The 56,532-nt window shown below is 70.1% G+C and carries 54 protein-coding genes and 1 pseudogene (1 of these 55 only partly in view); 32 read left to right on the top strand and 23 right to left on the bottom strand.

The genetic code is table 11. The annotated features are described in order from the left end of the window. The 3 genes from ABZ656_RS20130 to ABZ656_RS20120 form a co-directional block, all read right to left on the bottom strand. Positions 1-912, bottom strand: the 5' portion of a protein-coding gene (locus ABZ656_RS20130) for an acyltransferase (protein ID WP_360269570.1). The gene continues 213 nt to the left of window position 1, outside the view; 912 of the gene's 1,125 nt are visible here — the first part of the coding sequence; its start codon is at positions 910-912; the stop codon falls past the left edge of the window. Positions 913-1,136: 224 nt separating this feature from the next. Continuing rightward, on the bottom strand, positions 1,137-2,471 hold the full coding sequence (locus ABZ656_RS20125; RefSeq protein WP_360269563.1) for an alpha-2,8-polysialyltransferase family protein: 1,335 nt from the start codon (positions 2,469-2,471) through the stop codon (positions 1,137-1,139). Continuing rightward, on the bottom strand, positions 2,468-3,448 hold the full coding sequence (locus ABZ656_RS20120; RefSeq protein WP_101400267.1) for a glycosyltransferase family 2 protein: 981 nt from the start codon (positions 3,446-3,448) through the stop codon (positions 2,468-2,470). The genes ABZ656_RS20125 and ABZ656_RS20120 overlap by 4 nt, the downstream gene beginning before the upstream one ends. Positions 3,449-3,646: 198 nt before the next feature. Between ABZ656_RS20120 and ABZ656_RS20115 the strand changes: the two genes are divergently transcribed. From ABZ656_RS20115 to ABZ656_RS20060, 12 genes are all read left to right on the top strand, one after another. Then, on the top strand, positions 3,647-4,954 hold the full coding sequence (locus tag ABZ656_RS20115; RefSeq protein ID WP_360269561.1) for a DUF6716 putative glycosyltransferase: 1,308 nt from the start codon (positions 3,647-3,649) through the stop codon (positions 4,952-4,954). 73 nt (positions 4,955-5,027) lie between these two features. Next, positions 5,028-6,260, top strand: a complete 1,233-nt coding sequence (locus ABZ656_RS20110) for an N-acylneuraminate cytidylyltransferase (protein ID WP_360269559.1) — start codon at positions 5,028-5,030, stop codon at positions 6,258-6,260. A 14-nt stretch (positions 6,261-6,274) separates the two neighbouring features. Continuing rightward, entirely contained in the window at positions 6,275-7,213 is a 939-nt protein-coding gene (locus tag ABZ656_RS20105; protein ID WP_101400269.1) for an N-acetylneuraminate synthase family protein, read from the top strand. Positions 7,214-7,293: 80 nt separating this feature from the next. Then, positions 7,294-8,373 carry a hypothetical protein gene (locus ABZ656_RS20100; protein WP_360269557.1) on the top strand — a complete coding sequence of 360 codons (1,080 nt, stop codon included), beginning with the start codon at positions 7,294-7,296 and terminating at the stop codon, positions 8,371-8,373. A 149-nt stretch (positions 8,374-8,522) separates the two neighbouring features. Continuing rightward, entirely contained in the window at positions 8,523-8,963 is a 441-nt protein-coding gene (locus ABZ656_RS20095) for a sortase (RefSeq protein WP_360269568.1), read from the top strand. Positions 8,964-8,971: 8 nt separating this feature from the next. After that, positions 8,972-9,463 (top strand): poly-gamma-glutamate hydrolase family protein, encoded by a 492-nt coding sequence (locus ABZ656_RS20090; RefSeq protein WP_360269555.1) that lies wholly within the window; start codon positions 8,972-8,974, stop codon positions 9,461-9,463. Between the two features lie 79 nt (positions 9,464-9,542). Next, the gene (locus ABZ656_RS20085) at positions 9,543-9,968 is read left to right on the top strand and encodes a WXG100 family type VII secretion target (protein WP_360269553.1); all 426 of its coding nucleotides are present in this window, start codon (positions 9,543-9,545) and stop codon (positions 9,966-9,968) included. A 43-nt stretch (positions 9,969-10,011) separates the two neighbouring features. After that, positions 10,012-10,326: a WXG100 family type VII secretion target gene (locus tag ABZ656_RS20080; RefSeq protein WP_360269551.1), complete on the top strand. Its 315-nt coding sequence runs from the start codon at positions 10,012-10,014 to the stop codon at positions 10,324-10,326. After that, positions 10,326-12,215 carry an RNase A-like domain-containing protein gene (locus ABZ656_RS20075; RefSeq protein WP_360269549.1) on the top strand — a complete coding sequence of 630 codons (1,890 nt, stop codon included), beginning with the start codon at positions 10,326-10,328 and terminating at the stop codon, positions 12,213-12,215. Before ABZ656_RS20080 ends, ABZ656_RS20075 begins: the two co-directional genes overlap by 1 nt. Before the next feature lie 45 nt (positions 12,216-12,260). Next, positions 12,261-12,809, top strand: coding sequence for a hypothetical protein (locus ABZ656_RS20070; RefSeq protein WP_360269547.1), 549 nt, complete (start codon positions 12,261-12,263; stop codon positions 12,807-12,809). 14 nt (positions 12,810-12,823) lie between these two features. Continuing rightward, positions 12,824-13,123 (top strand): RNase A-like domain-containing protein, encoded by a 300-nt coding sequence (locus ABZ656_RS20065; RefSeq protein WP_360269545.1) that lies wholly within the window; start codon positions 12,824-12,826, stop codon positions 13,121-13,123. Positions 13,124-13,155: 32 nt separating this feature from the next. Continuing rightward, on the top strand, positions 13,156-13,806 hold the full coding sequence (locus ABZ656_RS20060) for a contact-dependent growth inhibition system immunity protein (protein WP_101400280.1): 651 nt from the start codon (positions 13,156-13,158) through the stop codon (positions 13,804-13,806). Between the two features lie 51 nt (positions 13,807-13,857). Here ABZ656_RS20060 and ABZ656_RS20055 read toward each other — a convergent pair whose 3' ends face one another. Together ABZ656_RS20055 and ABZ656_RS20050 are read right to left on the bottom strand one after the other, a co-directional pair. Beyond that, positions 13,858-14,040 (bottom strand): DUF397 domain-containing protein, encoded by a 183-nt coding sequence (locus ABZ656_RS20055; protein WP_101400281.1) that lies wholly within the window; start codon positions 14,038-14,040, stop codon positions 13,858-13,860. Positions 14,041-14,043: 3 nt separating this feature from the next. Further along, a complete protein-coding gene (locus ABZ656_RS20050) occupies positions 14,044-14,925 on the bottom strand; it encodes a Scr1 family TA system antitoxin-like transcriptional regulator (RefSeq protein WP_101400282.1) in 882 nt (293 codons plus the stop codon). A 235-nt stretch (positions 14,926-15,160) separates the two neighbouring features. On the opposite strand from ABZ656_RS20050, the gene ABZ656_RS20045 reads away from it, so the two are divergent. The 10 genes from ABZ656_RS20045 to ABZ656_RS20000 all read left to right on the top strand — a co-directional run bounded on the left by ABZ656_RS20045 (position 15,161) and on the right by ABZ656_RS20000 (position 27,292). Next, positions 15,161-15,601, top strand: a complete 441-nt coding sequence (locus ABZ656_RS20045; RefSeq protein WP_360269542.1) for an ATP-binding protein — start codon at positions 15,161-15,163, stop codon at positions 15,599-15,601. 704 nt (positions 15,602-16,305) lie between these two features. Beyond that, positions 16,306-17,604 (top strand): amidohydrolase, encoded by a 1,299-nt coding sequence (locus tag ABZ656_RS20040; RefSeq protein WP_101400284.1) that lies wholly within the window; start codon positions 16,306-16,308, stop codon positions 17,602-17,604. 380 nt (positions 17,605-17,984) lie between these two features. After that, positions 17,985-19,052, top strand: a complete 1,068-nt coding sequence (locus ABZ656_RS20035; protein WP_101403701.1) for a BMP family ABC transporter substrate-binding protein — start codon at positions 17,985-17,987, stop codon at positions 19,050-19,052. Positions 19,053-19,477: 425 nt separating this feature from the next. Beyond that, complete coding sequence (locus ABZ656_RS20030; protein ID WP_101400285.1) at positions 19,478-20,527, top strand: BMP family ABC transporter substrate-binding protein; 1,050 nt, start codon at positions 19,478-19,480, stop codon at positions 20,525-20,527. A gap of 259 nt (positions 20,528-20,786) precedes the next feature. Continuing rightward, on the top strand, positions 20,787-22,448 hold the full coding sequence (locus tag ABZ656_RS20025; protein WP_101400286.1) for an ABC transporter ATP-binding protein: 1,662 nt from the start codon (positions 20,787-20,789) through the stop codon (positions 22,446-22,448). Beyond that, positions 22,445-23,572, top strand: a complete 1,128-nt coding sequence (locus ABZ656_RS20020) for an ABC transporter permease (RefSeq protein ID WP_101400287.1) — start codon at positions 22,445-22,447, stop codon at positions 23,570-23,572. Before ABZ656_RS20025 ends, ABZ656_RS20020 begins: the two co-directional genes overlap by 4 nt. Next, a complete protein-coding gene (locus tag ABZ656_RS20015; RefSeq protein WP_101400288.1) occupies positions 23,569-24,831 on the top strand; it encodes an ABC transporter permease in 1,263 nt (420 codons plus the stop codon). The genes ABZ656_RS20020 and ABZ656_RS20015 overlap by 4 nt, the downstream gene beginning before the upstream one ends. Then, positions 24,828-25,241 carry a cytidine deaminase gene (locus ABZ656_RS20010; protein ID WP_101400289.1) on the top strand — a complete coding sequence of 138 codons (414 nt, stop codon included), beginning with the start codon at positions 24,828-24,830 and terminating at the stop codon, positions 25,239-25,241. The genes ABZ656_RS20015 and ABZ656_RS20010 overlap by 4 nt, the downstream gene beginning before the upstream one ends. A 93-nt stretch (positions 25,242-25,334) precedes the next feature. Further along, positions 25,335-26,612 (top strand): thymidine phosphorylase, encoded by a 1,278-nt coding sequence (locus ABZ656_RS20005; protein WP_360269566.1) that lies wholly within the window; start codon positions 25,335-25,337, stop codon positions 26,610-26,612. 95 nt (positions 26,613-26,707) lie between these two features. After that, on the top strand, positions 26,708-27,292 hold the full coding sequence (locus ABZ656_RS20000; protein WP_101403702.1) for a Uma2 family endonuclease: 585 nt from the start codon (positions 26,708-26,710) through the stop codon (positions 27,290-27,292). An 80-nt stretch (positions 27,293-27,372) separates the two neighbouring features. Here ABZ656_RS20000 and ABZ656_RS19995 read toward each other — a convergent pair whose 3' ends face one another. Then, positions 27,373-28,293 carry an AEC family transporter gene (locus ABZ656_RS19995; RefSeq protein ID WP_101400291.1) on the bottom strand — a complete coding sequence of 307 codons (921 nt, stop codon included), beginning with the start codon at positions 28,291-28,293 and terminating at the stop codon, positions 27,373-27,375. Positions 28,294-28,438: 145 nt separating this feature from the next. Between ABZ656_RS19995 and ABZ656_RS19990 the strand changes: the two genes are divergently transcribed. Continuing rightward, the gene (locus ABZ656_RS19990) at positions 28,439-28,825 is read left to right on the top strand and encodes an STAS domain-containing protein (protein ID WP_101400292.1); all 387 of its coding nucleotides are present in this window, start codon (positions 28,439-28,441) and stop codon (positions 28,823-28,825) included. Here the strand turns inward: ABZ656_RS19990 and ABZ656_RS19985 are convergent. From ABZ656_RS19985 to ABZ656_RS19975, 3 genes are all read right to left on the bottom strand, one after another. After that, on the bottom strand, positions 28,727-29,719 hold the full coding sequence (locus tag ABZ656_RS19985) for a sigma-70 family RNA polymerase sigma factor (RefSeq protein ID WP_101400293.1): 993 nt from the start codon (positions 29,717-29,719) through the stop codon (positions 28,727-28,729). The two genes, ABZ656_RS19990 and ABZ656_RS19985, sit on opposite strands and share 99 nt — an antisense overlap. Before the next feature lie 112 nt (positions 29,720-29,831). Continuing rightward, positions 29,832-30,995, bottom strand: a complete 1,164-nt coding sequence (gene dnaN, locus ABZ656_RS19980; protein WP_360269537.1) for a DNA polymerase III subunit beta — start codon at positions 30,993-30,995, stop codon at positions 29,832-29,834. Between the two features lie 96 nt (positions 30,996-31,091). After that, positions 31,092-32,378, bottom strand: a complete 1,287-nt coding sequence (locus tag ABZ656_RS19975) for an MFS transporter (protein WP_360269535.1) — start codon at positions 32,376-32,378, stop codon at positions 31,092-31,094. 62 nt (positions 32,379-32,440) lie between these two features. On the opposite strand from ABZ656_RS19975, the gene ABZ656_RS19970 reads away from it, so the two are divergent. Beyond that, the gene (locus ABZ656_RS19970) at positions 32,441-33,403 is read left to right on the top strand and encodes a LysR family transcriptional regulator (protein ID WP_101400295.1); all 963 of its coding nucleotides are present in this window, start codon (positions 32,441-32,443) and stop codon (positions 33,401-33,403) included. A 101-nt stretch (positions 33,404-33,504) separates the two neighbouring features. Here ABZ656_RS19970 and ABZ656_RS19965 read toward each other — a convergent pair whose 3' ends face one another. Further along, the gene (locus ABZ656_RS19965; RefSeq protein WP_101400296.1) at positions 33,505-34,266 is read right to left on the bottom strand and encodes an alpha/beta hydrolase; all 762 of its coding nucleotides are present in this window, start codon (positions 34,264-34,266) and stop codon (positions 33,505-33,507) included. A 112-nt stretch (positions 34,267-34,378) separates the two neighbouring features. Here ABZ656_RS19965 and ABZ656_RS19960 point away from each other — a divergent pair, with 112 nt between their 5' ends. Both ABZ656_RS19960 and ABZ656_RS19955 read left to right on the top strand, forming a co-directional pair. Next, complete coding sequence (locus ABZ656_RS19960; RefSeq protein ID WP_360269533.1) at positions 34,379-35,533, top strand: adenosine deaminase; 1,155 nt, start codon at positions 34,379-34,381, stop codon at positions 35,531-35,533. 142 nt (positions 35,534-35,675) lie between these two features. Then, positions 35,676-36,029 carry an ATP-binding protein gene (locus ABZ656_RS19955; RefSeq protein ID WP_101400298.1) on the top strand — a complete coding sequence of 118 codons (354 nt, stop codon included), beginning with the start codon at positions 35,676-35,678 and terminating at the stop codon, positions 36,027-36,029. A gap of 106 nt (positions 36,030-36,135) precedes the next feature. Here the strand turns inward: ABZ656_RS19955 and ABZ656_RS19950 are convergent, their stop codons facing one another. The 5 genes from ABZ656_RS19950 to afsQ1 form a co-directional block, all read right to left on the bottom strand. After that, positions 36,136-36,336 (bottom strand): PspC domain-containing protein, encoded by a 201-nt coding sequence (locus ABZ656_RS19950; RefSeq protein WP_054233643.1) that lies wholly within the window; start codon positions 36,334-36,336, stop codon positions 36,136-36,138. 103 nt (positions 36,337-36,439) lie between these two features. Beyond that, positions 36,440-36,991 (bottom strand): VanZ family protein, encoded by a 552-nt coding sequence (locus ABZ656_RS19945; protein ID WP_101400299.1) that lies wholly within the window; start codon positions 36,989-36,991, stop codon positions 36,440-36,442. A gap of 317 nt (positions 36,992-37,308) precedes the next feature. Next, positions 37,309-37,956, bottom strand: coding sequence for a hypothetical protein (locus ABZ656_RS19940; protein WP_101400300.1), 648 nt, complete (start codon positions 37,954-37,956; stop codon positions 37,309-37,311). Then, positions 37,953-39,530: a HAMP domain-containing sensor histidine kinase gene (locus ABZ656_RS19935; RefSeq protein ID WP_101400301.1), complete on the bottom strand. Its 1,578-nt coding sequence runs from the start codon at positions 39,528-39,530 to the stop codon at positions 37,953-37,955. Before ABZ656_RS19935 ends, ABZ656_RS19940 begins: the two co-directional genes overlap by 4 nt. Next, entirely contained in the window at positions 39,527-40,204 is a 678-nt protein-coding gene (afsQ1, locus tag ABZ656_RS19930; protein ID WP_054233761.1) for a two-component system response regulator AfsQ1, read from the bottom strand. Before afsQ1 ends, ABZ656_RS19935 begins: the two co-directional genes overlap by 4 nt. A gap of 309 nt (positions 40,205-40,513) precedes the next feature. Between afsQ1 and ABZ656_RS19925 the strand changes: the two genes are divergently transcribed. Further along, positions 40,514-41,266, top strand: a complete 753-nt coding sequence (locus ABZ656_RS19925; protein WP_101400302.1) for a SigE family RNA polymerase sigma factor — start codon at positions 40,514-40,516, stop codon at positions 41,264-41,266. 209 nt (positions 41,267-41,475) lie between these two features. Here the strand turns inward: ABZ656_RS19925 and ABZ656_RS19920 are convergent, their stop codons facing one another. Further along, the gene (locus tag ABZ656_RS19920) at positions 41,476-42,102 is read right to left on the bottom strand and encodes a uridine kinase (RefSeq protein WP_101400303.1); all 627 of its coding nucleotides are present in this window, start codon (positions 42,100-42,102) and stop codon (positions 41,476-41,478) included. 221 nt (positions 42,103-42,323) lie between these two features. Here ABZ656_RS19920 and ABZ656_RS19915 point away from each other — a divergent pair, with 221 nt between their 5' ends. After that, entirely contained in the window at positions 42,324-42,740 is a 417-nt protein-coding gene (locus ABZ656_RS19915; RefSeq protein ID WP_101400304.1) for a hypothetical protein, read from the top strand. Between the two features lie 40 nt (positions 42,741-42,780). Here ABZ656_RS19915 and ABZ656_RS19910 read toward each other — a convergent pair whose 3' ends face one another. From ABZ656_RS19910 to deoC, 3 genes are read right to left on the bottom strand one after another with little or no spacing between them, the layout of a single operon-like run. Continuing rightward, positions 42,781-43,689, bottom strand: a complete 909-nt coding sequence (locus tag ABZ656_RS19910; RefSeq protein ID WP_101400305.1) for an aldehyde dehydrogenase family protein — start codon at positions 43,687-43,689, stop codon at positions 42,781-42,783. Beyond that, positions 43,682-45,124 (bottom strand): aldehyde dehydrogenase family protein, encoded by a 1,443-nt coding sequence (locus ABZ656_RS19905; RefSeq protein ID WP_101400306.1) that lies wholly within the window; start codon positions 45,122-45,124, stop codon positions 43,682-43,684. Before ABZ656_RS19905 ends, ABZ656_RS19910 begins: the two co-directional genes overlap by 8 nt. Before the next feature lie 5 nt (positions 45,125-45,129). Then, entirely contained in the window at positions 45,130-46,080 is a 951-nt protein-coding gene (deoC, locus tag ABZ656_RS19900) for a deoxyribose-phosphate aldolase (protein ID WP_101403703.1), read from the bottom strand. A 424-nt stretch (positions 46,081-46,504) separates the two neighbouring features. Here deoC and ABZ656_RS19895 point away from each other — a divergent pair, with 424 nt between their 5' ends. Further along, the gene (locus ABZ656_RS19895) at positions 46,505-47,146 is read left to right on the top strand and encodes a PH domain-containing protein (RefSeq protein ID WP_101400307.1); all 642 of its coding nucleotides are present in this window, start codon (positions 46,505-46,507) and stop codon (positions 47,144-47,146) included. 85 nt (positions 47,147-47,231) lie between these two features. Here the strand turns inward: ABZ656_RS19895 and ABZ656_RS19890 are convergent, their stop codons facing one another. From ABZ656_RS19890 to ABZ656_RS19875, 4 genes and pseudogenes are all read right to left on the bottom strand, one after another. Further along, entirely contained in the window at positions 47,232-48,275 is a 1,044-nt protein-coding gene (locus ABZ656_RS19890; protein ID WP_360269527.1) for a hypothetical protein, read from the bottom strand. Positions 48,276-48,650: 375 nt separating this feature from the next. Further along, a pseudogene (locus tag ABZ656_RS19885) lies at positions 48,651-50,371 on the bottom strand (phospho-sugar mutase). A gap of 413 nt (positions 50,372-50,784) precedes the next feature. Then, positions 50,785-51,609 carry a purine-nucleoside phosphorylase gene (locus tag ABZ656_RS19880; protein WP_060896436.1) on the bottom strand — a complete coding sequence of 275 codons (825 nt, stop codon included), beginning with the start codon at positions 51,607-51,609 and terminating at the stop codon, positions 50,785-50,787. Between the two features lie 163 nt (positions 51,610-51,772). After that, on the bottom strand, positions 51,773-52,210 hold the full coding sequence (locus ABZ656_RS19875; protein ID WP_054233631.1) for a gamma-glutamylcyclotransferase: 438 nt from the start codon (positions 52,208-52,210) through the stop codon (positions 51,773-51,775). A 143-nt stretch (positions 52,211-52,353) separates the two neighbouring features. Here ABZ656_RS19875 and ABZ656_RS19870 point away from each other — a divergent pair, with 143 nt between their 5' ends. The 3 genes from ABZ656_RS19870 to ABZ656_RS19860 all read left to right on the top strand — a co-directional run bounded on the left by ABZ656_RS19870 (position 52,354) and on the right by ABZ656_RS19860 (position 56,342). Further along, entirely contained in the window at positions 52,354-53,802 is a 1,449-nt protein-coding gene (locus tag ABZ656_RS19870; RefSeq protein ID WP_101400309.1) for an NAD(P)H-quinone dehydrogenase, read from the top strand. Between the two features lie 167 nt (positions 53,803-53,969). Further along, positions 53,970-54,932, top strand: a complete 963-nt coding sequence (locus ABZ656_RS19865) for a DeoR/GlpR family DNA-binding transcription regulator (protein WP_101400310.1) — start codon at positions 53,970-53,972, stop codon at positions 54,930-54,932. A gap of 243 nt (positions 54,933-55,175) precedes the next feature. After that, positions 55,176-56,342, top strand: coding sequence for an AI-2E family transporter (locus tag ABZ656_RS19860; RefSeq protein WP_360269524.1), 1,167 nt, complete (start codon positions 55,176-55,178; stop codon positions 56,340-56,342). Positions 56,343-56,532: the final 190 nt, after the last annotated feature.

Here is a 56,532-nt window from a genome sequence, read left to right as displayed (position 1 = left end):
GGGGTACGTCAGCGCGCCCGCGACCGTCAGCCAGCGCCAGTTGGCCCAGCGCAGCCAGCCCAGGGCGATCGCGGCGACGGCGACGTAGCCGAAGGTGACGACGAGGACGATGCCGTAGCTGGTGCGGTAGGAGAAGCCGTTCGCCTGCGGGGCGTGCCACAGTCCCTGTACCGCGTAGTGCTGGCCGATCAGCCAGCTCACGGCCACGATGCCCCAGGCGTACACGTCCTTGCGGTCGCGGTGCACCAGGTAGAGGCCGACGCCGCCGATGAAGTACGGGGCGTACTCGGGCATCAGGACGATGTCCAGCAGCGGCATCTTGGCGCCCTGCGCGATGGCGTAGGCCAGCGTCCAGCCGGCGCAGAACATGATCACGCGGCGGCGGTTCGCGCCGGGCAGGACGATGCACAGCGCGAAGAGGGCGTAGAAGCGGACCTCCGCCCACAGCGTCCAGCACACGCCCAGTACCCGGTCGACGCCGAGCGGATACTGCAGCATCGTCATGTTGACCAGGGTGTCGCTCGGCGAGACCGTCTTGAACGCGACCATCGGCAGGGCGAACACCACCGTCACCAGGATGATGGCGGCCCAGTACGCGGGCAGCAGCCGGGAGGCGCGGGAGGCGAAGAACGAGCGCAGCGGGCGGCCCCAGCCGCTCATGCAGATGACGAAGCCACTGATCACGAAGAACACCTGGACGCCCAGGCAGCCGTACGCGAAGTACCCGTGCAGCACGGGGAACTGGTGGCGCGGCGAGCTGCCCCACGCTTTCGCGACCTCACCGTCGCGCCCGCCGTAGTGGTACGCGGCCACCATCAGCGCGGCGACCAGCCGCAGTCCGTCCAGTGCGCGCAGCCGCGTCTCCCGGGGCTTGGCCGGTATCGCGGGGGGCGGTGCGTCCGTGGGCGGCAGGACGGTGCGGGCCACGGTGCCCGTGGAGGCCACTTGGACGGCCTCGCGCGAGTCGATCACAGATTTCCCCTCAACGGGACTCAGTGGACCCACAGCACACTAATCCGATTAGTAAGGTTTACCTGGCCGTCCGGCCGACGATTCGCCCGACGGTCCCTACGCGTTCACCCGCACGTCGTTTCGGGTTCCTGGGCCGGTTCGCGCGGTCCGGCCCAGGAGCCGGATCAGCGACCCACCGCCCGCTTCAGCGAGCGGGCGCGGCGTGCCACCCGGCGCACGGTGGCGTTGCGCGGGATGAACGCCAGCTGCGCCGGAACCGCGCCGGGCAGCGCCAGCGAGGTGAGGCGCTTGCGCTTGAAGTAGCGCCGGGTGTGGTGGTTCAGATGCCTGGTCAGGAAGGTCTCTGCGGCCGGGCGCAGATCCGGGTAGATCTTCGGCTGCATCGCGAAGCCGACGGCCCGGACGAGGTCCGTCAGTTCCGCCACGTCCATGCTCCGGCGCTGCTCATCGACCGCCGACTCGTCCGTCAGTTCGGGCAGTAGCGCGTCCACGATCGTGACGGGGACGCGGTTGCTGTTCTCGTACGGTGTGAGGCGGTCGAGGAGGGGGCCGGTGCCGACGCGGGCGACCGGCAGGCCGTACAGCGCCGACGCGGTGAGCAGCGCGGTGGAGAAGCAGCCGACCACCAGGGCGGGGCGCATCCGCTGGTAGAGCACCTCGGCGAGGACCGGGGTGTCGAGCACGGTGAGGTCGGCGCCGAGCTTCTCGGCCTCCTTCTCCAGCAGGCGCGACCAGCGGGCCGGGGCCGAGGGGTGCGGCTTGAACACCACCCGCGTGTGGCCGAGCGCGAGGGCGCCCTTCAGCATCCGTACGTGGAGGTTCTCCTCCTCCTCGGCGGTGAGGATGTCCAGCGCGGAGAGGTACTGGCCGAGCAGGAGGGCCGGTTCGTCGACGAAGGGCAGCTCGTCGCCGGTGTCGACCAGCTCGGCGAGCACCTTCGAGAACGCGTCCGTCGGCACGATCTCCGGCTCGACGCCGAACTCGGTGAGCAGCAGCGGCTTGAGGCCGGGGACGAGGTCCAGGTGGAGCAGGCGGGTCACGCGCGTGCCGACCAGCGGGTCGATCTTGTTGCGGGTGGGGCCGTAGCTCATCAGGCCGTCCGCGTACACGGTGACGGGCGCGCCCATGAAGATCTGCGAGATGCCGAGCGCCGGGTTGACCTGGATCGACTCGACGGCCAGCTCGATGTCGTCGTCGCCGAGGTTCCAGGCGAGCCGCAGATGCCGTTCCCACAGGGGAACGTCGTCGGGCCGCGGGGCCCAGCCGCCCGGGTGGAAGGGGGAGATGGTCTCGTTCCACGAGATCACGTCGTCGAAGCGGTCGCGCAGCTGCTCGAACCCGGGCATCCCGTCGACGCCGGGCGTCGTCTCGGGCGTCGCCGCGTTGTTGGAGACGAGCAGGATGCGCCGGTCGGCGGGGCGGAAACAGTCGGTGTCCAGGGCGGCGGCCAGCGTGGCCGTGCCGTACAGCGTGGACGCCATGAAGATCTGGGTGGTCACGCGGCCACCCCCGTGGTGGGAGCCGGACGGCGGCGCAGCCGGCGCAGCCGCGTGGCGCGCTGGACGTCCATCGAGTCGAGGGCGTCGTCGAGCACGTCCTGCGGCATGTTCCGCAGAGCGACGGCGCTCATCGACTTCAGTTTCCGTGCCACTGCCGGCTCGAACCTTTCGATGGATCCCAGATGATGGGAAATAATCGCGCAATAGGTGCGCACGGCCTTGGGCAGGAGTTTTTCGGCGTCGCGGTCCGCGGCGGTTTCCGCCACCACCTGGTCGAACGCGCGAATGAAGTCGAGCTGGCGCACGTCCCCGATCTGAGTGAGAGAGGAGGCCACGCCGCGCCGGTAGAACACACCGAGAAGCCCCACCGTGGCGAAGGATTCCGCCTCCCGGTGCAGCTTCCAGATCCAGGGCCGGTCCTCGGCCGTCCGCAGGCCGTCGGTGAAGTGCAGCAGCCCCCGGTCGACCAGTCGGCGGTGGTAGATGCCCGCCCAGGCGTAGGCGTAGTCGACGGAGGTGGAGCGGTCGGCGGGCAGTATCGCGTCGCGGGGGTTCAGTACCACTCCGCGCCGGCCGTGCGGGACCCGGTGGATGGTGCGGGCCCGCGCGGTGCACTGGACATGGTCCGTACGGACGAAGTCGCAGCCCAACCGCTCGATGGAGGCGACGAGTTGTTCGTAATAGCCGGGGGCGAGCCAGTCGTCCCCGTCGAGGAACGTGAGGTATTCGCCGTGCGCCGCGTCGATGCCCGTGTTGCGCGCGGTCGCCAGTCCTCCGTTCTTCTCGTGTCTGACATACACCGCGCCGGGGAGCTCGCGCTCCGCGCGCGCGAGAATGTCCGGTGTCTCGTCTCGTGAACAGTCGTCCACGAGAACGAATTCGAAGTCCTCACGTGCGTTCGCACGCAGGCTCTTCAAGGTGTCGGGTGCATATTGCTGCACGTTGTAGAACGGCACGATGACGGAGAGCTTGACCACCCACGTGACGTTAGGCGGCGGCCCGGCATTCGTCTTGACCGTTGGTGAGATGTCAGGTGAACGACGCGTGGCGAAGCCGTGAACCCAGCTGATTTCCGGCTGGATCACGGCCCGATTCGCCATTCGTCGATGTGCTGTTAACCGTTTGTTGCATTCAGGTTGGGCCGCAACTCGGAATGGCTTCCTAGCGTCTTGGACGTGCCAGCAAGTACCAGGAAGTCCCTGCGGGTCGCCGTTCTCGCGGATTCCGATACCCGGTGGAAATGGGGTTCGCTCACCGCGAATCGCATTTCACCGATCGAATCGGACATTCAGCTCGACGGTTATCTCCTGCGCGGCCGAGCCACCCCCACCGCCCGCCAGCTCGAAGAAGTCGGCGTCCGCGCGGATTCCCTCCGCGAGGTCACCGCCGTCGAATTCCTGCGCGCCATGGAAGGGGAGCCGTACGACGTCCTCGTCGTCGCCCTCGTGGGCGGCGGCGTGCAGGCGATCCTGCACGGCCTGGCCCACGTCTGGGAGGGGCGGACCAAGCGGCCCGTGGTCGTCACCGGCTATGTCGGCGTCGTCTACGAGAAGCTCGCCGACGGCCTGCTGCTTCGGCACGGCGCGGACCTCGTCCTCGCCAACTCCCGACAGGACGCGGAACGGTTCCGGGCCGTGTACGAGGGAGTGGGCGCCGACGCCTCCTCGGTGACGGAGGTGGCACTGCCCTTCCTGGGCGGCGCCGCCTACGAGAAGCACGACCCGTACACGGTCGTCTTCGCCGCCCAGCCCTCCGTCCCGGAGAACCGCAAGGACCGCACGTACCTGCTGAACCGGCTGATCCAGCACGCCCGCCTCCACCCGGACCGCGAGGTGCTGCTGAAGCTGCGCTCCAAGCCGGGCGAACACACCACGCACATCGAGGAGCTGCCCTACCAGAAGCTGGCGCAGAAGACCGACCTGCCCGCCAACTTCCGGCTGGTGTACGGCCACATGGGCGAGGTGCTCGACCGCACCGACCTGCTGGTCACCATCAGCTCCACGGCGGCCCTGGAGTCCCTGCACCGCCGTATCCCCACCGTCGTCCTCAGCGACCTCGGGGTGCGCGAGGCGCTCGGCAACCACCACTTCGTGGGCTCCGGCTGCCTCGCCTCCTGGGACCAGCTCGACGCCGGGTACGAGCCGGCGCCCGACCCGGCGTGGGTGGCCCGGCAGGGCGTCGCCGCCGACGGCCAGTACGAGACGGCCTTCGACGAGGCGCGCGCCCGGATCACCGGCCTGCTGGCGGCCCCCGGACTGCTGCCCCTCGCCCCCTACTACACGCCCGTCACCGCCCCCGGCTACCTCCCCGGGATCCTCGCCCGCCACCACCTCGCCCCGGACGGCAGCCCGCTGCCCGGCGCCCCCGCGGCCGACAAGGAGCCCAGCCCCGTACGGCAGATCGTCCGCCGGGCGGCCCGCGGCGCCTACCGCCACGGAGTGCAGCGCGTGGCCCCCGTGATCCGGCGGATGGGGGAGCTGTGACCACCGCGGATCCCTCAAGCCTTCCGCCGATCCCTCAAGCCCTCCCCGTGTCCCTCGTCAAGGAGAACAGCGCATGACCAACTCGGAAGCGGGTCAAGCGGCGCCGGTGCGCCGGGTGCTCGCGGTGATCCCCGCGCGCGGCGGCTCCAAGGGCGTCCCCGCCAAGAACCTCCTGCCGGTCGGCGGAGTGCCGCTGGTGGCCCGTGCGGTGCGCGAGTGCCGGGCGACGCGGCTCGTCACGGACGTCGTGGTCTCCACCGACGACCAGGCGATCGCCGCCGCCGCCCGCGAGGCGGGCGCCGAGGTCGTGCTGCGCCCCGCCGCCATCGCCGGCGACACGGCCACCTCCGAGGCGGCCGTCCTGCACGCCCTGGACGCCCACGAGGCGCTGCACGGCTCCGCGGTCGACGTGGTCCTGCTCGTCCAGTGCACCAGCCCGTTCATCACGCGGGAGGACATCGACGGGGTCGCCGGGGCGGTCGCCGAGAACGGCGCCGACACCGCGCTGACGGTGGCCAACTTCCACGGCTTCATCTGGCGCGACGACGCCGACGAGTCCGCCGAGGGCGGCAACGGCGTCAACCACGACAAGTCCTTCCGGCCCCGCCGCCAGGACCGGCCCCAGGACCTCCTGGAGACCGGCGCGGCCTACGCCATGGACGCCGCGGGCCTGCGCAAGCACCAGCACCGCTTCTTCGGCCGAACGGAGCTCGTCCGCACCGACCCGGCCCGCGTGCTGGAGATCGACGACCCGCACGACCTCGCCCGCGCCCGCGCGCTGGCCCCCCTCTTCGACGCGAACCGCCCCGGTTCGCTGCCGACCGCCGAAGACATCGACGCGGTCGTCCTCGACTTCGACGGCACCCAGACCGACGACAGGGTGCTGATCGACTCCGACGGACGGGAGTTCGTCTCCGTGCACCGCGGAGACGGGCTCGGTATCGCCGCCCTCCGCAAGAGCGGGCTGACGATGCTGATCCTGTCCACGGAACAGAACCCGGTGGTCGCCGCCCGGGCCCGGAAGCTCAAGATTCCGGTCCTGCACGGCATCGACCGCAAGGACCTCGCACTGAAGCAGTGGTGCGAGGAGCAGGGCATCGCGCCTGAGCGCGTGCTCTACGTCGGCAACGACGTCAACGACCTCCCGTGCTTCGCCCTCGTGGGCTGGCCCGTGGCGGTCGCGAGCGCCCACGACGTCGTGCGCGGCGCCGCACGCGCGGTCACCACCGTCCCCGGCGGCGACGGCGCGATCCGAGAGATCGCCAGCTGGATCCTCGGCCCTTCTCTCGACTCCCTCGACAAGTAAGGAACTTCTCCACCATGAGCACCAACTCCCGTCTGCGCACGTTCGGTTCGAAGACCGCCGGTCCCGGCCACCCCGTCTACGTCGTCGGTGAGATCGGCATCAACCACAACGGCGAGCTCGAGAACGCCTTCAAGCTGATCGACGCCGCCGCCGAGGCCGGCTGCGACGCCGTCAAGTTCCAGAAGCGCACCCCGGAGATCTGCACCCCGCGCGACCAGTGGGACATCGAGCGCGACACTCCCTGGGGCCGCATGACCTACATCGACTACCGCCACCGCGTGGAGTTCGGTGAGGACGAGTACCGCCAGATCGACGAGTACGCCAAGAGCAAGAACATCGACTGGTTCGCCTCCCCGTGGGACACCGAGGCCGTCGCCTTCCTGGAGAAGTTCGACGTCCCCGCCCACAAGGTCGCCTCCGCGTCCCTGACCGACGACGAGCTGCTGCGCTCCCTGCGCGCCACCGGCCGCACGGTCATCCTCTCCACGGGCATGTCGACCCCGAAGCAGATCCGCCACGCGGTCGAGGTCCTGGGCAGCGACAACATCCTGCTCTGCCACGCCACCTCGACGTACCCGGCGAAGGCCGAGGAACTCAACCTCCGCGTCATCAACACCCTCCAGGCCGAGTACCCGAACGTCCCGATCGGCTACTCCGGCCACGAGACGGGCCTGCAGACCACGCTGGCCGCGGTCGCCCTCGGTGCCACCTTCGTCGAGCGTCACATCACCCTCGACCGCGCGATGTGGGGCTCCGACCAGGCCGCCTCCGTCGAGCCGGGGGGCCTCACCCGCCTCGTCCGCGACATCCGCACCATCGAGGCCTCCCTCGGCGACGGCGTCAAGAAGGTCTACGAGTCCGAGCTCGGCCCCATGAAGAAGCTGCGCCGCGTCACTGGCGTCGTCGCCGAGGCCGAGATCGCCGCCGCCGCGGGCGAGCCGGTCGCGGTCTGAGGTCCTGACCTCTCGAACCCCCCACGCGTTACCTCCCACCTCCCTACGACAACTCCTTACGACAGGACGGTCGTACGTCGATGAGCCCCCGCGCCGGATCCACCGGCCCCCACACTCTCGCCTTCGTCGAGAGTCCGGTACAGCTCCTGAACGTGCTGGAATGGGCACACACCTCTGTCCACCACGGCACGGCGCCCGGCGCGGGGCTCACCCTCGTCGTCCTGTCCCCCAACGACCCGATGACCCGTGGCCAACTGCGGCGCATGGCCGAACTGGCCCGCGACGAGGGCCACCAGGTCCGCTGGGAGGAGGCGCGCGGTGGCACCACGGCGCCCTTCCACACCATCGGCGGCCTCGCCCCGCTGCTGCGCAGGGCCCGTCGCATCGTCATGGGAGACCCGTTCTCCCGCTATGTGCAGCTTCTTCTGACCATCACCCGCGCGCCCGACCTGGTCGTGGTCGACGACGGCACGGCGACGATGGAGTTCGTCGCCCAGCTCGCCCGTGGCGAACGCCTGGTCCGCTGGCACCGCAAGGGCGGCCGCCCCGGCCCGCGCGACCTGCTCTTCGCCCCGGTGTCCTCCTTGGCCCGGCGCCGGCTGACGCCCGGTGAGCACCGTACGGTTGAGGTGTTCTCCTCGATGCCGATCGACGAGACCCCGATCGGTGTGCGCGTCAGCGCCAACGACTTCTCCTGGACCCGGGCCCGCTTCGGGCCGCCCCGCCTCACCAAGGGCGCGGACCTGGTCGGCACGTCCCTCGTCGAGACGGGTGTCGTCGACGGGGACCGCTATCTCCAGGCGGTCCGCACCCTCGCCAAGTCCCACGGTGCCACCCGCTACTTCGCCCACCGCCGCGAGAGCGCCGAGAAACTCCACCGGCTGGCCGCGGAGACGGGCCTGGAGATCGTCCGCCCCGACCTCCCCCTGGAGCTGATCGCCCGCCGCGGCCCCATCGGCCGCACGATCCTCAGCTTCCCCTCCACGGTCGTCCACACGCTGCCGCTGGCCCTGGCCGGCACCGAGGTCCGCGTCGCCGTCTGCGACATCGACCCGGCCTGGCTCACGGAGAACGCCTCGCCACGGGCCCAGGGCTTCCTGTCCGGGGTGACGGGGACGGCCCGGGACGTACACCGGTTGTCGGCGGTGACATCCGCGTAGGGAAGCCGTGCACCGTCCGGCGAGTCACTGCATGAGACTGATGAAGTCGATCGATCCGGGGTTGAGGTCGGGGCCTCCAGGCTTCGCCGGGCCGTTCTCGTGATCGGCTCGGCGGAGGTGCTGCGGGCACTGCGGGCCCACGGAACAGACTGCTCGCGCCCGGCACACCGGTCGCCCTCATCGACATCCCCGCCGTCGACGTCCACCAGGTCGTCCTGGAGGGCACCGACTCCGCGGTCCTCACCGACGGCCCCGGCCACCGCCGGGACACCCCGCTGCCCGGACAGTCGGGCACCAGTGTGCTGATGGGCCGCGCCGCCGCCTACGGGGGGCCCTTCGGCCGTCTCGACCAGCTCGCCGCGGGCGACACGTTCACCGTGACCACCGGCCAGGGCAAGGCGAAGTACCAGGTCCTCGGCGTACGACGGGCCGGCGACCCGGCGCCCGCCGCCGTGGCCTCCGGCAAGGGCCGCCTGGTCCTCGTCACGGCCACCGGCCCGCACTTCATGCCCGGCGGGGTGCTGCGCGTCGACGCCGACCTGATCTCCACCCCCGCCCAGACCCCGCCGACCTCGCACCCACCCCGGTAGCCGGCCCGGTGCACGACTTCTGGATGTTCGAGGGCCTGATGAGCGGTGGAAACGGGACGCTGCACGTCACCTCCATCCACTGCGACGACACGATCGCCCGCTCTCTGTGCGCGGGCAGCCTCAACGTCCTCTCCCTCCACGGCTGCAAGCCGGAGCAGGCGGGCCTGGAACCAGGCGCCGCGGACGTCCTCGTAGGCGGCCTCAACCCCACCTTCCGCCAATACCTGATGGAGGAGTTCACCGCGGCCGGCATCCGCGGGGTGACGGCCTCGGGGGAGGAGGAGATCGCGGGCATCGACCCGGACAACATCTGCAACCGCACACTCCTCGGCATGGGCGCCCAGCTGGAGATGACCACGGCCCTGCGCACCGCGATGTTCGCCGCCGGCAAGGACACGGTCGCCGACCGCGCCACCAACCTCCTCCCGTCCTTCTGGACCTTCGCCACCGCGACCCGCAGGGCGATCGACCGGGTGGAGGCGGGGCAGACGGTGCTGTGAGCCAGCCGTGCTGAGCGTGAGTTGATAGGATCACCAGTGCAAATAGGGGAGTTGACGGACTGACGCGACGGGGGTCGGCGTGGGAGACCGTACGGGCCATCAGGGCAGCCCAAGAGATCTGCGAGCCTCCCACGAGGACCTGACGAAGCTGGCTGGCGACCTCGACGACATGCAGGACCACTTGGACCGGCAGGTCAAGCGCATGGACTCGATCGTCGACCGCATCGAGGCGGGCTGGCGGGGCCCGGCGGCGACGGCGTACCGCGAGTTCCACCGGGCCGCAGCCGAGGACGCCGTACGCATTCGCGATGTGATGAAGCATCTGGAGCAGGCCGTGCGGCTGAGCCGCGACGGCTTCACGGAGCAGGAACTGGCCGTGGTCGAGCAGATGCGCCGGATTCGGGTGGACGTCGGCAGCGAGGTCGACCGGCTCTCCACGCCGAACCCGGACGCCGCGTCGGCGACCACACCCGCGCGCCCGAGTAGCGGCCTCGACGCCCTCTGACCTCCCACAGGCCACGAAGCACTTTTCATGTACCGGGGGAAACATGCAGCCTGGAGATGCCGCCGACGACCACATAGCCGTCTCCTTCACCACCCTTCACGACCTCGCCGTCGAACTGGAGGACATCCTCAAGAAGCTCAACGGCAAACTGGACGACCTCTACGACCGGGCCGTCCCAGTCGTCCTCTCCTGGGAAGGCGAGGCCCGCGAGGTCTTCGTGGAGAAGCTCGACGAGTGGGACCGCTCGGCGCAGGACCTGCAGGCGGCCCATAAGTGGCTGCACGAGTACGTGACCACCGGCCACGCCAACTATGCGGCGGCGCACCGGGCGGTGCTGCGGGGCTGGGGAGGTGCCTGATGGCAACGCCCTCACCCTCGCCCTCGGCCACGCCCCCGGCCACCACCGGCAACGGCTCGCTGCCCGCCCCGTCGTCCGGCTCGGGTGCGACCCCTGCCCCCTCTCCCGGCTCTCTCAAGGACCCCCAGGGCAAGGACATTTCGCAGCAGGACACAGGCTCGGCACGGCGCCAACGCTCCGACGAACTGGCGGCGATGAAGCCCGCCGCCCCGGGAAACGCCGTCGGCTTCGACATCCAGCCGAAGCACGTGTACTACGCGTCGTACGTACTGCGGAACGCCCAGTACGACTTCGCGGACCGGGCGAAGAGTCTCGTCGACACTCTGGACGGGTACGCGCACGCGGCGGGCTGTGGGACCGGCCCTGAGGCCTTCGCGAAGGCGTACGCCGAAGTCGCCGATCTCTTCTTGCGAGTGTGGAGCAGAGCGACGGAGGGTGTCGGCGGCGCTGCGGTGGGCCTCACGGTGACGGCGAACAACTACGCGCAGGCGGAGCACGCGACCAATCCGCTGAGCCCGGCTGTGGTGAGGAAAAACCTCCCGGACGTCCTGAAGAAGGCCGGTGCGGGCGGACCCGTGGCCGAACTCGGCTGGGGCAACGCCCCTGCGGAGGCGGGCTGGGGCAACGAGATCATCGACGACGTCGCCGGGGGCCTGAGCCGGGTCGGCGACTATGTCCTGCGCCCGATCCTGGAGTACGCGCTGCGGCACGGGAAGGTCGCCGACATCACGCCGGGTGGCGACGACGTCGACCTTCCCAAGATCGCGCTGGCGTGGCGGACGGCGGCCAAGGACGCCAAGACGTCCGCGGACACCTTCGACGACGCCATCGCGTATCTCACCAACCCCGCGCCGGGCCACGACGAGTGGCAGAGTGCGATGAAGCAGTTCTGTTCTGCGATCTGGGGGAGTACGGCCTGGGGCAGAGCGAGTCACAACGGCCGTTACCAGTGGAACCAGAAAGACGGCCAGCGCCCCGCCTTGGATGTCCTCCAGGACACCGCACGCGACGTCGCGACGGCGTGCGACGCGCTGAGTGCGGAAGTGACGAAGATCAGGTCCACGATCACCGATGTCTACAAGCACGCGGCCGAGAAGACCTTCGTCGCGAAGAGCATCGAGGCCGCCCTGGAACTGGCCCTCAAGCTTCCTGAGCTGGCCCTGGAGTTCGTCTCGAACATCGACACGGGTCGCCTCAATCATGCCGTCGACACGTACAACCGCGAAATCCATACCCTTGCCGGCAACTTGACCGAACTCAAGCATGCGCTGGAAGAGGCGGAGCGCAGCGTTCCCACATATTCCGCGGAAGAAGCACGCGCCGAGGCCTTCGGTGTGAGGGCGCTCGACGAATTCAAGAAAGAGCACCCGTGGACCAATCCGGACGACACCAAGAACGGCGTCTACAGGATTGACCTGGCCAGTAGTGAATGGTTGAACGACGGCCACACCCTGGACAAGCATGTCGGAAAGACGTCTGAGCAACTCGCCCAACGCCTGCGTGATCAGGGTGATCCGGCCACCGACGCATGGCCGCACGGTAAGCCCAAGGTCGGTGCGGCCTCCAGCTTCGACACCCTGGAGAGCGCGCAGCGGTACACGCAGTACAACATCGACCAGTACTCCGGCGACATCAAGGCATGGCTCGACGGGCCGCCACCGCCCCAGGACGGGGAAGTGAAGAAGCTGGTCGGCCCGGGACCCGACGGAGAAGTCACGGGTACGAGCGTCACGAAGCAACCGTACGACCCGAACGATCCGACGACCGGCTTCAAGCAGGGTGGTATGAACGCCAAGCCCCTGGAGGTGAAGAACATCGATACCCGCCTGAAGTACGACTCCAGCCTCGATCCCCCCTTCGTCGTCATGACTTCCATGCCGGCACGCTGACCAATTCCGTCGGGAAGAATGAGATCTGGAACGAGAATGGAAACGGTGAACCGAACTGCATGGGAGGAAGCCTCCCTGCGCCTGCTCGACGACGTCTACGCGTTCGCGGCGACCGGCCCGAGGGCCCACTCCGACTGGCGGGACGATGTGCTGGCCGTGATGAACCACGAAGTGGACGACCCGCGCGGCTGGAACGTCCTCGACTGGGAGACGGACAAGGAGGAGCGGGCGACGGCCGGTCCGTCCTTCCCCTTCCGCCCGCCCTCCCGCGAGTTCCTGGAAGAGCGGCTGTTCCCCGTCACGCCGGCGACGGCCGAGCGCCTGCTGGTGACGATGACCTACGACTGGGGCCCGGTCCCCCAGGACGAGGAGGCGGCAGCGGACGCGTACGCCGATGCCCGGACCTTGTTGAGCCGGTACGGGGAGCAGATCTCCTGCTACAGCAACATCACCCGTGCCCGCGCGACTCCGTCGCCCGATCTCACCGACGGAGTCGACGGCTGGGTGTCTCTCACTCAGTACGACGGCGACTTCGGATTCGTCGTCGTCTCGCCGGAAGAGGTCGGTGTCTTCTGGTCGTTTTACCCCATCTGACGGAGCCCAGCACTGTGCGTACCCGAAGTTCCACCTACCCCGACCGCGAAACCGCCCAATGGGCCACCCAGCAGGTCGTCACCGCGAATGAGCAGCTGATCCACCGCTGGCTCGCCCAGGCCACCCGCCCCCGCCTGACGATCGAGGCGTCGTGGCCCACGCGCACCGAGCCGGTCGGCCGGGTCCTGCTCCAGGCGATGATGCTGGCGGGCCGCGAGCCCGTGGACGTACGCGCGGCCCGCGTGGTGCTCAAGCGTGACGCGACCCGCCCCCATGGTTTCGTGGTCCAGGCCACCTTCCCCGTCTATCTGTAGAACCCCGTAGAGACCAGTAGAGGCTGATCACCGTGCCCCTGAGCCCCCTCGAACACGACCGCCGCTACGGCGAACTGGACCAGGTGATCCGCGCCTACGCCGGGCAGCCGGCCGACGACACCCCGGACGAGCCCAGCCAGGCCCTGACCGCCTACCTCCGCCACACCTGGCACACCCGTCCCTGGGCACTGGCCACGGCGGAGACCCAGCTGCGGGAGTACGCCCGCAACCCGCCCGGCCGACTCCGCCTGCGCCTCGGCGAGTTCTACGCGATCCCGGACGTCGGGCTACCCGAGTCGGACATCGAGCAGTGGCTGACCTGCCTCGCCGACCACATCAAGCACAGCGTCGAGACCGGCGAGGCCCCGCCCCCGGCCACCCCCACCACCCACTGGGAATGGCACGCCCGCTTCCCCGAACTCGCACAGTTCCTCGGCGGCTGGTTCTCGCAGGACATGCCGGACGAGTTCGACGACCACGATGCCGCCGTCGACGACTACGAGGCCGCTACCCACCCCCAGCTTGTCGCCCGCCTGGTCGGCGAACTGCGCGAACTCCTCACCCTGGACCTGGACGAGCCCGACTACGCCCTGGCCGTCGCCGAACTGGGCATGGAGGTCGACCCGCCGGCTCCCTACGCCCCCAGCGGCTGGCTCACCCTCGTCTCCCGACGACTCGAGTAGCCGCCGCGCGGACTACGGGCCGGACGTCGGTCAGCGAGGCGCTCGGGCCGTTCACTGCCCCACGTACACCGCGAACGCCGCCCAGGCAGCCGGGGCGACCACGACCACGGGCCCGTCCAGGTCCTTGTCCTTTGAGTCACGGACGGCGACGGTGCCGGGTATGTTGCGGGCGACTTCGACGCACTCGCCGTTGCCGCTGCTGTGGCTGGACTTGGCGAACTCGAACTGCGGCACGGCTCACAACTCCTTGCGGATACGTTCGATCAGGGCGGTGGAATCGCGAAGAGCGAGTCCGCTCCGGGCGATCCGCTCGAATGTGGTGTTGTGGCGCGCGGCGTCGGCCTCGCTCTCCAGCCACAGGGTAGACGAGGTGGTGTCCATGTAGACCACGTCCATCGCGCCGGGTTCGGCGAACGAGACGATGCTGAAGGCGCTGGTCATCCCGGGATGGGAACCGGCGAGGAAGGGAAGCACCTGAAGCCTGACATTGGGCAGACGGGACGCTTCCGCCAGGTGTGCCAGTTGTACGCGCATGACCTCGCGGCCGCCGACAAGTTGACGCAGTGCGCCCTCGCCCACGACAGCCCACAGGCTGAGAGGGGTCGTGTCCGTCAAGCGTGCCTGCCGCGCGATCTTCGCCTCGACGAAACGCTCGATGTCGGCGGGGTCATCCCAGTCGGCGTTGCCGATCGCGAGAGCCCGGGCGTAGTCCGGAGTCTGCAAGAGGCCGGGGACGAAGGCTCCTTGCCAGGTACGGATTCCGGTCGAGATGTCCTCGAGGGCCACGTACTCAACCAGAGAGCGAAGTTCGGGGTACTGGTTCCACCACCCCTTGGCCTTACGGCGCCCCCGGTCGGTCTTGGCGAGGTTCAGCAGCCGTTCCACGACCTTCGGGTCGGTCACGCCGTACAGGTCGCACAGGATCTGGATGTCGGGATCGCGGAAGGGTACCCAGCCGCGCTCCATCTTGGCGACCTTGGCCGCAGTTGCCGACAGCGCCTCCGCGGCTTGTGGCTGAGTCAGGCCGGCTGTGTCGCGCAGCGTCAGCAGCTCACCGCCCAACTTACGGGCGAGGACGGTGGATACGCGGTTGCCGCGCGTGAACGGGACTGCGGTCACGTCGGATTACCTCCCGGGTCGCGGCCAGTGTGCAGGTCGCCGAGCAGGGTCGCAAAGGCAGGGGACATATTTCCCTGAGACTTCTTGCCCGCCATGCCGCCACTCCGCTACTGTCAGTTTTCGAGCGACTACCCAACGACGCCAGTTGGCGGAAGTGCACCGTGCTGCCCAAACCGGCCCCGCGCGGCATGGCCACCCCACCCGGCGCCCGCCCTCGCGCAAGGAGACGCACCCCGTGACCAACTCCTGCCCTCCCCCTCGCTTCCCCAAGGGCGACGACCGCTACGACTCCGTGGACTACACCCCCTACCCGAGCAACATCCCCCGCGCCCGCAGACGCGTCGCCCGACTCGCCGTCGACTGGGGTCACCCCGACGTCGCCGGCGACGCGGCGCTGCTGGCGAGCGAGTTGTGCACGAACGCCCTGCTCCACGGGTGCTTACGGGACCGCCTGTTCCGCGTCGAGACGTCGCTGACCGGCAACGCACTGCGCGTCGCCGTGACCGACCCGAGGGGTGAGCGGCTTCCGTATCCCCCCACGCCCGTCGCGGATGACCAGTTCGGCCGAGGCCTCCTCATCGTCCGCACGCTCGCGAACCGCTGGGCCGTGGAGAAGCTCACCGTCGGCAAGACCGTCTGGGCGGAGCTGGAAACGCGCGGGGGTCTCGATGCCTGACCTGCTGAGCCGTCGTCGGCAAGACCACCCCGCAGCGGCTGTGTGACGGCGTCGACAGGGCCACGCACACAGGCCATGCATACAGGCCACGCACACAGGGCCACACAGGAAACGGCGAAGACACCGTCGCCATCAAGATCCTCATGGTCGGCAGCACGGCTCTCTGACGCCGTCGACCGATCAGGCGCCCCAAGTCATCCTCGCGCCCCTACGGCGCGGACCCCGGCGGCCCCTCGGGCCCGGGTCGACAGGGAGTGGTGTTCAGGCATCCGTGCGCATGATCTTGGTCAGGTCTGTGGGACCGTAGGGCACGGGAATGGGTTCGGACACCCCGAGCGTTCCCTTATGGGAGTGCGCCGGCAGCCCCGGCGGACTGGATCGAGAGAGGGGCGGCGGCCCGCATCAAGGGCCCGCGTCACCCCGTGGTCACGGGCCGTCACCGCAGTCGGCCATCGTGGCGGACGTGGCAGTCGGCCATCGTCCCGGACGCGACAGTCGGCCTTCGGCCGGGATGCGCTCCGGGCAGGGCGCGCATACCGTCTGGCTCAAGATCCCATCGTCCGGAAAGGCGGGCGAGCATACCCATCCCACCGGAAACCTATGCGGCGCGTGGCCAAGTTTCTTCCCCTAACGGGCTGAAGTTTTGTTGATCGTGGGTCAGTTGGCCGCCCCGCCGCCCTACCCTTCAAAGGGTGAACCAATTGATGTCCCGAGAGTACGAGGCCGATGTCCCCGGGGGAGCAGCGCTCCCCGGCACCCTGCCCGACGCCCTGCGTGCCGAGCTGATCGCGTTCCGACGCGACATGCACATGCACCCGGAGCTCGGCAACCAGGAGTTCCGCACCACCGCGGCACTCAAGGCGCGCCTGGAGCAGGCGGGCCTCAGGCCCCGCGTGCTCGACATCGGGACCGGGCTCATCTGTGACATCGGGATCGACGGCGATGAAGGTGCGGGGGAGGGTGCAGGGGACGGGGAACGAGCCCGCGTACGGGCCCGCGCACGGGTCGGTCCGGTCGACGGCGGACGCGGCATGCTCGCCCTGCGCGCCGACATCGACGCGCTGCCCATCCCGGACACGAAGAGCGACTGCGCGTACCGCTCGACCGTGCCCGACCGCGCGCACGCCTGCGGCCACGACGTGCACACGACCGTCGTCCTCGGCGCCGGGCTCGTCCTCGCCGAGCTGCATCGCCAGGGGCTCCTGCCGCATCCCGTACGGCTGATCTTCCAGCCCGCCGAAGAGGTCCTGCCCGGGGGTGCGCCCGACGCCATCGAGTCGGGAGTGCTGGACGGCGTGGGGCGGATCATCGGCGTGCACTGCGACCCGAAGGTCGACGCCGGGCGGATCGGACTGCGCCACGGTCCCATCACCTCCGCCTGCGACCGGCTGGAAGTCTCACTCGACGGCGCCGGCGGTCACACCGCGCGCCCCCACCTCACCACCGACCTCGTCACCGCCGCCGCGCGCGTCGTCACCGACGTGCCGTCCCTCGTCGCCCGGCGCGTGGACGCCCGCAGCGGGCTCGCGGTGACCTGGGGACGGATCGAGTCCGGGCACGCCTGCAACGTCATCCCGCAGCACGCCGAGCTCTCCGGGACCGTACGCTGCCTCGACCTCGAGGCCTGGCGGCAGGCGCCCGACCTGCTGCACGCGGCCATCGACGAGATCGCCAACCTGTACCGGGCCAAGTCCGAGATCAACTACATCCGGGGCGTCCCGCCGGTCGTCAACGACCCGGCGGTCACGGAGCTCCTCCACGACGCCATGACCTCGCGGCGCGGTCCGCACTCCGTCGAGGACACCGAGCAGAGTCTCGGCGGCGAGGACTTCTCCTGGTACCTGGAGCACGTGCCCGGCGCCATGGCCCGCCTCGGCGTCCGTACGCCGGGCGAGCGCACCACTCGTGACCTGCACCGCGGCGACTTCGACGTGGACGAGTCGGCCATCACGGCCGGAGTCGAGCTCTTCACCGCGGCGGCCCTGCTGGACGCGATCCGCTAGGGCCTGCTGGGCCCGTAGGCCCTGTACGACCTGTAGGGCCCAGGGCCTGTCCGGCGTGATCCGCCGGACAGGCCCTGGACGCGGTCCCACGAACGCGAGAGGCTCACTCGGAGACGGCGCACACATGACGTGGGGGTACCGGTCCGCCGGTCCGCCCGATGCCCCGGTCGGCACCCCTTTGTCCGCTTGCGTGACCCCGTCGTAACGGGTGGCGCGCAAACGTAACCCGGTGGCGGCACGGTTCGATAACGGCCAGGAGAAACACCGTTCCCCTCCCCTTCTACGCGCGTTACTGTGCGCCGAAATCGCTGCGTCGGCGGCGTGTTGGGGAAGCGGACCGGCGACGGCCGTGGGGATGAAGGGTGCTTGCTGTGCGTCTGATGTCTCGGAGGACCAGGTTCTCCCAAGCAGCGGTGGCCGTCTCGGTCATCGCCCTCGCGGCGGTCGGTTGTGGCAAGTCGAGCACCGACACGAGCAGCGACTCCAAGAAGAGCTCGTCGGGCTACACCGGGAAGGGCATCGGTCTCGCGTACGACATCGGCGGCAAGGGTGACCAGTCCTTCAACGACGCCGCGTTCGCCGGTTTCCAGAAGGCCGAGACCGAGTTCAAGATCGGCGGCCGGGACATCGAGCCGCAGGACGGCGAGTCCGACGCCGACAAGGTGCAGCGCCTGGAGCAGCTCGCCAAGTCCGGCTACAACCCGGTGATCGGCGTCGGCTTCGTGTACGCGCCGGCCGTCAAGGAGGTCGCGGCGAAGTACCCGAAGGTGACCTTCGGCATCATCGACGACGAGCAGGACAAGGCGGCGAACATAGCCGACCTGGTCTTCCACGAGGAGCAGTCGTCCTACCTCGCGGGTGTCGCGGCGGCGAAGGCCACCAAGAAGAACCACATCGGCTTCATCGGTGGCGTGGACATTCCGCTCATCCACAAGTTCGAGGCGGGCTTCGACCAGGGCGCGAAGTCGGTCAACCCGAGCATCAAGATCGAGTCGCAGTACCTGACCCAGACGCCCCAGGAGGGTGGCTTCGCCAGCCCCGACAAGGGCAAGGACGCGGCGGCCGGCCAGATCGAGAAGGGCGCCGACGTGCTCTACCACGCGGCCGGCCTGTCCGGTCAGGGCGTGATCTCCGAGGCCGCCTCCAAGAAGGTGTGGGCCATCGGCGTCGACTCCGACCAGTACGCGCAGAGCTCCCTGGCCAAGTACAAGGACTGGATCCTCGGCTCGGCCCTGAAGAACGTCGGCGGCGCGGTGTACGACCTGGCCAAGTCCGTCGTCGACGGCAAGCCGCTGAGCGGTGTCGTGCGCGGTGACCTGAAGTCGGGCGGCGTCGGCTTCGCCGACTCCAACCCGAAGTACAAGGCCATGAAGGACGTCGTCGCTGCGGTCGACAAGGCCAAGCAGGACATCATCGACGGCAAGGTCACGGTCAAGACGACCCAGTGAGTCGTGCCTGTCGCGACTGATCACCGGTGAGGGAGCCCCCCGGCCCGTTGTACGGGCCGGGGGGCTCCCTCATGCATGCGGTCATGCGGGGTCGTCGGTGAACACCTCGACGCCGGAACACGGTGCCCGACAGAACAACGCCGATACCCGGTGGGAGTCCGCCGAAAAGATCAAAACTGGGCAGAATCTCGCAAAGTACCATGGTCTGGTGCATGGCATCGCATACGTCGACGTCGGGTCCGGGGCCGGGTGGCTTTGCCGAGTGGAAGCCCCAGGTGCGCCTTCGGTGTTCGGCGATTGTTCCCCGAGGGTTCAAAACGGTCGGATAACACTCTGGCGACGTGGGTTCTCTGCTATGTCTACGCGCGTTACGCTGCGGCGGAATCAGCGCCTGGTTTGGGCGCCTGCACAAAGGAGTCACGTTCATGCGCCGGGTGTCCCGAATCGCGGTTGCGGGCGTTGCGACCGCATCCCTCGCCGTTGCTCTCTCCGCCTGTGGCGGCTCGTCCACCGAAGCCTCGAGTGGCGGCTCGGCCAAGACCAAGGGCATAGGCCTTGCGTACGACATCGGCGGCAAGGGTGACCAGTCCTTCAACGACGCCGCGTTCGCCGGTTTCCAGAAGGCCGAGAAAGACCTCAAGATCGGCGGCCGGGACATCGAGCCGCAGGACGGCGAGTCCGACGCCGACAAGGTGCAGCGCCTGGAGCAGCTCGCCAAGTCCGGCTACAACCCGGTGATCGGCGTCGGCTTCGTGTACGCGCCGGCCGTCAAGGAGGTCGCGGCGAAGTACCCGAAGATCACCTTCGGCATCATCGACGACGAGCAGGACAAGGCCGCGAACGTCGCCGACATGGTCTTCCACGAGGAGCAGGCCTCCTACCTCGCCGGTGTCGCGGCGGCGAAGGCCACCAAGAAGGACCACATCGGCTTCGTCGGTGGCGTGGACATCCCGCTGATCCACAAGTTCGAGGCCGGGTACGTCCAGGGCGCCCAGTCGGTCAACCCGAAGATCAAGATCGAGAAGCAGTACCTGACCCAGACGCCCCAGGAGGGCGGCTTCTCCAGCCCCGACAAGGGCAAGGACGCGGCCGAGGGTCAGATCGAGGCGGGCGCGGACGTGATCTACGCCGCCGCGGGTCTGTCGGGTCAGGGCGTCATCCAGTCCGCCGCCTCGCACAAGGTGTGGGCCATCGGCGTCGACTCCGACCAGTACAAGCAGGACGCGCTGGCCAAGTACAAGGACTACATCCTGACTTCGGCCACCAAGGACGTCGCCGGGGCGGTCTACAACCTCGCGAAGTCCGTGGCGGACGGCAAGCCCGAGACCGGCGTCGTCCGCGCCAGCCTCGCCACCGGCGGTGTCGGCCTCGCCGACTCGAACCCGGCGTTCAAGAACAACGCCGACCTGCAGGCCGCGCTGAAGAAGGCCGAGGCGGGTATCAAGGACGGCTCGATCACGGTCAAGACCTCCTGACCCGAGCCCTGATCCCGGCCCAGGTCACGACGTCATCACCAGACGTCGAAACCATGGCCATGGCAACGCTGTAATGGCAGCGTTACGGCCACGGAACGGGGCGTGGGGAGGATGACCTTCCCGTGCCCCGTTCGCGCGGCAGAATGCTCGGATCGGATCGGACCGAAAGCAGTCCGAAAAGAACCCGGTCCGTCCGAGTGCAATTCAAAGCAGGGGCGCTACGCGCGTAGATAGGCCCCTTTTCCAAGGAGAGTGCGCCATCGACGCGTCCAGCAGCCCTCCGCTCACCGCGCAGTCGACCGCGGTCGAGCTGGCGGGGATCACCAAGCGTTTCCCCGGTGTGGTGGCCAACCATGACATCCACCTGACGGTCCGCAAGGGCACGGTCCACGCCCTGGTCGGCGAGAACGGTGCCGGCAAGTCGACGCTGATGAAGATCCTCTACGGCATGCAGAAGCCGGACGAGGGCACGATCACCGTCGACGGTGAGCAGGTCACCTTCCACAACCCCGCCGACGCCATCGTGCGCGGCATCGGCATGGTCCACCAGCACTTCATGCTCGCCGACAACCTCACCGTCCTGGAGAACGTGGTCCTGGGCAGCGAGAAGCTGTACGGCATCGGCGGGGGCGCCCGTAAGAAGATCAAGGAGATCTCCGACCGGTACGGGCTGAACGTCCGCCCGGACGTCCTGGTCGAGGGCCTCGGTGTCGCCGAGCGCCAGCGCGTGGAGATTCTCAAGGTCCTCTACCGCGGCGCCCGCACCCTGATCCTGGACGAGCCCACCGCCGTACTGGTGCCGCAGGAGGTGGACGCACTCTTCGACAACCTGCGCGAGCTCAAGTCCGAGGGCCTGGCCGTCATCTTCATCTCGCACAAGCTGGGCGAGGTCCTCTCGGTCGCCGACGAGATCACCGTCATCCGGCGCGGTACGACGGTCGGCACGGCCGTCCCCGCCGAGACGACCCCCCGCCAGCTCGCCGAGATGATGGTCGGCAGCGAGCTCCCGACCCCGGAGACCGCCGAGTCCACCGTCACGGACAAGCCGGTCATCCAGGTGACGGGCCTCACGGTCTTCGCCAGCGGTGCCCCCTCCCTCGGCGAGCTCGCCGAGCCGACCGGCGCCGGTCTGCTCACCGAGGACACCGCCGAGACCGCCGCCACAGTGCGGCGCGTCCTCGACGACGTCACCTTCACCATCCACGCGGGTGAGGTGATGGGCATCGCCGGTGTCGAGGGCAACGGCCAGACCGAGCTCATCGACGCGCTGATCGGCCTCAAGCACGCGGACTCCGGAGCCATCAGCTTCCTCGGCGAGGAGATCACGGGGTGGGCCACCCGCAAGCGCCGTGAGAAGGGCATCGGGTACATCCCCGAGGACCGCCACCGTCACGGCCTGCTGCTGGAGGCCCCGCTCTGGGAGAACCGCATCCTCGGCCATGTCACCGAGGCCCCGAACGCGAAGGGCTTCTGGCTCGACATCAAGGGCGCCCAGGAGGACACCAAGCGGATCGTCAAGGAGTACGACGTCCGCACCCCCGGCATCGACGTCACCGCCGCCTCGCTCTCCGGCGGCAACCAGCAGAAGCTGATCGTCGGCCGCGAGATGAGCCACAAGCCGCGCTTCCTGATCGCCGCCCACCCCACCCGCGGTGTGGACGTCGGCGCGCAGGCCGCGATCTGGGACCAGATCCGCGAGGCCCGCCGTGAGGGCCTGGCCGTGCTGCTGATCTCGGCCGACCTGGACGAGCTGATCGGCCTGTCGGACACCCTGCGGGTGATCTACAACGGCAGGCTCGTGGCGGACGCCGACCCGGCGACCGTCACCCCGGAGGAACTCGGCTCGGCCATGACCGGCGCCGCCTCCGGACACCTGGAGCACGTAGCGGAAAGCGCCGCCCCGGAGGACGAGGCCCGATGAAGAAGTTCGACAAGGAGCGCGTGCTCCTCGCGGTGGCCGGCCCGGTCATCGCGCTCGTCGCGGCGATCGCGCTGACCTCGGTCGTGCTGCTCGCCTCGGGCAAGAGCCCGTTCGAGCCGTACTCCCTGATGCTCCAGCAGGCGACGTACTCCGACACCCAGGTCCTGATCATCAACCAGGCGTCGCTCTACTACATCGCGGCACTCGGTGTGGCCATCGGCTTCCGCATGAACCTGTTCAACATCGGCGTCGACGGCCAGTACCGCCTCGGCGCGATGATGACCGCGGTGGTCGGCGCGCATCTCGCGCTGCCGTCCTTCCTGCAGATCCCGGTGCTGATGCTCGTCGCGGTGCTCACCGGCGCCTTCTGGGCCGGTATCGCGGGCGTCCTGAAGGTCACCCGCGGTGTGAGCGAGGTCGTCGCGACGATCATGCTCAACGCGATCGCCACCAGCCTCATCGGCTACCTCACCGCGGAGAACATCTGGGGTGTGCAGGTCGGCAACAACAACACGACCGGCATCATGAAGAAGTCCGGCTGGTTCCCCGGCATCAACCTCGGCGCGGACGTCGGCGAGATCTACGGCATGGTCTTCATCGCGGTCCTCATGGGCGTTCTGTACTGGCTCGTCCTCAACCGCACCCGCTTCGGCTTCGACCTGCGCGCCACCGGTGCCTCCGAGACCGCCGCAGCGGCCTCCGGCGTCGACGCCAAGAAGATGGTGCTCACCGCGATGCTGATCTCCGGCGCGATCGCGGGCTTCTCCGGTCTGCCGCTGCTGCTGGGTGACGCCCACACCTACAGCCTGAGCTTCCCGGCCGGCCTCGGCTTCACCGCCATCGGCATCGCGCTGCTCGGCCGCAACAACCCGGGCGGCATCGCGCTCGCCGCACTCCTGTGGGCCTTCCTCGACAAGGCGTCCCCCGCTCTCGACTACGCGACCCCGGTGGCGTACGAGAAGGAGATCGCCACGATCATGCAGGGCCTGATCGTCTTCGCGGTCGTCATCTCGTACGAGGCCGTACGTGTCTGGGGCCTGCGCCGCCAGCAGAAGCGGGTCGGTGAGGAACTGGCCGCGGCCGCCGCCAACAACAACTCCCCGAAGGAGGTGGCTGCCCGATGAGCACCGCGACCGTCGCCAAGCCGCAGGCGCAGCAGCCCGGCAAGGGCAGCCGCCGATTCTCGCTCCCCGTGCTCCTGCTGATCATCGCGGGTGTACTCGTCCTGACCTCGGTCGTCCGCCTGATCACCGGCGCGGACGGCATCACCTCGACCGGACAGATGTCCACGGCGCTGCGCCTCGCGGTGCCGATCGGCCTCGCGGGCCTCGGCGGCCTGTGGTCCGAGCGCGCGGGCGTCGTCAACATCGGCCTCGAAGGCATGATGATCCTCGGCACCTGGTTCGGTGCCTGGGCCGGCTACCAGTGGGGGCCGTGGACCGGTGTCGCCTTCGGCATCATCGGCGGCTGCCTCGGCGGCATCCTGCACGCCATCGCCACGGTGACCTTCAACGTCAACCACATCGTCTCCGGTGTGGCCATCAACATCCTGGCGCTCGGCACCACCCGCTACCTCTCCAAGTTCACCTTCGAGAACGCGCCGCAGGGCTCCTCCAAGCAGTCCCCGCCGATCGACTCGCTCGGCACCTTCGACATCCCAGGGCTGTCCAGCTGGCTGACCACGCTCAACGGCAAGCACTGGTTCCTGATCTCGGACATCGCAGGTCTGCTCGGCGGACTGGTCACCGACCTGTCGCCGCTCACCGTCGTCGCGGTGGCGCTCGTCCCCGCCACCTGGTGGGTGCTGTGGCGCACGGCCTTCGGCCTGCGCCTGCGCTCCTGCGGTGAGAACCCGGTGGCCGCCGAATCCCTCGGCGTCAACGTCTACAAGTACAAGTACATCGCCGTGATCATCTCGGGCGGCTTCGCCGGCCTCGGCGGTGCCTTCCTGTCGATCGTCGCGTCCAACGTGTACCTGGACGGCCAGACGGCCGGCCGCGGATACATCGGTCTCGCCGCGATGATCTTCGGCAACTGGATGCCGGGCGGCCTCGCCCTCGGTGCGGGCCTGTTCGGCTACACCGACAGCCTCAACCTGCGCGGCGGCGGCACCAACGTGCACGCGCTGATCCTGCTCCTCGCGATCCTGCTGGTCTTCGCCGTGGCCTATCTGGCATGGAAGAAGCGGGTCGTGCCCGCGGTCATCACGGCCGTGGTCTCGGCGCTGATGTTCGTCTGGTATCTCGCCACCGACGAGGTCCCGCAGCAGTTCGTGAGCGCCACGCCGTACGTCGTGACCCTGCTCGTGCTCTCGCTGTCCGCGCAGCACCTGCGGATGCCCAAGGCGGACGGCATGCCGTACCGGAGAGGACAGGGCAAGTGACGTCCGTCGGTGCCGGGTCCACGGCCGTCGACTGGGAGGCCCTGCGGGAGCTCGCGAGGGACGCCATGTCCCGGGCCTACGCCCCCTACTCGGGCTTCCCGGTCGGCGTCGCGGCCCTCGTCGACGACGGCCGGACCGTCACCGGCTGCAACGTCGAGAACGCCTCGTACGGGCTCGGACTGTGCGCCGAGTGCGGTCTGGTCTCCCAGCTGCTGAACACCGGGGGCGGTCGGCTGACGCACTTCACCTGCGTCGACGGACAGGGCGAGATCCTCGTCCCGTGCGGACGCTGCCGCCAGCTGCTGTACGAGTTCGGCGGGGCCGATCTGCTCCTGGAGACCCCGGCCGGAATCCTGCCGCTCTCCGAGATGCTGCCGCAGGCCTTCGGGCCGGAGAATCTCACCAAGTAACGCCTGCGCGGCCCCTCCCGACAACCGGACGATGAACGACCGGTCGGGAGGGGCCGTGGATTTTCGGAAGTCTTCGGAAGGAAAGCCATGGCCATGGACGCCGTCTCCGTCATCCGCACCAAGCGGGACCGCGCCGAGCTCAGCGACGCGCAGATCGACTGGGTCATCGACGCGTACACCCGCGGCGAGGTCGCCGACTACCAGATGGCCGCCCTCAACATGGCGATCCTGCTCAACGGCATGAACCGCCGTGAGATCGCCCGCTGGACCGCCGCGATGATCGCCTCCGGCGAGCGCATGGAGTTCTCCTCCCTCTCCCGCCCGACCGCCGACAAGCACTCCACGGGCGGCGTCGGCGACAAGATCACCCTCCCGCTGGCGCCACTGGTCGCCGCGTGCGGCGCGGCGGTCCCGCAGCTGTCCGGACGCGGCCTCGGTCACACCGGCGGCACGCTGGACAAGCTGGAGTCGATCCCCGGCTGGCGCGCCCTGCTGTCGAACGAGGAGATGCTGAACGTCCTCGACACGACCGGTGCGGTCATCTGCGCCGCGGGCGACGGCCTGGCCCCGGCGGACAAGAAGCTCTACGCGCTCCGTGACGTCACGGGCACGGTGGAGGCGATCCCCCTCATCGCCTCTTCCATCATGTCGAAGAAGATCGCGGAGGGTACGGGCTCGCTGGTCCTGGACGTGAAGGTCGGCACCGGCGCCTTCATGAAGACCATCGAGGACGCCCGCGAACTCGCCTCCACGATGGTCGGGTTGGGCACCGACCACGGAGTGAGGACGGTCGCGCTCCTCACGGACATGTCGACCCCGCTGGGCCTGACGGCGGGCAACGCGCTCGAAGTACGGGAGTCGGTGGAGGTCCTGGCGGGCGGCGGTCCGGCCGACGTCGTCGACCTCACCATCGCCCTGGCGCGCGAGATGCTGGACGCGGCGGGCATCAAGGACGCCGACCCGACGAAGGCCCTCGCGGACGGTTCGGCGATGGACGTGTGGCGCCGCATGATCGCCGCGCAGGGCGGTGACCCGGACGCCGCGCTGCCCACCTCCCGCGAGCAGCACGTGGTGACGGCCCCGTCCTCCGGCGTCCTGACCCGCCTGGACGCCTACGACATCGGCATCGCCGCCTGGCGCCTGGGCGCGGGGCGCGCCCGCAAGGAGGACCCGGTGCAGGCCGCCGCGGGCGTCGAACTGCACGCAAAGCCCGGCGACACCGTCACCGCGGGCCAGCCCCTGCTGACCCTGCACACCGACACCCCCGAGCGCTTCGAGTACGCCCTGGAGTCGGTCGAGGGTTCCTACGACATCGCGGCCGCGGGCACGGACTTCAAGGCCACCCCGGTCGTGCTGGAACGTATCGCCTGACCTGCGCTTTCCTCGTACGGGTGAACGGGATCGGTGGACGTCCACCGATCCCGTTCGGCATGCTGGACTCGGTGACGCACCGATTGGAGACCGCCGTGAGCGCACTCACCGTCGACCACGACCCCGAGCAGAACTGGGACGACCTCGTCCGGTTCTGGGAGGAGATGGAGTGGCCGGAGGGCAGCAAGGTGGAGATCATCGAGGGGATCGTCACCGTGTCACCCGCTCCCGCATACCACCACAACGTGATCGCAGCGCGAATCCACCGCCGCCTGCTCTCCGTCATTCCCGAAGACTGGGAGGTCTTCCAAACCCTGGCGGTCGCCGTGCCCTCCCGGCTGGGCATGTTGATCCCCGACCTGGTCGTAGCGCCTGTGGTGGAGGGGGAAGGCCTGAGCAGTCACATCCCTGCAGGCATGGCGGAACTCGTCGTCGAAGTCACCTCGAAGTCCAACGCCGCGCATGACCGCGTCAGCAAGCCCGCCGCCTACGCCGCCGGAGGCATCCCCCTCTACCTGCTTGTCGACCGATGGGCGACCGGCGGCCCGACGGTGACGCTGTACGGCGAACCCACAGGCGACGTCTACCGCGTCCTGCGCGCCGGAAAGTTCGGCGACGCGATCACGCTGCCCGAGCCCTTCGGTCTCACCCTCGACACCAGCGTGTTCCCCGTCGACTGACGTACCCGAGGGTCGGCGCCCGGTTTTTGTGCGCCGACCCCCTGTGCGCCGACCCCTGTCGAACGCTGGTTGGCCCGCCGTCAGCCGAGCACCGCCGCGATCACCACCAGCACCGGCACCGACAGGATCGTCGACAGCAGGATCGACTCCCGGGCCAGCGTCTCGCCGACCCGGTAGCGCGAGGCGTAGGTGAAGAGGTTCTGGGCGGCCGGCAGTGCCGAGGTGACCACGACGTCGAGCAGCGGCGCGCCGTGCAGCCCGAACAGGCCCACGGCCAGGGCCCCGGCGGCCAGCGGCTGGCCCACCGACTTCAGGGCGACGGACAGCAGCACCGGGTACCGGTCCGCGCCCCGGCCGGGCAGCGTGCTGCCGCACAGCGAGATGCCGAACGCCAGCAACACCGCGGGCACCGACATGTTGCCGATCAGCGTGAGCGGGTCCATGACCGGGCCCGGCAGCGTCAGACCGGTCGCCGACACCGCGACCCCGGCGAGGGAGCCGACTGCGATGGGATTGCGCAGCGGTGTGATGAGCCGCTGCCACAACGGACCCTTCTCGCCCTTCCCCGACAGGTCGAGGACGGTGAGCGCGATGGGCGTGACCATGATCTGCTGGAAGAGCAGCACGGGTGCGACGAGCGAGGCGTCCCCCAGCACGTACACCGCGATCGGGATACCGAGGTTGCCCGAGTTGACGTAACTGGAGCAGAGCGCGCCGATCGTCGTCCGGCCCACGCCCCAGCCGCGTACGGCCCCGATCGCGACGAAGACACCGGCCGCCGCGGCCGTGCTCATTGCCGTCACCAGGAGCCGGCTGGAGAAGATCACCGACAGGTCGGCCCGGGCGAGCGTGGTGAACAGCAGCGCGGGGGAGGCCACGTGGAAGGCGAGCTTCGTCAGCACCTCCCGCCCGTTCTCCCCGAGATAGCCGCGGCGCCCGATGACGTAACCGACCCCGATGACGACGGCGATGACCGCGAAGCCCGTCAGCACCCCTTGCACGGTGCCTCCTTCGAGCGGAGGAGGCCGTCGGGTATCACGGAAGGCGCTGATTCATGGGGCATACACCCAACCCTCTGGGGCGGGAGGGGTACAGGTCAATGTGATCCTTTGCGGGCGCGCGCCTCGAACGGGTCCGCTCTCCGCGATGAGTTCCGTGCCCCCGGACGGTCTACTGACCGTGGACGCCACGACACCCGCCGTACTCGTGCTGCCCGGCCCCGTCACCCGTGACCAGGTGCCGAGGCTCTGTGACGATGTGCGCGCGCGGCTGGCGGCGACCGGTGCCGGGGTGGTGGTCTGCGATGTCGCGGGCCTTGGTCCACCCGGCCTGGCCACCGTCGACGCCCTGGCCAGGATGCAGCTCGCCGCCCGCCGGGCCGGGGGCCGCATCCGCCTGCGCGCCCCGGCCCCACCCCTTCTCCTGCTTCTCGATCTAGTCGGACTCCGCTTCGAGCTGGAGCGGGAGGCCGAAGAGCGGGAACCAGCGCTTGGTGTCCAGGAAGCAGTGGAACCCGGTGATGCGGCCGTCTGAGATCTCCAGCGCCTGGATCGCCCAGGCACTGAAGCCGCCCTCCTCCGGATCCGGTTTGTAGTGCGCGAATCCCGGCAGACCGTTGACCGCGACCGGCAGCAGGCGCGAACCCGCGCAGGAGGCACCGAGGGTCGTCATGAAACCGGTGATGTCGCCCGTGCCGCGCAGCCACAGGTCGAAGGGCGGCATCGTCATGATCGCGTCCTCGTGGAGCAGCGCGGTCAGGGCCGTCATGTCGTACCCCTCGAACGCCGCGACATAGCGCTCCAGGAGCTTCTGCTGCTCCTCGTCTAGCGGGTCGGAGACGGCGGCCTCGGCGCTGTCGCTCTCCGCGAGGGTCGCGCGGGCCCGCTGCAACGCGCTGTTGACCGAGGCGACCGTCGTCCCGAGCAGTTCGGCGACCTCGGCCGCCTTCCAGGCCAGGACCTCGCGCAGGATGAGCACGGCGCGCTGCTTGGGCGGCAGCTGCTGCAGGGCGGCCATGAAGGCGAGGCGCACCGACTCCTTGGCCACCGCGGCCTCGGCCGGGTCACTGATCGTGGGCAGCACACGCGTGTCGGGCATCGGCTCCAGCCAGACGTTGTCCGGGCGCGGGGTGAGCGCCGCCTGAGCCAGGGGTGAGGGACCACTCAGATCCATCGGACGAGCCCTCCGGTTGCCCGCGTTCAGCATGTCGAGGCAGACGTTGGTGGCGATCCGGTACAGCCAGGACCGCATCGACGAACGGCCCTCGAACTTGTCGTAGCTCCGCCAGGCGCGGACCATCGTGTCCTGCACCGCGTCCTCCGCCTCGAAGGAGGAGCCGAGCATCCGATAGCAGTACCCGGTCAGCTCGACCCGGTGCTTCTCCAGCCGGACGTCCAGATCTGTCGTCGTCGCCGTACCGTCGCTCATGGCCAACCCGCCCCTGTGGCTGTTCCCGTCGTACCGTCGCCTCGTTGCGCCGGCACTTCGGAAGCTACCGCAGCCCACTGACAATGGCCCCCGAAGTGGGAAAAAGCGCAGCTCAGACCAATTGCTTCACGGACATGAGCAGATGTCGGTACGCACCGCCCGCCTCGGCCCCGGCGTCGGCCTCCGCTTTGGCCCCGGCCGACGATTCGGCCCCGCTCAGCAGCGCCCGCTGCCCCGGCCCCAGCAGCTCCAGCCGTACCCGCGGCTCCTCGAAGGAGTTCAGGGCGTCCAGCAGATACGCCGGGTTGAAGGCGACGGTGATCTCCGCCGTGCCGGTCAGCGCCGCCGGCAGCCGCTGCGAGGCCACGTCGTCGGCGTATCCGGCGCGCAGCAGAACGGACCCCTCGCCGTCACCGGTGAAGTCCAGCCGCACGGGACTGTTCACCTCGGCGACGACGGCGACGCGCCGTACGGCCTCCGCCAGTGCCTCACGCTCCACCTCCGCGACCGCTGCGTCGGACACCGAGAACAGCGAGCCGTGCCGCGGCAGCCGCCCCTCCATCAGCCGCACCGCCGTCCGCATGGACCCACCCTCGAAGCCGATCATCCCGCCGCCCGCGGGGTCGAGCCCGATGCGCACGTCACCGGAGCGGGCCAGCGAACGGGCGATCTCGTGCAGCCGACGCGCGGGCAGCAGCGCCTCCACGACGCCGTCGAGGGGGGCCTCGGGTTTCCAGGCCAGGGTGCGCACGGCATACCGGTAGCGGTCCGAGGCGGAGAGTGTCATTTCCTCGCCGGACAGCCGCAGTTGTACGCCGGTGAGGACCGGTAGCGTGTCGTCGCGCCCGGCCGCGACGGCGACCTGGGCCACGGCGGTCGCGAACGCGGCGGCGTCCACGGTGCCGCGCGGCTCGGGCGGCACCGGCAGTGCCGGGTACTCGTCCTTGGGCAGCGTCGACAGACCGAACCGTGTGCCACCCGCCTCCACCGTGAACCGTGTCCCCTCCAGCGCGCAGCTCACCTGCCCCTGCGGCAGCACCCGGCAGATGTCCAGCAGCCGGCGCCCCAGCACGAGGATCCGGCCGTCCGCCCCCGTCTCGGCATCGATCTCGATCCTCGCCGCCGCCTCGAAGTCGAACCCCGAGATGCCGAGCCGTCCCGGACCGGCCTCCAGCAGCAGTCCGCCCAGCACCGGTACCGGCGAGCGGGTGGGCAGGGTGCGGGCCGCCCAGGCCACCGCCTCGGCGAGGTCGTCGCGACCGACGCGGAACTCCATGAAAGATCCCCCTGTTCGGGCCAGTTGACCGGGTGGAGGCTAGGTGCCGCCACTGACAACGGGGTCCGACCAGGGGGAACGTAGGAGCTGGGATGTTCAGTGCGCCAGGGCAGGCTCGCGGCGGGCCTGTGCGCGGGCCGCGTGGGAGCCGAGCAGCGTGATCGTGACGACGCCGAGGACCGCGAACAGTCCGAGTGTCACCGTCCCGGCCCACCCGCCCGCGTGGAAGGCGACCGCGCCGAGCGTGCTGCCCGCGCTGGAGCCGATGTAGTACGCGGACTGGTAGAGGGCCGAGGCCTGGGCGCGGCCCTGCTTGGCGGTGTGGCTGACCGAGGAGGACGCCACCGCGTGGCCCGCGAAGAAGCCCGCGGTGATCAGCACCAGGCCGAGCAGGACGAGGGGGAGGGAGTCGGCCAGGGAGAGGAGCAGGCCGGCGGTCGTGGTGCCGCCCGCCAGGTACAGGGAGCCGCGCCGGCCCAGGCGGGCGACCAGCCTGCCCGCCGTGGACGCCGACACCGTACCGACCAGATACACCAGGAAGATCGAGCCGATGATGCCCTGGGGGAGGGAGAACGGGGCCTCGGTCAGGCGGTAGCCGATCACCGTGTAGACCCCGCCGAAGACCATCATGAACAGCGCGCCGATCGCGTACAGCCGGCGCAGCAGCGGGTTCGCGAGGTGGTCACGGACCGTACGGGCCAGTACCCCCGGGCGCAGCGAGCCGGGCGTGAAGTGCTTCGGCGCGGGCAGCAGCAGACGGAAGGCGACCGCGCAGGCCACCGCGATGATCCCGATCGTGGCGACGGCCACCCGCCAGCCCCACTCCTGCGCGACCCAGCCGGTGATGACCCGGCCGCTCATGCCGCCGACGCTGTTGCCCGCCACGAAGAGGCCGATCGCCGTGATCAGGGCCTTGGGGCGGACCTCCTCGGCCAGATAGGCCGTCGCGGAGGCCGGAAGCCCCGCCAGGGCCGCGCCCTGCACCGCCCGCAGCGCGACCAGCGCGCCGATCGACGGGGCGAAGGGGACCAGGAGCCCGACCGCCACCGCGACCGCCAGCGACGCCGTCATCAATGTACGCCGTCCGAACCGCTCCGACAGCGCGCTCATCGGGAGAACGAACAGCGCGAGGCCGCCCGTCGCCGCCGACACCGTCCAGCTCGCCTCGCTCGCGCTGACCCCGAGGTCCGTGGAGACGAGCGGGAGGAGGGCCTGCGTGGAGTAGAGGAGTGCGAAGGTCGCCACACCCGCGAGGAAGAGCGCGAAGCTCATACGGCGGTAGCCGGGCCCACCCGGGGTGAGACGGGAGTCGACGGCGGTGGAGGACGTGACGGAGGAGGTGGCGCCCACGGTGGTGGACGCCCCGGTACTGGCGGAAGGCATGCTTCGAAACTAAAGAACCGCCGCTCATCCGTCCAATGCATGGAATCGCCATAATCGTTCCCATGGTGCATCAGCAAAGGTCACAGGCTCACCTGTCACCGTCCAGTGACACAGAAGACAGCGCGGGCATGTCGAGGTTGCTCGCCCCGCGCCTCGCGTACTTCGCCGGGGTCGCCCGCACGGAGCACGTCACGCGCGCCGCGCAGGAGATGCAGGTCCCCCAGTCGACCCTTTCGCGCGCCATGGTCCGGCTCGAACAGGATCTCGGCGTCGATCTGTTCGCACGCCGGGGCCGCACGGTCTCCCTCACCCCCGCGGGCCGTACGTTCCTCTCCTCCGTCGAACGGGCCCTCGCCGAGATCGAGCGTGCCGCCGAGGAGGTGCGCGCGGACGCCGACCCGGCCACCGGCAAGGTCGCGTTCGGCTTCCTGCACACGATGGGATCGGAGACCGTCCCCGGCCTGATCCGCGCCTTCCGCGCCGACCACCCCCGGGTCCGCTTCAGCCTCGTCCAGAACTACGGCGAGGCGATGCTGGAGGGGCTGCGCTCGGGCGAGCTGGACCTGTGCCTCACCTCGCCGGTGCCGGACGCGCCCGACCTGGTGGGCCGTCGCCTCGACGAGCAGAAGCTCCGGCTCGTCGTCCCGGCCGACCACCGCCTCGCCGCCCGCAAACGCATCCGCCTCGCCGAGGCCGCAGACGAGACCTTCGTGACCCTCGAACCCGGCTACGGCATGCGCCGCATCACCGACGACCTCTGCCAGGAGGCCGGCTTCAGGCCCCGGATCGCCTTCGAGGGCGAGGAGGCCGAGACCCTACGGGGCCTGGTGGCCGCCGGCCTCGGAGTAGCCCTCCTGCCACCACCGGCCGTGCCCCGCCCGGGGGTGGTCGAACTGACGGTCACGGCCCCGAGAGCGGTCCGCGAGATCGGGGTGGCATGGCTGGACGGCCACCCGGACACCCCACCGGTGGCGGCCTTCAAGAAGTTCCTGCTGTCGAGGAGGGGCCACCTGCTACCGGACTGAGGGGCGGACGCGCCCCGCTTTCAGGGGCGCGAGGCCGTGACCTATGCGGCTCCTCCGCGTGGGCGCGACCAGCCCCCACAGACCCGCAGCGAACCCACGACCTATCGACGCAACGCCTTCCCGAAGCCGGAGGCAAGCGGCATCCGCAACCCCAACGGCGGCGGAGCGGCCAGCGCATCCTCCAACGGCCGCGCCAGCCCGCGGCCGAACAACGCCCCCATCACGAAGTCCTCCGCCAGCGCGTGCACTTCGGACCGGTACTGGTGCAACCCGTGCCCGTCGGAGTGGACCTCGAACCGGCAGATGTCCCGGTTGGACTTCTTCGCCCGCGCCGCCAGCCGGAAGGACAACTCCGGGTCGGTGCGCTCGTCGTTGGTGCCGTGCACGATCAGCACGCGCCGCCCGGAGAGCTGCTTCACCGGTTCGGGTGGCGCCGCCACGTCGTCCTCGGGCAGCCAGGGGGCGAGCGCCAGAACGGAGTTGACGGCGGTGTGCCCGGCCGCCCGCAGCGCCGCCCGGCCTCCCATGCCCACACCGGCGAGGCACACCGGCACGTCACCGTAGCGGCGTACGACCTCGTCGGCGGCCCAGGACGCGTCGCTCGCGAGATGCGCCTCGCTGCCGTTCCAGCCGCGGAAGCGGTAGTGCACGACATGGGTCGCCAGGCCTTCCGCGCCTCCCGCGCGCATGAGCCGGCGCCCGAGCGCGCGTACGGAGGCGGTCGCCAACATCGGGGACGGTCTGCGCGCGGAGACCTCGTCGCCGCCCGGGAGCAGCAGAACCACTCCGCTGACCGCCGTCGGCTCCGGGCCGATCGCCCTCCCGAGCCGGGCGCTGCGAACCGGCGTCGCTTGCTGTGCCATGACAGAACAGTGTCAGAAGTGACCGTGTACGCCACCCGTCCGCCTGGTCACCGTTACGTATCGACGGACGGCGTGACAGGAGATCTACGCGCGTAGGGTCTACAGTGCGAAAATGACGAGCCAGATCCAGAACACCCCGAGCTCGGAACAGATCCGCCGGGCGCCCAAGGTCCTGCTGCACGATCACCTCGACGGGGGCCTGCGCCCCGGGACGATCGTGGAACTCGCCCAGAAGGCAGGCTATTCCGGGCTCCCCGAGACCGACCCCGACAAACTCGGCGTCTGGTTCCGCGAGGCCGCGGACTCCGGGTCCCTGGAGCGGTACCTGGAGACCTTCGCCCACACCTGTGCCGTCATGCAGACGCGCGAGGCGCTGGTGCGGGTCGCCGCCGAGTGCGCCGAGGACCTCGCCGAGGACGGGGTCGTCTACGCCGAGGTGCGGTACGCGCCGGAACAGCACCTGGAGGCCGGGCTCACCCTCGAAGAGGTCGTCGAGGCGGTCAACGAGGGCTTCCGGGAGGGTGAACGGCGTGCCCGGGAGAACGGCCATCGCATCCGGGTCGGCGCCCTGCTCACCGCCATGCGGCACGCGGCCCGCGCCCTGGAGATCGCCGAACTGGCCAACCGCTACCGCGACCTGGGAGTGGTGGGCTTCGACATCGCGGGCGCCGAGGCGGGCTTCCCGCCCACCCGTCACCTCGACGCCTTCGAGTACCTGAAGCGCGAGAACAACCACTTCACCATCCACGCCGGCGAGGCCTTCGGGCTCCCCTCCATCTGGCAGGCGCTCCAGTGGTGCGGCGCGGACCGGCTCGGCCACGGTGTGCGGATCATCGACGACATCCAGGTCGCGGCGGACGGCTCGGTGAAGCTCGGACGGCTGGCCTCGTACGTCCGTGACAAGCGCGTCCCGCTGGAACTGTGCCCCAGCTCCAACCTCCAGACCGGCGCCGCCGGCTCCTACGCGGAGCACCCGATCGGTCTGCTGCGGCGCCTGCACTTCCGGGCGACCGTGAACACGGACAACCGGCTCATGTCAGGGACGAGCATGTCGCGCGAATTCGAGCATCTGGTCGATGCGTTCGGTTATTCGCTCGATGATATGCAGTGGTTCTCTGTCAATGCTATGAAGTCAGCATTCATTCCTTTCGATGAACGACTGGCGATGATCAATGACGTGATCAAGCCTGGATATGCAGAGCTCAAATCCGAATGGCTGTTCCAGCAGACCGCTTCCACCAGCGGTTCCTTGAAGGAACAGGGCTGATCGAAGGAGCGAAAAGCAGCCGGGTCTTCACTTGTTCTCCATGAATCGGCTGTTTTTTGATGTTTGCGGAGGGTGGCTCTGCGTGTTTACGTTTTTTGGACCGCTCACATCCCCGTCACACGGATCCAAGGACGCATTCAATATGAAGCAGTCTGCTGCCAAGACCCTCGGTGTCGCCGCGCTCGGTGCCGCATTCGCCGCCGTCGGCGCGGGCGCCGCGAACGCCGCCCCGGCCGTGCCGGACGCCTCCCAGGCGCTGGGCACCGTCACCCAGGCGCTGCCCGCGCAGAACGTCGCGGCGGCGCTCCCGGGTGCGGGAGAGGCGCTCACCCACGGCCAGGGCGCGCTCGGCGCGGGGGTGGCCGCGGCCCAGCCCGCCGTCGCGAAGGTTCTTGCCGACGGGCCGGCGGCGCCGGTGGCCGGGCTGCTCGGGGGGCTGCCGCTGCAGGGCCTGCCGACGCACGGTCTGCCGGTGAACGGGCTGCCGCTCGGCTGACGTCTTCCGCTTGTTTCGGCCTTTCGCCTGTACGAACGCCGGTGGGGCGCACCCTGATTGGGGTGCGCCCCACCGGCGTGTCGTGCCGTGTCGGAGCGGCTGGGGATCACCAGGCCGTGCGGGCCTTGTCCTCGGAGGGGAACAGGATCCACAGCGCTATGTAGAGCAGGAACTGCGGGCCCGGGAGCAGGCAGGAGAGAACGAAGATCACGCGCATCGTGGTCGCGGAGGTGCCGAAGCGCCGCGCCAGCGCTGCGCACACTCCGCCGATCATGCGGCCGTTGGTGGGGCGGGCAAGGGCGGTCATGAGGGCTCCTTCGTGAACCGTGGCTGGACGCCGGGATGTCGGGGCATCGAGGTCTTCTTCGATGTCTTCAACGCTACGGTGACGAAGCGGGCGAAGCGTCGCTCTACGGGGCGATGCCGACCCTGGGAATCGTCGGGGTCCGACCCTGAGCCATGTCCTCCCGGGGGAGGGCCGCGCGGCGCCGGGTCTCGGCCCGGCGGCGGAGCCTGACCCTGGCGGCCGGCACGATCGCGAGATGGGCCAGGGCGACGCCGACCGTGTTGAGCAGCAGGGAGTCGACGTCCACGACCTGGCCGGGGACGCCGGTCTGCAGCAGTTCGATGCCCAGCGAGATCAGGGCGCCGGCGGCGACCGTGCGGACGAGGGAGCCGAGCGGGGATGCCGTCAGCTTGCCGCCGGCCATGGGGAGCAGGACGCCGAGCGGGGCGAGCAGGCCGAGGCCCTGACCTATCCGGCGGGCGGCTTCCGCCGGGCCCAGCGCGAGGTCGGCCCTGATGCCGGCGAACGGGCGGAGGTTGGCGGGGCTCACCCAGGGGACGTCCAGGGGGCGCAGGGTGATCCAGGCGACGAGCGCGAGATGTGCGACGAGGAGGAGAGCTCCTGTCGCACGGACGCGGGTCACGGCGCTGCCGCCGCCTTCGCCTTGACGTTGCACGCCTCCCAAGACGCCGGGGTCGGCAGGATCGGTTCCGGGTTGTGGGTCAGCTTGGGTCTGCGGGGTGAGGGATGCGCCACAGGTACGGTGCGCAGCGGGCACGGTTCGGCGTCCGCGGGCCGGTGGGGGCGGGTCGCGCAGTTCCCCGCGCCCCTGAGGCCGGGGCTTCGCCCCGGATCCCCGGCCGCGCGTATGTGTTCGGCTGTCGGCCGGCGGGGGTTGAGCGCGCAGTTCCCCGCGCCCCTGAAAGCGCGCGCTCCGGCCGGCATCTTCGGCCCGTCCGGCGTTCGAGGACGAGGAAACAGTTGCCCGAACGATCACGCGCCGGAGATCGGCCTGGACGGCGGGGACTTGGTGGTGGGGTTGGCGCGGACGTCGGTGGGGCACTCGTAGCTGCGCAGTGGGGTGGTGTCGGGGCCGCCGAGGACGACCGAACCGTCGTCCTGCGCGGCGGCGGAGTCGGAGAAGGTGCAGATGATCTGGGCGAGGGCGGCGGAGGTCAGGTTCTGGGGCGGGGTGCTGAGGCGGAGAGCGTCCTCGGGGTCCTTGGGCCGAGGCCCTCTCACCGTCATCCCGCCCCGCACGTCGGTCGTGTAGCCGGCCTGCTGCTCGGGCGTGGAGGGCGTCTCGGCGAGCTCGTCGAGGAGTCCCTGCGCCACCAGAACCCGCCGCGCCCCCTCCGCCGTACCGTCGGGAATCCGCACGGACCGGTCGACCGTCACCAGTTGCCCGGAGCAGATCAGGAAGACCTGGACCGGAATGCCACGGGAGGTCTGGGTGGTGATGTCCGGGCCGGACAGCGCGCACGGGACCCGGGACGGCGCCGGGCCGAAGTCCGTCGGGACCTGGGTGGAGCGGATACCGCAGCCCGCGAGCAGGACGGTGAGGAGGGGGAGGGACAGAAGGGAGAGGGAGGCGAGAGGCGTCCGTCGGCGCCCCTCTCGGCCTCGTACCAAGGTCGTCATCCGGCGCTGCCCTCCGTACCGTTCCCGTTCCTTCCGCGCTCGCGCTCGTCGTCGGCGAGCAGCTCCGACGCGTCCTGTGGGAGGCGGAGCGTGAAGACGGCGCCCCCCTTGGGCGCGTTGGCCGCGGTGATCTCGCCGCCGTGGATGTGCGCGTTCTCCAGGGCGATGGAGAGGCCCAGACCGCTGCCCTCGGAGCGGGGGCGGGAGGCGCTCGCCTTGTAGAAGCGGTCGAAGACGTGCGGGAGGACGTCCTCGGGGATGCCGGGCCCGTGGTCCTGGACCTCGATGAGAAGGTCGTCGGCCTCCTCGCGGACCGAGACACGGACCGGGCTGCCGCCGTGCTTGAGCGCGTTGCCGATGAGGTTCGCGAGGATCACGTCCAGGCGGCGCGGGTCGAGGCGCGCCATGATGCCGCGCTCGGCGTCCAGGTCGACGGCGTCCAGCCAGGCGCGTGCGTCTATGCACGCGGTGATCTGGTCGGCGATGTCCACGTCGTCGAGGACCAGCCGGGCGGTGCCCGCGTCGAAGCGGGTGACCTCCATGAGGTTCTCGACGAGGTCGTTGAGACGGCGGGTCTCGCTGACGACCAGCCGGACGGCCGGTTCGATCATCGGGTCGACGCTGCCGGTCTCCGCGTCGAGTTCCTCTTCCAGGATCTCCGTCACGGCGGTGATCGCGGTGAGAGGCGTACGGAGTTCGTGGGACATGTCCGCCACGAAGCGGCGGGACGCCTCTTCGCGGGCGCTCATGTCGTCCACGCGCTTTTCGAGGGACTCAGCGGTGTGGTTGAACGTACGGGAGAGGTCCGCGAGCTCGTCCGTACCCGAGACGCGCAGGCGGGTGTCGAGCTTGCCCTCGCCCAGGCGGCGGGCCGCGATGCCGAGGCGGTGCACCGGCTTGAGGACCGTCGTCGCGGCGGCCTGGGCGAGCAGCGCCGAGCCGATCAGGGCCAGGCCGGTCGCGATGCCCAGTGACCAGGCCAGCGAGTTGAGGTCCTTGGCCTCGGGCTCCAGGGACTTGAGCATGTAGCCGGTCGTCGTCCCGCCGATCACCCTCGCGCCGCCCACCAGGTACGGCTTGTCGTGGTCGGTGATGCGCTGCCAGTACAGGTGGTAGGTCGACTTGTTGTTCGAGGAGAGCGGCTGCTCCTTGTTCACGGCCTTCTGGAGGGACTTGGGTACGTCGGTCAGCGTGAAGGTGTCCAGCGCGGAGTTCCCAATGACCTTCTTGCCGTTGCCGTCCTGGGCGACGAGGAGCACGCTGAAGCGCTGGCTGCTGTTGGCCATCTGGCCCGCCGTGCGCTGCAGTTCGTCCTGCGCAGGGTGCACCGGCAGCATGCTCGCGTGGTTGCGCATCTCCTGCTGGAAGTCGCGCAGCACCGCGTCCTGCGTACGCGTCAGCACCGCCTCGCGGTTGAGCCAGTACGCGATGCCCGACGCCGACACGGCGGCCGTGAGCGCGACGAGTCCGAACACCACGACCAGCCGCAGTCGCAGGCTCGTGAAGCGCAGTCCCGCCAGGATCGTCCTGCGTGCCGCGGCCCAGCCGCGGAGTTCGTCGTGCGGTGGGGTCACTGAGGAGTGTCCAGTCGGTAGCCAACTCCGCGGACCGTACGGATCAGGGTGGGCGAGGACGGAACATCCTCGATCTTCGCGCGCAACCGCTGGACACACGCGTCCACCAGCCGCGAGTCGCCCAGGTAGTCGTGCTCCCACACCAGTCGCAGCAACTGCTGGCGGGACAGCGCCTGTCCGGGCCGGCGGCTCAGCTCCAGGAGCAGCCGCAGCTCGGTGGGCGTCAGCTGCAGATCCTCGCCGTTCTTGGTGACCGTCATGGCCGCCCGGTCGATGACGAGGGAACCGAACGTCGCCGAGTCGTTGGCCTCGCGCTCCCCGCGCCGCAGCACGGCCCTGATACGGGCGTCGAGCACCCGCCCCTGCACGGGCTTGACGACATAGTCGTCGGCGCCGGACTCGAGCCCGACCACGACGTCGATGTCGTCGCTGCGCGCGGTCAGCAGAATGATCGGCAGCTGGTCCGTGCGCCGGATGCGCCGGCACACCTCGAACCCGTCGATGCCGGGCAGCATCACGTCCAGCACGATCAGATCCGGCCGCTGCTCACGCAACAGTTTCAGACCGTCCTCGCCGGTGGCAGCGGTGGCCACCCGGTGTCCCTGGCGCGTCAAAGAGAGCTCCAGGGCCGTACGGATGGCGTCGTCGTCCTCGATCAGCAACAGGGAAGGCACGAACGTCATTCTGGCCCATGGCGAGGGACTCTTTCGACAGTTGGAGCGCTCCCACCCATCTCCCGTACAGAAGGGGGCGTTCGCAGGGCGTCCGCGGAGGCGTACCGCTCCCCTCTGTGACCTCGCTGTGATCGTGCCGTGACGCGCCTGGGGAGGGGCCCTGTGACAGGTCTGTGACAGTCGGCGGACACGGCCATGAAGTGGCCCGGGCAAGCTTTTCGACACAAGCAAGAGAGCAAGACGGCAAGACCGCGACACAGCACGACGGAACGAACAGAAGAACCGGAACTCCACGACGGGGGGCGCGAGATGAACACGCTGCACAGCACCAGCACTAGCGCAGTTGTCACGCGGCTCCATGACGTCAGGGGTTCGGAGAAGTCCGGTGCCGTGAGCGGGCGGGGGTGCGCTCGCGGCACCGGGCGTCAGCACACCACGTACATGACGGTGGTTGACGCCTTCACGGGGGAGAGCGGCGGTAACGGGGGAGCTCACGGGGGAGCCGCGTACAGGGAGGCCACGGGGGAACGTCGCTCGGTGTCGGAGGCGGAGTTCACCGCCTACGTCCAGGAGCGCCGAGCCTCCCTGTACGCAACCGCCTACCACCTGACCGGGGACCGCTTCGAGGCCGAGGACCTGCTGCAGAGCGCGCTGTTCTCGACGTACCGGGCCTGGGACCGGATCAGTGACAAGGCCGCGGTGGGGGGCTACCTCCGCCGCACCATGACCAATCTGCACATCAGCGCGTGGCGTCGCCGCAAGCTGAACGAGTACCCGACCGAGGAACTGCCGGAGACCGCCGGTGACACGGACGCGATGCGCGGCACCGAGCTGCGCGCCGTGCTGTGGCAGGCGCTGGCCCGGCTGCCCGAACTCCAGCGCACCATGCTGGTCCTCCGTTACTACGAGGGCCGCACGGACCCGGAGATCGCGGAGATCCTCGACATCAGTGTCGGCACGGTGAAGTCGAGCATCTGGCGGTCGTTGCGCCGGATGCGCGAGGACGAGGTCCTCAGCTTCGGCCGTGACGAGGAGGAGTCCTTCGGGGAGCTCGTCGCCTGAAGGTCTGTGGGGGGAAGCAGGTAACCGGTTGTACCGGTTGGTACGGGGGAGCAGTACCGGGGGGAAAGAAACCAACGGGGTCGGGGGACCCCTGCGGAGCACGGGGGAACACGGGGGAAACGAGAAAAGGTCCGGGCGGACGGGGGGTCCGCCTGGGCCTCTTTTCGTGTGTGGCCGCCTCTTTGCGTGCTTCCGCGAAGGGGCCCGTACTACGCCGGTGTCGTGCAGCGTCCGGCGGCCGCCGCGGTCAGTCGGCCCAGGGCCTCGGCCTTGTCGCAGGGGTGGGCGCCCAGCGCGCTCTGCCGGGCCACGATCGAACGTTCGGCGCGCATCAGGCGCCAGCCGCGGCGCAGCAGGAACGGGACCGACTTGCGGCCCTCCCGCAGATCCCGCAGGAAGCGGCGGCGGAACGTGGTCAGCGGGCCGCGGGACAGACACAGCGCGTCGGCCAGCATCCCCAGCTCCCGGCAGCGCTCGACGATCTCGGCGGCGAAGATGCCCTCCGCGATGAACAGCGGCGTCCGGCCGATGTGCAGCGCCTCCGCGCCGGTACGGGCGCTCAGCGAGATGTCGTAGACGGGAACGGTCGTACGTCCCGTACGGCACAGCTCCTCGATCGCCGCGACCGCGATGTCCGCGTCCCACGACTGCGGATGGTCCCAGTCGATGTCGGGGCTGCCCTCGACCTGGGGAAGCGTCGGGTCGGTGCCCTCTTTGTAGAAGTCGTCGAGGCGGAGCACGGGAAGCCCGGAGTCGGCCGCGAGAAGGGACTTTCCAGAGCCGGAGGGGCCGCAGAGCAGCACCACACGGGTGGGTATCGGAGGATGGGAACCCAATTCTCTGTACCTTCTGTGACTCGGCCGGGCCACGCCGCGCTTCGGCAGGCCTCCGGAACATTATCCCGAAGGATTATCTGGGTTACGTCCGTATGTCTGTTGACCCGCACAGGGGAATCCGCCGCCATCGCCGCCCGTAGCGGCATCCGGGTCAACTACTCTGCGTGCGAATTCCGTTGCTCTCCGCTCGCATTCGTTACGTTCACCGAAGAGGACATCCGATGGCGCGACACGCACACCAGCAGACCCCCCTGGCCCGCACCACCGCGCGCATCGCCGTCGCGTTCGGGGTGGTCGCCGCCGGTGCGGCCGCCGCCGCGAGTCCGGCCGTCGCGGACACGGCCCCCGCCGTGGATCTGATGCGCACCCAGCCCACCTCGCTGGGCAACCTCGACCCGCAGGCGGGCCTGGGGGCCCTGGCCGGCACGGTGGGGCATGTCACCGGTCCGGTCGCGGGCCTCAAGCCCAACCCGCTCGCCGGCACGGGGGTCGACCCGCTCGACAACGGGGTGGGCACCCAGCTCGCGGACTTCAAGCCGCTGACCTCGCAGGCCCTGACGGGGCCGCTGGCGCAGGCACCGTCGGTGGGGAGCGTGCCGGTGGTGGGACAGGCGTTGGGGTTGCTGGGGGGTGCGTGAGTGAGCTCTCCCGCGCCCCTGAACGGGGCGCGGGAACCACTCAGTAGGACGAGCCGGAGGCGCCGAGCGCCCCCGTCGGGTGCCAGACCGTCTTCGTCTCCAGGAACGCCGTCAGGCGCTCGATGCCGGGCGTCTGCGAATAATCCACAGGCTGTGGACGGACGACCCGCTTCAGGTTGTCGGCCGCGGCGATCTCCAGCTCCTTCGCCAGTACGTCGTCCGCGCCGGCGAGGTCGATCGCGTTGACGTCCTGGTGCGCGGCGAGGGGAGCGGCGATCTCCGCCGTCTTGCCGGAGAGGACGTTGACGACGCCGCCCGGCAGGTCGGACGTGGCCAGCACCTCGCCCAGCGACAGCGCCGGGAGCGGGGACTTCTCGCTCGCGATCACGATCACCGTGTTGCCGGTCGCGATCACCGGGGCGATCACCGAGACCAGGCCCAGGAAGGACGACTCCTGAGGGGCGAGGACGGTGACGACGCCCGTCGGCTCCGGGGTCGAGAGGTTGAAGAAGGGGCCCGCGACCGGGTTGCCGCCGCCCACGACCTGGGCGATCTTGTCGGTCCAGCCCGCGTACCAGACCCAGCGGTCGATCGCCGCGTCGACGACCGCGGCAGCCTTGGACTTCGACAGGCCCTCCGCGTCCGCGACCTCACGGACGAACTGGTCCTTGCGGCCCTCCAGCATCTCGGCGACGCGGTAGAGGATCTGACCGCGGTTGTACGCCGTCGCGCCGGACCAGCCGCCGAACGCCTTGCGGGCGGCGACCACCGCGTCACGGGCGTCCTTGCGGGAGGAGAGGGGCGCGTTGGCCAGCCACTTGCCCTTGGAGTCCGTCACCTCGTACACCCGGCCGCTCTCGGAACGCGGGAACTTCCCGCCCACGTACAGCTTGTAGGTCTTGAAGACGCTCAGTCGCTGCTGCTCGGTCTTGTCGGTCTTCTCAGACATCGAGGTACGCCTCCAGGCCGTGGCGACCGCCCTCGCGGCCGAAGCCCGACTCCTTGTAACCGCCGAACGGCGAGGTCGGGTCGAACTTGTTGAACGTGTTGGACCAGATGACGCCCGCGCGCAGCTTGCTCGCGACGGCGAGGATCCGGGAGCCCTTCTCGGTCCAGATGCCGGCGGAGAGGCCGTACTGGGAGTTGTTGGCCTTGGCCACGGCTTCGTCGGGGGTCCGGAACGTGAGGACGGACAGGACCGGGCCGAAGATCTCGTCGCGCGCGATGGTGTGCGCCTGGGTGACGTTCGTGAAGAGCGTCGGGGCGAACCAGTAGCCGGAGGAGGGGAGTTCACAGGCCGGGGACCAGCGCTCGGCGCCCTGGGCCTCGCCCAGCTCGACGAGCGAGGTGATACGGGACAGCTGCTCGGCGGAGTTGATCGCGCCGATGTCCGTGTTCTTGTCCAGGGGGTCGCCGAGGCGGAGGGTGGAAAGGCGGCGCTTGAGCGAGTCCAGCAGCTCGTCGTGGATCGACTCCTGGACGAGGAGACGGGAACCCGCGCAGCAGACCTGGCCCTGGTTGAAGAAGATGCCGGTGACGACGCCCTCGACGGCCTGGTCGATGGGGGCGTCGTCGAAGACGATGTTCGCGCCCTTGCCGCCGAGTTCGAGGGTGACCTTCTTGTCCGTGCCCGCGACCTGGCGGGCGATCGCCTTGCCGACGGCGGTGGAGCCGGTGAAGGCCACCTTGTTCACGTCGGGGTGCTCGACGAGCGCGGCGCCCGTGTCGCCGTATCCCGGAAGGATGTTGACGACGCCCTTGGGCAGGCCCGCCTGGCGGCAGATGTCCGCGAAGAACAGGGCGGACAGGGGGGTCGTCTCGGCGGGCTTGAGGACGACGGTGTTGCCGGTCGCCAGCGCCGGGGCGATCTTCCATGCCAGCATCAGGAGGGGGAAGTTCCAGGGGATGACCTGGCCCGCGACGCCCAGGGGACGAGGGCCGGCGCCGAAGCCGGCGTGGTCGAGCTTGTCGGCCCAGCCCGCGTAGTAGAAGAAGTGCGCGGCGACCAGGGGGAGGTCGGCGTCGCGGGTCTCCTTGATCGGCTTGCCGTTGTCGAGGGTCTCCAGGACGGCGAGCTCGCGGGAGCGCTCCTGGATGATCCGGGCGATGCGGAAGAGGTACTTGGCACGCTCGGAGCCGGGCAGTGCCGACCACTTCTCGAAGGCCCTGCGGGCGGCCTTCACGGCGCGGTCGACGTCCTCCGCGCCCGCCTGGGCGACCTCGGACAGGACCTCTTCGGTGGAGGGGGAGACGGTCTTGAAGACCTTGCCGTCCGCCGCCTCGGTGAACTCGCCGTCGATGAACAGGCCGTAGGAGGGCGCGATGTCGACGACGGAGCGGGACTCGGGCGCCGGTGCGTACTCGAAAGCGGATGCGGATGCCATGGTGATCAGTCCACCGTCACGTAGTCGGGGCCGGAGTAGCGGCCGGTGGCCAGCTTCTGACGCTGCATCAGCAGGTCGTTCAGGAGCGAGGACGCGCCGAAGCGGAACCAGTGGTTGTCCAGCCAGTCCGCGCCCGCGGTCTCGTTCACCAGGACCAGGAACTTGATGGCGTCCTTGGTGGTGCGGATGCCGCCGGCGGGCTTCACGCCGACCTGGACGCCGGTCTGGGCGCGGAAGTCGCGGACCGCCTCCAGCATGAGGAGCGTGTTCGCCGGGGTCGCGTTGACGGCGACCTTGCCGGTCGAGGTCTTGATGAAGTCCGCGCCGGCCAGCATGCCGAGCCAGCTCGCGCGGCGGATGTTGTCGTACGTCGAGAGCTCGCCGGTCTCGAAGATGACCTTCAGGCGGGCGCTGGTCCCGCAGGCCTCCTTCACGGCGGTGATCTCGTCGTACACCTTCATGTACTTGCCCGCGAGGAACGCCCCGCGGTCGATGACCATGTCGATCTCGTCGGCACCGGCGTCGACCGCCTCGCGTACGTCGGCGAGCTTCACGGCGAGGGCCGCGCGGCCGGCCGGGAAGGCGGTGGCGACCGAGGCGACCTTCACGCCGGAGCCGGCGACGGCGTCCTTGGCGGTGGCCACCATGTCGGGGTACACGCAGACGGCCGCGGTGGTGGGCGTCGTACGGTCCGTGGGGTCGGGGTGGACCGCCTTGGCGCCGAGCGCCCGGACCTTGCCCGGGGTGTCCGCGCCTTCCAGCGTCGTCAGGTCGACCATCGAGATGGCGAGGTCGATGGCGTACGCCTTCGCGGTCGTCTTGATGGAACGGGTGCCGAGCGAGGCGGCGCGAGCCTCCAGGCCGACCGTGTCGACGCCGGGGAGCCCGTGGAGGAAGCGGCGCAGCGTGCTGTCTGACGCGGTTACGTCGCCGAGTGCGGGTGCAGTGGTGGGCATGGTCACGAGCTGAGCATATCTACGCGCGTAGCGGCTGTACAGCCCCGGGGGTGGTGTGGGGGAGTGCGCACCGGGGGAGTCTCGCCCCCGCCGTCCCTGCCCTCCCCCAAGCTCTCGGCTTCGCTCGAGCAGGGGGGACGACCCCATCATCCCAGGGGCTGCGCCCCTTCGACCCCTGCGGGGCTGTGTCCCCGGACCTCTGCGGGGCTGCGTCCCGGAGCGTCCTCGCTTTCGAGCGCCGGGCGAGCCGAGGTTTCCAGGGGCGCGGGGAACTGCGCGGCCGGCCCCCACTCGCCCGCGGCCGAGCGGCCAGGAGTTGCCGGGGGATTCGGGCGGAGCCCCACGGACGCCTGGCTGTAACGAAGCGGCGGCGTGGGGCGGGGGTGAAGGAAGTGTTCAGGGGGCGTCGGGCAGAATCGGGGGCATGACGACCCCGGATGACCAGCCACCCGTGCCGGACGCCTCGCGACCCGAGTCGCAGGACCGGATCTACCGGTCACACGCCGGTATCGCGGGCGGCGTACTGCTGCTCGCCATCACGGGCTGGCTCGGCATCGACGCGCTGGTCTCCGGCCACGGCCGCACTCCCTGGCTGGCACTCGCCGCGCTGATCCTCCTGGTCCCGCTGGTGGCGGCCTTCACCCTGCGCCCCGCGGTCTACGCCAACGAGGACCGGCTGCGCGTCCGTAACCCGTTCCGTGTCGTCGTGCTGCCCTGGAGCAAGGTCGCCTCACTGCGTTCCGGGTACTCCAACGAGGTGGTCGACACCGAGGGCGCCAAGTTCCAGCTCTGGGCGATCCCCGTCTCCCTGCGTGCCCGCAAGTCCGCGGCCCGACGGCAGGCGCGCAACGCCGCCGCCGACAGCAGCGGCCGCACCTCCTCGGTGGCGAGCGGGCCCACCCGTTCCCAGGCCGACCAGGTCATGGACGACCTGCGCGAACTCGCCGAGGCCCGGGCGGCCACGGAGGGCGCGCAGGGCGAGGTGAGCGTGCGGTGGGCGTACGAGGTCATGGGTCCCGCGCTCGCGGGGGCCGTGGTCCTGGTGATCCTGCTGGCGGTGGGGTAGCCACCCCGGCTGCCGCACGCAGGCCCCGTATCAGCTCTCGACTCGTCATGGCTCGTCACGACTCGTCACGACTCGTCCCGGCCTGTCACGGCGCGCTCGGCCACACCAGCGCCATGTACGCGCTCCAGTACGCCGAACCCAGCAGCGCCGCGGTCAGGGTGAGGGCCCGGAAGCGGAGTGAGGCGCGGGACAGATGGAGGGCCAGCGGGAGCAGGAGCGGGAAGCCGGGTAGGAGGAAGCGGGCGCGGGGGAAGTAGACGCCGCCGCTGCCCAGCACGATCAGCAGCAGGATGCCGGTGAAGACCAGCAGGGGGAGCGGCTGCCGGTCCCAGGCGCCCAGGGCGAAGAGGACCACGGACACGATCAGGGTGACCGTGACCATCACCAGGAAGAGCTCCGGCCTGGAGTCGTGCGTCAGGACCTCCCGCATACGGCGCAGGGTCTCCGCGCCGCCGTCCCAGTCGTTGTGCCACAACCGCTGTACGGCGAAGTAGCCGTCCCATCGGCCCAGGCGCACGCCCACCCAGCCGACGTACGAGAGCCAGCCCGCAGGGGCGAGGGCCGCGGCCGCGAGGACGCGCGGCGAGAAGCGGTCCCGCAGGGAGAGCAGGGCCGTGACGGTGACCGCCGCTGCCGCCGCGATCCCCGTCGGGCGGGTCAGGCCCGACAGCGACGCCAGGGTGCCCGCCCAGAGCCAGCGGCCGGTGAGCACCGCGTACAGCGACCAGGCCGCGAACGCCGTGAAGAGGGACTCCGTGTAGCCCATCCACTGGACCAGGCCGACCGGGAGAGCCGCCCACAGGAAGGTCAGCAGCAGGGCCACGCGCCGGCCGTGGAGATGGTGGCCGACGGCGAAGACTCCCCACGCGGCCACGAAGGAGGCGACGATCGAGATCGCCAGGCCCGTCGTGGCGCGCGTACCCGGGGTCAGGACCGCGGCCGCCTTGACCAGGAACGGGTACATCGGGAAGAACGCGAGGTTGTTCGCGTCGTACCGGGTGCCCAGGTGGTGGGTGTAACCGTGCTGGGCGATGCCCAGATACCAGTCCGCGTCCCACTGCGTGGCCAGGATCGGCCACAGGCCGTGGTGTTGGTGGTGCGCCCACTGGGCGAGGAGCAGCAGGCTCACGAGGCGTACGGCCCCGTAGGCGAGGAGGGCGGGGGCCGCCCGGCGCAGGTGGATGCGGAGGGCACACAGAATGCCTGTGCTCGCATTCGTGCCCGTACTCGTGCCCGCAACCGTGCCCGTACTTGTGTTCGGGTTCGCGGGGAATTCGCCGGGAGCGTTCCGGGGTGGGGAGGATGTCGGCCGGGAGGCGGTCGAGGACACGCGGCAGCTCCTGGGGCTCGGCGGTGCGCTACCGCCAACCGTTCCTCGGCCGGATGGTGGCGCACCGGAGCGCTGCGTCAACTGCCGGGCGGAAATCACCCGTAAGTGGCTGAGTCCTGGACCTGGGCCCTCGCGGAGGCGCGGGATCCGAGGCGTGGGATCCGAGGCCTGGGATCAGATGCCGGCCGCCGCCGACAGGTCCCGCTTGATCCCCGCGAGCAGCTCGGCGGCCTTCGCATGAGCCGTGGGCAGCTCGGCGTGCGAGCCGACCGGGACCACGACCTCCAGGTAGCACTTCAGCTTCGGCTCGGTGCCGCTGGGGCGGACGATGACGCGGGCGCCGTCCAGCGTGTAGCGCAGCCCGTCGGTCGGCGGAAGCGTGTCCGTGCCCTTCGTCAGGTCCTCGGACCTGGTGATGGGCAGGCCCGCCAGCTCCGTCGGGGGCTGCTCTCGCAGCCGGCCCATCGCGTTCGCGATGACCGACAGGTCCTCCACGCGGACCGAGAGCTGGTCGGTGGCGTGCAGGCCGTGCTCCACGGCGATGTCGTCGAGGAGATCGAGGAGGGTGCGGCTCTCCTCCTTCAGCTCGGAGGCGAGCTCCGTGATGAGCAGGGCCGCCGTGATGCCGTCCTTGTCGCGTACGCCGTCCGGGTCGACGCAGTAACCGAGCGCCTCCTCGTAGCCGTAGCGCAGGCCGTCCACCCGGGCGATCCACTTGAAGCCGGTGAGGGTCTCCTCGTAGCGGAGGCCCGCCTTCTCGGCGATCCGGCCGAGGAGGGAGGAGGAGACGATCGACTCCGCGAAGGTGCCGCGCGCGCCGCGGTTCACCAGGTGCTGGGCGAGCAGCGCGCCGACCTCGTCGCCGCGCAGCATCCGCCAGTCGGCACCGTCCCCGACGGCCACCGCGCAACGGTCCGCGTCCGGGTCGTTGGCGATGATCAGGTCGGGGCCGGTCTCGCGGGCCTTCGTGAAGGCCAGGTCCATCGCGCCGGGCTCTTCCGGGTTGGGGAAGGCGACGGTGGGAAAGTCGGGGTCCGGCTCCGCCTGCTCGGTGACGAGCACGGGCTCCGGGAAGCCGGCCCTGGCGAAGGCGGCGAGCAGGACGTCCTTGCCGACGCCGTGCATCGCCGTGTAGACGGTGCGGGCGGTGCGGGGGGAGCCCTGGGCGAGGACGGCGTCCGTACGCGCCAGGTAGGCGTTCAGGACGCCCTCGTCGAGGGTCTCCCAGCCGGAGTCCGGGCGCGGGACGTCGGCGAGGCTGCTGACAGCGGCGATCTCGGCGGCGATCCCGGCGTCGGCCGGGGGGACGATCTGCGAACCGTCGCCCAGGTAGACCTTGTAGCCGTTGTCGCGGGGCGGGTTGTGGCTGGCGGTGACCTCCACGCCGGCCACGGCGCCGAGGTGCCGTATGGCGAACGCCAGGACGGGGGTGGGCAGGGGGGGGGGGAGGACGGCGGCGCGCAGGCCCGCGCCCGTCATCACCGCGGCGGTGTCGCGGGCGAAGTCGGCGGACTTGTGGCGGGCGTCGTAGCCGATGACGACGAGGCCGTCCGCCTCGCCCTGCTTCTTGAGGTACGCGGCCAGGCCGGCGGCGGCGCGGATGACCACCGCGCGGTTCATGCGCATCGGGCCCGCGCCGAGTTCGCCCCGGAGGCCGGCGGTGCCGAACTGGAGGGTGCCGCTGAAGCGTGCGGTGAGCTCGGGGACGTCCTTGGCGGCGATGAGCTCGGCGAGTTCCTCGCGGGTTTCCGGGTCGGGGTCCTCGGCGAGCCACGTCTCGGCCCGTGCGATGAGTTCGTCCTGCACGTCGGGTGAACCTCTCTGTTTGTGCTGCCCTTGGTGTGTACCCGGCCGGGGGTGCCTTCTCTCGCCCCCGCCGCCCCTGCCCGTCCCATCCCTGGGGGCTGCGCCCCCAACCCCCCGGAGTGCGACGGTCGGCTGCGGGTGGGTGGGGGTTGCTCGCGCGGTTCCTCGCGCCCCTGGGGTCGGGGCTGCGTCCCGAATCTCCGGTCGTGCGAAGTGTTTCGGCCGTCGGCCGGTGTGGGTTGCTCGCGCGGTTCCTCGCGCCCCTGGGGTCGGGGCTGCGTCCCGAATCTCCGGTCGTGCGAAGTGCTTCGGCCGTCGGCCGGTGGGGGTTGCTCGCGCGGTTCCTCGCGCCCCTGGCGTGGGGGCTTCGCCCCGCATCCCCCGTCCGCCCTCCAGCCCGTCCGGCGTTCGAGGACGAGGCCCTTCAGACCGATGGGGGTCTGGGGGCGGAGCCCCTCGGGCTGAGGATCGGAGGGGTAGGGGCGGAGGGGGCGATGAACCCCTACAGGCGGTCCAGGACCTGGGTGAGGAGGGCGCCCATGCGGGTTGCGGAGTCGCGGCCCGCCTGGAGGACCTCCTCGTGGTTGAGGGGCTCGCCCGTCATACCGGCGGCGAGGTTGGTGACGAGGGAGATGCCGAGAACCTCCGCACCGGCCTCACGCGCGGCGATCGCTTCGAGAACCGTCGACATGCCGACAAGGTCCGCGCCGAGGACACGGGCCATCCGGATCTCGGCCGGCGTCTCGTAGTGCGGCCCGGTGAACTGCGCGTAGACGCCCTCCTCCAGGGTGGGGTCGACCTCCTTGCAGAGGGCGCGCAGCCGCGGCGAGTACAGGTCGGTGAGGTCGACGAAGTTCGCCCCGACGATCGGGGACGTCGCCGTCAGGTTGATGTGGTCGCTGATCAGCACCGGCTGGCCGGGGCGCATGTCCGCACGCAGACCACCGCAGCCGTTGGTGAGCACGATGGTCTTGCAGCCAGCGGCGACGGCGGTACGCACGCCGTGCGCGACGGCGGCGACCCCGCGGCCCTCGTAGTAGTGGGTGCGGCCGAGGAAGACCAGGGCCCGCTTGTCACCGACTTTGTACGAGCGGATCTTGCCGCCGTGCCCCTCGACCGCAGGCGGGGGGAACCCGGGCAGCTCGGTGACCTGGAACTCGGCCTCGGGGGTGCCGAGGGCGTCCACGGCCGGAGCCCAGCCGGAGCCCATCACGAGCGCGACGTCGTGGGTCTCGGCGCCCGTGAGCTCCCGCAGGCGGGTGGCGGCGGCGTCGGCGGCGGCGTGGGGGTCGCCCTGGATGTCGTCCGGAAGAAGAGATGCGTTCACGCGCATGAGGGTAGCCGGTCCCGGCCTACGCGCGTAGATGACAGAGGTCACGGTCTTGCGATCGTTGTCTTGTTGTTTCCGACGAAGGGGTGGGAACGGAGTGGACCGGCGTTTCCCACGAGGGGTGCCCTCGGCAGGGGCGCTCGGGGCGCGGGAAGGGCCCTCAGCAGGGACGCTTGCGCAGCTCCATCACATAGTCGTGGGGCGCGCCCGCCGACTCCGCCGCGTCGGCGATCTCACCGAGGTAGCGCGCGGAGGGGAGTCCGCCCTCGTACCCGTTCAGTACGTACACCCACGCGGGTTCCTCGCCCTCCAGCGTGTGCACCCGTACGCGCATCCGGCGATAGATGTCGAGGCCCACGCCCTCCCAGCGGTCCATGGAGTCCTCGTCCAGGGGGGCGATGTCGTACAGCGCCACGAAGACCTGCGAGCGGGGGGCCTCGACGAGGGTCACCAGCGCGCCTTCCCAGCCCATGTGCTCGCCCCCGAACGTCAGCCGCCAGCCGTTCAGCCAGCCCGTGGCGCGCAGCGGCGAGTGCGGGGCGCGGCGCGTCATGAGCCGCGGGTCGAGATTGCCGGCGTACGCGGCGTAGAGCGACATGAGGTCGAGGGTACGGCAGGGAACACAGGAGCCTCTTGCGTAACAGAACGCATAGGCGCACAACCGGTGAGCGCATAACGGAAGGGGCTCGGATGGGGGCGGGCGCGGCCCCCGGGCGGAAGCATCTTGAAGCGTGCGGGACAATGGAGTACGTGACTCGGATCGTGATCATCGGTGGCGGACCCGGCGGATATGAGGCGGCGCTGGTTGCCGCCCAGCTCGGCGCGGAGGTGACCGTCGTCGACTGCGACGGTCTGGGCGGGGCGTCGGTGCTCACCGACTGCGTGCCGTCGAAGACCCTTATCGCGACGGCCGAGGTGATGACCACCTTCGACTCGTCGTACGAGGAGCTGGGGATCATCGTCGCCGACGACACCCCACCCATGGAGCAGGCGGCCCGGGTCGTCGGTGTCGACCTCGGGAAGGTCAACCGGCGTGTGAAGCGGCTCGCGCTCGCCCAGTCGCACGACATCACGGCCTCCGTGACGCGGGCCGGCGCGCGGGTGCTGCGCGGGCGTGGGCGACTGGAGGGCATGCAGTCCCTCGACGGCTCGCGCAAAGTCGTCGTACGGGCCGCGGACGGGACCGAGGAGACGCTCGTCGCCGACGCGGTGCTGATCGCCACCGGCGGGCATCCGCGTGAGCTGCCCGACGCGCAGCCGGACGGTGAGCGGATCCTCAACTGGACCCAGGTCTACGACCTCGACGAGCTCCCGGAGGAGCTCATAGTCGTCGGTTCCGGTGTCACCGGTGCAGAGTTCGCCGGTGCCTACCAGGCGCTGGGTTCGCGCGTCACGCTCGTCTCCAGCCGCGACCGCGTGCTGCCGGGCGAGGACCCGGACGCCGCCGCCGTGCTGGAGGACGTGTTCCGGCGCCGTGGCATGAACGTCATGGCCCGCTCCCGCGCCGAGTCCGCCAAGCGGGTCGGCGACCGGGTCGAGGTCACGCTCTCCGACGGCCGGGTCATCAGCGGCTCGCACTGTCTGATGGCCGTCGGCGCCATCCCGAACAGCAGCGGAATGGGTCTGGAGGAGGCCGGTGTCCGGGTCAGGGACTCCGGGCACATCTGGACCGACAAGGTCTCCAGGACCACCGCCCCGGGCGTGTACGCAGCCGGTGACGTGACCGGTGTCTTCGCCCTCGCCTCCGTCGCGGCGATGCAGGGACGTATCGCCATGTACCACTTCCTGGGCGACGCGGTCGCTCCGCTGAACCTGAAGACGGTCTCGTCCAACGTCTTCACCGACCCCGAGATCGCCACCGTCGGCTACACGCAGGCCGACGTGGACGCGGGCAAGATCGACGCCCGGGTCGTCAAGCTGCCCCTGCTGCGCAACCCGCGCGCCAAGATGCAGGGCATCAGGGACGGCTTCGTCAAGATCTTCTGCCGCCCCGGCACCGGGATCATCGTCGGTGGCGTGGTCGTCGCGCCACGTGCCTCGGAACTGATCCATCCCATCTCGATCGCGGTCGACAACAATCTGACGGTCGAACAGATCGCGAACGCGTTCACCGTGTACCCCTCCCTTTCGGGCTCGATCGCCGAGGTCGCACGGCAGTTGCACACCCGTAAGGCGGGCGACGAAGGCTGACGTCCCACCCCGACTTCCCGCTGGTCACGGGGAGTTGTCGACCATTCGTACGGCATAGGCGGCGCGAGTAGGCGCGTATACCACTTCACGCACTGCCATGCGAACAACTTCTGTTATTCGGCGCAAACTGCTGAAAGCAGACGGTCGTTGGGGTTACTGTCAGTTTCGTGTTCGCTGCAGAACGTCGCCAATTGATCCTCGAAATGGTGCGAGCGAACGGGGCCGTGTCGCTCCGTGAGCTCGCCCGCGTCGTCCAGACCTCCGAAGTGACCGTACGGCGGGACGTGCGCGCACTGGAGGCAGAAGGACTCCTCGACCGCCGGCATGGCGGTGCGGTATTGCCGGGCGGGTTCACGCGGGAGTCCGGCTTTCCGCAGAAATCGCATCTCGCGACCGCCGAGAAGACGGCCATCGCCGATCTCGCCGCGGGTCTCGTCGAAGAGGGCGAGGCCATCGTGGTGGGCGCGGGCACCACGACGCAGGAGCTGGCACGCCGGCTCGCGCGGGTGCCCGGGCTGACCGTCGTCACCAACTCCCTGCTGGTGGCACAGGCGTTGGCCCATGCCAACCGCGTCGAGGTCGTGATGACCGGCGGCACCCTGCGCGGTTCCAACTACGCCCTGGTCGGCAGCGGTGCCGAGCAGTCCCTCCAGGGGCTGCGGGTCTCGCGGGCCTTCCTCTCCGGCAGTGGGCTCACCGCCGAGCGCGGCCTGTCCACCTCCAACATGCTGTCGGCGTCCGTCGACCGCGCGCTGGTGCAGGCCGCCGGGGAGGTCGTCGTCCTCGCCGACCACACCAAGCTCGGCACCGACACCATGTTCCAGACGGTGCCGACCGATCTGATCACCCGCCTGGTCACGGACGAGCCGCCCGCGCACGACGACCGCGCGGTCACCGAACTGCAGGCCCTGGCTGACCAGGGCGTACAGATCGCGGTGGCCGGGCAGGCGGGCGGCGGTGCGGGAGGGGATACGGTCCCGACGGGGCGCCAGCCGCGCCGGGACATGCCCCTCCCCGGCCCGCGCCGCGGCCAGGTGCCGGGTGCGGGACCGCAGTTGCGCAGCGCCACCGTCCTGGGCGAGCAGTCCCCGGGAGAGCGGGCGCGAGTGGCGGATTTGCGCCGCCGCTGACCGACTCGACCGGCGTGCACCACCCCCATGGGCCGTATGGCGTACGCCGGGCACCCTCCACTCGGCCGTCCCCCGGCCGCGATACGGGGAAGCGGCGCAGCTCACGGCACACGAGTGCGGTTTGTCAGTATGCGCCCCGGCTTGCGACGGCTCCTTGTCCACCCGCAACCTGTCCCTGACACGGCGACGGGAGGCGGTGACGTACAGGTGAACGACGGATCGCGCCGTTCGCACCAGCGACGGATGCGGTACGTCGTCCTGGGGAGCCGGCCCGCCCGCGGAGCGGGGGCGGTGGCACGGGCCCGTACGGCGGGGACGGCGATCCGGCGTGCCGCGGAGCGCGACGACGTGCCCGTGAACCAGGGGCTGCGGGTGGCCGCGGCGTACGCATGGCGGCTGCTGGTGCTCGGGGTGGCCGTGTACGCGGCCTTCAAGGTTCTGGGCCGGTTGCAGCTCGTCTCCGTGGCGCTGTTCCTCGCACTGGTGGTCACCTCGGTGCTGCGTCCCCTGGCCGATCTGCTGGCGCGGCGCATGCCCCGGCCCCTGGCCGTCGTGGTGAGCGTGATGGGCAGCCTGGCGCTGATACTCGGGCTGCTGGCGCTGGTCGGCAGCCTGGTCGCGGGCGAATCGGACCAGTTGGGGCAGGAGTTCGCCGGGGGTATCGGGCGGATCCAGCGGTGGCTGGAGGGCCCTCCCTTCCGTGTCCGCCACACCGTGCTGTCGAACCTTCAGGGCAAGGTGACGACGTACGTCAAGGAGCATCGCGCCGCACTGATCAGCAGCGCGCTCAGCGGTGCCGGGCGGGCGGTGGAGGTGCTGACCGGAGCGGTGCTCGCGCTGTTCTGCTCGCTGTTCTTCATCCACTCCGGGGACGGGTTCTGGCACTGGTTCAAGGGCCTGCTGCCCGAGAGCGCCCGGGATCCCTGGGGTCGCGCGGGACGGGCCGCGTGGCGGACGTTCGCCGGGTACACCCGCGGCATCATCATCGTGGCCGCCACCAACGCCGTACTGGTCGGGACCGCCCTGTTCGCGCTGCGCGTGCCGCTGGCCCTGCCGCTGACCCTGCTGGAGTTCTTCGCAGCGTTCATTCCGCTGGTGGGCTCGCCCATCGCGCTGGCCGTGGCCACGGTCGTCGCGCTGGCCTCACGGGGGCCGTTCATCGCGCTCGTGGTGCTCGCCCTGATCGTGGTCGTCGGCCAGATCGAGGGCCATGTCCTGCACCCGCTCGTGCTGAGCTGGGCGGTCCGGCTGCACCCGGTGGTCGTGGCCCTGTCCGTCATCTCGGGCGGCATCCTGGCCGGTGTGATCGGCGCGGTCGTGGCCGTCCCGATGGTGTCGGTGGCCTGGTCCGTGATCAGCGAGATGCGGGCCCGGCCCGAGCCGGACCATCCCGGCCGCTCACCCGGCTGAGACGGCGCATGCCCCGGCCCGCCACCGGGAGGGACGGTCTGCGGGTCGCCGCCGGGAGGGACGGTCTGCGGGTCGCCGCCGGGGACGAGGATCCCCTGCCCGCCACCGGATACGCCGAAGCGCCCGTCGGACCGATTGCTCGGTTCCTTGTGGGAGCCGCTGTCCGCGTTGTACGAGATCTTGATCTGGC

Source organism: Streptomyces sp. NPDC007095, assembly GCF_040634475.1.
GTDB lineage: Bacteria > Actinomycetota > Actinomycetes > Streptomycetales > Streptomycetaceae > Streptomyces.
The sequence above is the reverse complement of the archived record's forward strand: the minus strand, read 5'-3'. Positions and strand labels throughout refer to the sequence as shown.

What these genes read in the sequence shown, in the direction of transcription:
- ABZ656_RS20040 (WP_101400284.1), top strand. Translation starts at nt 16,306, where the DNA reads ATGTCCCGAGAGTACGAGGCCGATGTCCCCGGGGGAGCAGCGCTCCCC.
- ABZ656_RS20035 (WP_101403701.1), top strand. Translation starts at nt 17,985, where the DNA reads ATGTCTCGGAGGACCAGGTTCTCCCAAGCAGCGGTGGCCGTCTCGGTC.
- ABZ656_RS19905 (WP_101400306.1), bottom strand. Translation starts at nt 45,124, where the DNA reads ATGGCATCCGCATCCGCTTTCGAGTACGCACCGGCGCCCGAGTCCCGC.
- ABZ656_RS20080 (WP_360269551.1), top strand. Translation starts at nt 10,012, where the DNA reads ATGCAGCCTGGAGATGCCGCCGACGACCACATAGCCGTCTCCTTCACC.
- ABZ656_RS19875 (WP_054233631.1), bottom strand. Translation starts at nt 52,210, where the DNA reads ATGTCGCTCTACGCCGCGTACGCCGGCAATCTCGACCCGCGGCTCATG.
- ABZ656_RS19895 (WP_101400307.1), top strand. Translation starts at nt 46,505, where the DNA reads ATGACGACCCCGGATGACCAGCCACCCGTGCCGGACGCCTCGCGACCC.
- ABZ656_RS20015 (WP_101400288.1), top strand. Translation starts at nt 23,569, where the DNA reads ATGAGCACCGCGACCGTCGCCAAGCCGCAGGCGCAGCAGCCCGGCAAG.
- ABZ656_RS19955 (WP_101400298.1), top strand. Translation starts at nt 35,676, where the DNA reads ATGAAGCAGTCTGCTGCCAAGACCCTCGGTGTCGCCGCGCTCGGTGCC.
- dnaN (WP_360269537.1), bottom strand. Translation starts at nt 30,995, where the DNA reads ATGGAGTTCCGCGTCGGTCGCGACGACCTCGCCGAGGCGGTGGCCTGG.
- ABZ656_RS19950 (WP_054233643.1), bottom strand. Translation starts at nt 36,336, where the DNA reads ATGACCGCCCTTGCCCGCCCCACCAACGGCCGCATGATCGGCGGAGTG.
- ABZ656_RS20005 (WP_360269566.1), top strand. Translation starts at nt 25,335, where the DNA reads ATGGACGCCGTCTCCGTCATCCGCACCAAGCGGGACCGCGCCGAGCTC.
- ABZ656_RS19970 (WP_101400295.1), top strand. Translation starts at nt 32,441, where the DNA reads ATGGTGCATCAGCAAAGGTCACAGGCTCACCTGTCACCGTCCAGTGAC.
- ABZ656_RS19910 (WP_101400305.1), bottom strand. Translation starts at nt 43,689, where the DNA reads ATGTCTGAGAAGACCGACAAGACCGAGCAGCAGCGACTGAGCGTCTTC.
- ABZ656_RS20105 (WP_101400269.1), top strand. Translation starts at nt 6,275, where the DNA reads ATGAGCACCAACTCCCGTCTGCGCACGTTCGGTTCGAAGACCGCCGGT.
- ABZ656_RS19960 (WP_360269533.1), top strand. Translation starts at nt 34,379, where the DNA reads ATGACGAGCCAGATCCAGAACACCCCGAGCTCGGAACAGATCCGCCGG.
- ABZ656_RS20075 (WP_360269549.1), top strand. Translation starts at nt 10,326, where the DNA reads ATGGCAACGCCCTCACCCTCGCCCTCGGCCACGCCCCCGGCCACCACC.
- ABZ656_RS19940 (WP_101400300.1), bottom strand. Translation starts at nt 37,956, where the DNA reads ATGACGACCTTGGTACGAGGCCGAGAGGGGCGCCGACGGACGCCTCTC.
- ABZ656_RS19985 (WP_101400293.1), bottom strand. Translation starts at nt 29,719, where the DNA reads ATGAGCGACGGTACGGCGACGACGACAGATCTGGACGTCCGGCTGGAG.
- ABZ656_RS19925 (WP_101400302.1), top strand. Translation starts at nt 40,514, where the DNA reads ATGAACACGCTGCACAGCACCAGCACTAGCGCAGTTGTCACGCGGCTC.
- ABZ656_RS19990 (WP_101400292.1), top strand. Translation starts at nt 28,439, where the DNA reads ATGAGTTCCGTGCCCCCGGACGGTCTACTGACCGTGGACGCCACGACA.
- ABZ656_RS19870 (WP_101400309.1), top strand. Translation starts at nt 52,354, where the DNA reads ATGGAGTACGTGACTCGGATCGTGATCATCGGTGGCGGACCCGGCGGA.
- ABZ656_RS20100 (WP_360269557.1), top strand. Translation starts at nt 7,294, where the DNA reads ATGAGCCCCCGCGCCGGATCCACCGGCCCCCACACTCTCGCCTTCGTC.
- deoC (WP_101403703.1), bottom strand. Translation starts at nt 46,080, where the DNA reads ATGCCCACCACTGCACCCGCACTCGGCGACGTAACCGCGTCAGACAGC.
- ABZ656_RS19915 (WP_101400304.1), top strand. Translation starts at nt 42,324, where the DNA reads ATGGCGCGACACGCACACCAGCAGACCCCCCTGGCCCGCACCACCGCG.
- ABZ656_RS20030 (WP_101400285.1), top strand. Translation starts at nt 19,478, where the DNA reads ATGCGCCGGGTGTCCCGAATCGCGGTTGCGGGCGTTGCGACCGCATCC.
- ABZ656_RS19860 (WP_360269524.1), top strand. Translation starts at nt 55,176, where the DNA reads ATGCGGTACGTCGTCCTGGGGAGCCGGCCCGCCCGCGGAGCGGGGGCG.
- ABZ656_RS19975 (WP_360269535.1), bottom strand. Translation starts at nt 32,378, where the DNA reads ATGCCTTCCGCCAGTACCGGGGCGTCCACCACCGTGGGCGCCACCTCC.
- ABZ656_RS19965 (WP_101400296.1), bottom strand. Translation starts at nt 34,266, where the DNA reads ATGGCACAGCAAGCGACGCCGGTTCGCAGCGCCCGGCTCGGGAGGGCG.
- ABZ656_RS20020 (WP_101400287.1), top strand. Translation starts at nt 22,445, where the DNA reads ATGAAGAAGTTCGACAAGGAGCGCGTGCTCCTCGCGGTGGCCGGCCCG.
- ABZ656_RS20110 (WP_360269559.1), top strand. Translation starts at nt 5,028, where the DNA reads ATGACCAACTCGGAAGCGGGTCAAGCGGCGCCGGTGCGCCGGGTGCTC.